The following is a 57,082-nucleotide window of genomic DNA, read 5'->3' as shown; positions in this document are numbered from 1 at the left end:
GGCTGCGCTCCATTTTAAGGAGGATTTCTAAGCATGGAAACAGGAACTTCGCGCGTAAAACGCGGCATGGCAGAAATGCAAAAAGGCGGCGTCATCATGGACGTTATGAACGCCGAGCAAGCGAAAATTGCGGAAGCAGCAGGCGCAACTGCCGTAATGGCACTGGAACGTGTACCTTCTGATATTCGTGCAGCAGGCGGCGTTGCCCGCATGGCTGACCCTACAATTGTAGAAGAAGTTATGAAAGTGGTATCGATTCCGGTTATGGCGAAAGCACGTATCGGTCATATTACTGAAGCACGTGTCCTCGAATCGATGGGTGTAGACTATATCGACGAGAGCGAAGTACTGACTCCTGCGGACGAAGTATTCCATATCAGCAAGAACGAATTCACTGTACCTTTCGTATGTGGTGCTAAGGACCTGGGTGAAGCTCTTCGCCGTATTCAAGAAGGGGCAGCTATGCTTCGTACCAAAGGCGAGCCGGGAACCGGAAACATCGTTGAAGCGGTGCGTCACCTTCGTCTGATCAACGGTCAAATTCGCAAAGTACAAAACTTGTCCAAGGATGAGCTCTACCATGAGGCGAAAGTACTTGGCGTACCTTACGACTTGTTGCTTCAAGTTAGCGAGAGCGGCAAACTGCCGGTTGTTAACTTCGCAGCGGGCGGCGTGGCAACTCCATCTGACGCAGCATTGATGATGGAACTCGGCGCTGACGGCGTATTCGTTGGTTCCGGTATCTTCAAATCGGACAGCCCTGAGAAATTCGCTCGTGCTATCGTTGAAGCTACAACACATTTCAGAGATTACAAGCTGATTGCAGAAGTATCCAAAAACCTGGGTACTCCGATGAAAGGCATTGAAATTTCGAAACTGAATGCAGCTGAGCGTATGCAGGACCGCGGTCTGTAAGAAGCGGCATCTATAGAAAGGCGTGTAAGCGATGAAAATTGGTGTACTTGCGCTTCAAGGCGCAGTAGCAGAGCATATACGCAGTTTGGAGGCGGCGGGCGCGGAAGCGGTCGCCGTTAAACGAATGGAAGAGCTTGCTGAGCTCGACGGTATCGTTATTCCAGGCGGCGAAAGCACAACAATCGGCAAGCTGATCCGCAAATACGGCTTCCTGGAAGCTCTTCAGGATTTCTCGAAACAAGGCAAGCCGTTGTTTGGGACTTGTGCCGGTCTTATTATCCTGGCGGACAAGATTGATGGTCAGGATGACGCACATCTGAAGCTGATGGATATGGTTGTTGCGCGTAATGCGTTTGGCCGCCAGCGTGAAAGCTTCGAGACGGATCTTCCGATCAAAGGGATCAACGAACCGATCCGTGCGGTGTTCATCCGTGCTCCTCTCATAAAAGAAGTTGGCAGCAGCGTTGATGTATTGTCCGTATACAACGATGAGATTGTAGCAGCAAGACAAGGGCATCTGCTCGCTTGCTCCTTCCATCCAGAGCTTACGGACGATTTCCGTCTGCATGCGTATTTTGTCGATATGGTAAAAGAAGCGACTAAAACAACGACGAAGTAAAAGTTACTTCGTGAAGCAATAGAGAGGGGCAACTGTCGTGTTGGACGTGAAATGGCTGCGTAACGAATATGAGCAGGTGGAGAAGGCGCTGAACAACCGTCGCGCTTCGCTCGACCTTATTTCCGGTTTCCCGGAGCTGGACGTAAAGCGTCGTGACCTGCTTGTAGAAACAGATAATTTGAAGAACCGCCGTAATACGGTATCCCAGGAAGTAGCCAAGCTGAAGAAATCCGGCGGCGATGCGGATGCGCTGATCGTAGAGATGCGCGAAGTTGGCGACCGGATTAAAGAGCTGGACGAGGAAATCCGTGTAATCGAAGCACAGGTGGAAGAGCTTATGCTGTCTATTCCAAACCTGCCTCATGAGAGTGTTCCGGTAGGCGCTTCGGAGGAAGACAATGTTGAGATTCGCCGTCATGGTGAGCAAACGACATTCGAATTCGAACCGAAGGCCCATTGGGACCTCGCGCAGGAACTGGGAATTCTCGACTTTGAGCGTGCGGGTAAAGTAACAGGCTCGCGCTTTACGTTCTACCGTGGTCTTGGCGCGCGTCTTGAGCGTGCTTTGATCAGCTTTATGATGGACCTGCACAGCGACCAGCACGGCTATGAAGAAGTGCTGCCGCCATATCTCGTCAACCGCGACAGCTTGATCGGTACAGGCCAGCTTCCGAAGTTTGAAGAGGATTTGTTCAAGATCAGCGATTCCGACTACTTCCTCATTCCAACAGCTGAGGTTCCGGTAACGAATCTGTATCGTGAAGAGATTCTGTCGATTGAAGAGCTGCCCAAGTATTTCGTTGCCTACAGCTCGTGCTTCCGCTCGGAAGCAGGTGCAGCCGGCCGTGATACGCGTGGTCTGATCCGTCAGCATCAGTTCAACAAAGTCGAGCTGATCAAGCTGGCGAAGCCGGAAGAGTCGTATGATGAGCTGGAGAAAATGACGGCTAATGCCGAGAAAGTACTGCAGCTGCTTGGTCTTCCATACCGCGTTCTGGCGCTTTGCACAGGCGATATGGGCTTTACAGCGGCCAAGACGTACGATCTGGAAGTATGGCTGCCTAGCGCTGGCACATACCGTGAGATCTCGTCCTGCTCGAACGTAGAGGACTTCCAGGCTCGCCGTGCAGGCATTCGCTTCCGTCGTGAAGCGAAGAGCAAGCCGGAGTTTGTGCATACGCTGAACGGCTCGGGTCTGGCTGTAGGCCGTACTTTTGCTGCGATTCTGGAGAACTACCAGCAAGCGGATGGAACGATTATTGTTCCGGAAGTGCTCCGTCCATACATGGGCGGCCTTGCGAAAATCAGCCCGCGTGCTTAAATAATTTCCCATGGGCCAAAAATGCAGTTGATTATGGTTTTTGGCCTGTGGTACAATAACCTTTGTCAGTTCTTAATACGGAGAGGTACCGAAGCGGTCATAACGGGGCGGTCTTGAAAACCGTTAGGGTGCAAGCCCACGTGGGTTCGAGTCCCACCCTCTCCGCCAGTTTTATAATCAGCGTACATACGATACGTCCGAGACTTATGTCTCGGGCGTTTTTTGTTGCGTTCTTCATTATGGGATTGGGGATAACGAAATCGGCCGCAGTTGTGTACCTGTGCATAAACCGTTCAAATCCTTTATACACAGCATTGTGAATAAAGTGGAGAATATGTGGATAAGTCTGTGGATAAGGTGAATAGCTGCCAGCCGAATAATTCGAATCGCATTGCCGCATCTTATAGGTTGTGGAGGTGCTTTTATAAATGGCTAATGATAAGCTTCAAATTGATCAGAATCAGCTTGTGGCTGCATGGCAGCGTACCTTGCCGGAGTGGATTAAGGATGCGGACAACTGCGAAGTTTTCGCGGATGAGTCAGATCCGAGGTCGCTGCGTGTCACGATTAATACGGCAGGGCATCAAGCTTATTCCTTTGACTTCAAGGTATGTTATGTGGATAGCCGCGAAGTGAAGGTCGAAGTGATTGATGTGGATAAAAATAAGGTTTCCATTGATGAACGGACAGATCCCATGCAGCAGCTTATCCAGGATTACACTCGTCACCTGCATGAATGCGCACAAGCGCTTCAGCAGCTGACACATGCATAGGAGGAACCAATCATGACGAAGGCAAAAGGCTCGCTCGACAAAAATTTATCCAATGTAATTGATGATTTAGCACAAACGCCCGTCAACAGTCATCAAGCTCAGCAAATCAATCAAGATGTGAATGATAGACGCCATCAAGATGCGTTAAATCATGATCAACCGACGGATTTGACCCATCAACGTGGCAGTTAATCCTTGATTAGGAGGCGTTTAATATGAGTAAACCCGAATCTTATCCAGTACCCGAAGGACAAGAAAACGGAGGCAGACAGCGCCAAAACCGCGGTCATCAGCAAGAGCCTCTGTCCGGCTCTAAAAAAGTGAAGCAAAAAAATCATGTACGGCATAATAACCCTGAGGGCTAATAACTTCATATCATCGATTAGTGGAATCCCGTTTCAGCATATGAAACGGGATTTTGCTGCAATTATCTTCTAAACGGGCAGGTGATGATATAGAATGGAGGTATTGTTTATAAAGGGGGACGAACGGAATTGAAGAGCGTACAACGAATCGCTTATCTCGCACTTATTGTTGTCTTACTGGTTATTGCAGGATGCAGCTCCGAAAGCACGCCGCCCAAGCAGGCGCTTCAGGAAGCTATGAAAAATATGGGAAATATAAACAGCTATTCCGCGCAAATGTCTCTTGGCATTGATAACTTTGAAATACCCTCAGGAGCTTCGGAGAACGGGATCGATATGGCTACGGTCATAACGGGTATGCTCAAAGGCGCCAAGCTGGATATTAAGGCGGTATACGCAAAGGAGCCGCAGCGCACGGATATGGAGCTGAACCTTCAACTATCCGGGACAACGATTACGATACCGATGATTGTTACGGGCGAGAAGCTGTTTATGAAGCTGCCGGCCCTGCCGATGCTTCAGCTTCCGGAATCCGCAGCAGGCAAATTTGTTGAACTGGATATGAAGACGCTGGCCGAAGAGCAGGGAGCCGCAGCAGCAACGCTCGATGCCGCAGCGCAGCAAAAATTAGTCCAAGAGCTTGGTGCGGTAGTACTTAAGCATTTTGACGAGAAAACATATTTCAAAAACGTAAAGGCCAAGGATGCCGGTCTGCCGGACGGTGTGAAGGCTGAGCAGGTTGTCCGCTTCACGGTGGATGAGAGCAATTATAAGCAGTCTGTGGAAACCATTGTTAATGAGATGGTTCCAGACTTGTTGAATGTGATTGCTTCTAATGAGTCGTATCTGGAGCAGATTCAGAAGTCCAAAGAAGATGTAGAGAAGATGAAAGCAGACTGGGATGCCGGCAAAGCGGCCAAGATTGATTATTTGAACCAGAATGTAAAAGTTAATGAGCTGTCGATTACAGGTGCGATCAATAAAGATAAGCTGCTGACTTACCAAGCAGGCAAGGTAGATGTAGAATTAATGGATAAAGCCAGCGGCAACGTGTTTAAAGCAAATGTTCATTTTGACATGACATACAGCGATGTGAACAGTGATCCGAAATTCCTGTATGAGATTCCAACGGATGCAGTGAAATTTGAAGATTTAGCGAAGCAGATGCAGCTTCCAACGGGGTTATAATTAAATAATTAAACAAGGATGGTGTTCTTCAATGAAAGTAGAAGTATGGTCTGATTTTGCGTGTCCGTTCTGTTATATCGGTAAACGCCGCCTGGAGCAGGCTCTTAGTCAATTTGAGCATGGCGATCAAGTGGAAGTGGAGTTCAAGAGCTTTGAGCTGGATCCCAATGCTCCGGTTGAGATCGGGCATGACGTCTATGACTATTTGTCGACTAAATACGGAATGACCCGCGAGCAGGCGATCTCCAACAACGTGCACCTGACCGAGCAGGCGAAGACGCTTGGCCTGGATTATCATTTTGATACGATGATCCTGACCAATACGTTTGATGCCCATCAGCTGACTCATTTCGCAGCCAAATACGGAAAGCGTGAAGAGATGGCGGAGCGTTTGTTCAAAGCGTATTTCACGGATTCGAAGCATCTTGGCCGTAAAGAAACGTTAGCCGACCTGGCTGCCGAAATCGGACTGGACCGCGAGGAAGCGTTGAAGGCTCTCGAAGAAAGCACTTATAAGCAGGAAGTACGTACTAACGAGCAGGAGGCGGGACAGCTTGGCGTACGCGGCGTTCCTTTCTTTGTCATCGACCGTAAATATGCGGTATCCGGTGCACAGCCGAGCGAAGTATTCCTGCAGGCGGTATCGAAGGCCTGGGAGGAAAACAAACCGCTTACCGTCATTGGTGGAGACAAAGAGACGAACGGAACGGACGAAGCATGTGCAGACGGCGTCTGCGCCCCTAACTCCAATAAGTAAAGGAAGCAGGGCTTATTTGCAGGAGGTTACCAAGCTTTGAAGAAACTACTCGCCTTACTATTTGTGGCCATTATGATCTACGTAGTACCCCGAATAGACGACTGGCAGGGGCAGCATTCTGTAGAACCAGCCTCTACAAGCGACTATGCCTTGGAATTTCCTGCTGAGCGGTATCCGGAGACAGCTAAACATATCCAGGAGGCCGTGGCATCAGGTGAATCCAGGATCTGTACGATAGACCGGGAGAATGCCGAGGAGAACCGCAAGGAATCGCTAAAGGATATCCCGACCAAAAAGGGCTATGACCGCGACGAATGGCCAATGGCAATGTGCAAGGAAGGCGGAGAAGGAGCTGATATTGCATATATAGCTCCGTCTGATAACCGCGGAGCGGGTGCATGGGTAAGCAATCAGCTCGATACATTCCCGGATGGAACCCGGGTAGAATTTATTGTGAAGTAATAACAAATAGGCCTTTGCAGACGCGGCTTCCCGCATTTTGCAAAGGCCTATTTTTCATCCGATCGTTGTCCCATCGCCGAAGGTGACAAGCTTGCCTGTTATTGGATGGTCAGCAGGGTTCACCGATAGTGAGTGGCGGGTATCAAAGATAAAGCGGCTATGCTTGATGATCAGATCACCCGGCATTACCTCGTGATTCATGCAGATCAGCACGCAGTCGGCCTGTTTCAGCCGCTCCCCTGTTAATTCGATGCCTTGAAGCTTGGAACCATCTTCCAGCTTGATGTGCGGGATATAGGGATCATGATAATCTACGGCCGCGCCTCGATGCAGCAGGGTATTTATGATCGGAAGGGCGGCAGATTCCCGCACATCGGCGATATCGGGCTTATAGGTAACGCCATAGACGAGGATACGGGCTCCTGCAAGTCTCTTTCTGCCCGGAAGTTCTTGCTCGATCCGATCGGCAAGGTAAGCCGGCAAGCTGTCATTGACTTGTTGAGAGAGTTCAATAAAGCGGCTGGTTATACCGGCCTGTGCGGCTTTCCACTGGAGGTAAAGCGGGTCTACGGGAATACAGTGACCGCCAACTCCCGGACCGGGATAGAAGGCGCTGAAGCCGTAAGGTTTGGTCGCTGCGGCCTTAATAACCTCCCACACATTGACGTTTAACCGGTCGCACAGTTGTGCGAATTCATTGATAAACGAGATATTAATGAACCGATAGCTGTTCTCCAGCAGTTTGGCCGTCTCTGCTGCTTCCGTTGTGGAGACCGTGACCACTTGTTCAAACACCTGGGAGTAAACGGCGTATAGCTTCCGTTCACAGTCGGCTGTTATGCCACTGATGATTTTGGGAATGTCGGAGAAGGAAATGCTTTTGTTCCCGGGATCAATCCGCTCAGGGGAATACCCGAGATAGAGTTGTTGTCCGATCCTTAGACCGCTTTTTTCAAGTAAGGGCAGCACAACCTCACGAGTCGTTCCGGGATAGGTGGAGCTCTCAATCACAACAAGCTGACCGGGGGTCAGCAGCGGGGCAAGTCTGCTGCAAGTGTCGGTCAAGTATGATAAATCAGGGCTGTTGTCCGGCGATAATGGGGTGGGTACGCATATAATAACGGTATCGGCGCCCGATAAGGCTGCATAGTCCGCAGATACCTGCCAGCGCCCCGATTGAACGGCCTCCGCTATATCCGAATCGGATAAGTCCTGGATGTAGCTTTTTCCTTGCTGAATGGCCGAGATTTTCCGGGAATCATAGTCGATACCGATTACGTGGAATCCTTTGCGCACGAACATCATCGAGAGCGGCAGTCCTACAAAACCGAGACCGATAATCGCGACCTTCTTTTGCATGACCTCTACCGTATGGTCTTCCTTCATAGATTTATCTATCTCCTTTCGCAAAACCGCGATCCTATTCTACTAAAATATTAAAAAGCTGCTAGAGATGAGCACGACATAAGCCTGCATGTCATGTCCATTTTCAGAAAGATTATAGGAAGGTGCGAAGCGATGAGCGCAGCAAAAGCAAGAGGCGTTACGATTATCACGGCTACGATGCGTCCCCAACATATCAATCAGCTCTTTCAAAACTACTCCCGTCAGGATTGGGAGAATAAAGAGCTTATTATTATTGTAAATAAAGATAAGGCAGGGCTTGGACAATATCAGAATAAGGCCAAATCCTACCCGAATGTGAGGGTTTTCCGGATGCCGGAGAGCTCGAAGCTTGGTGCGTGTCTTAATTACGCAGCTTCGCGGGCCAAGTATGACTATATCGCCAAGTTTGATGATGATGATTATTACGGCTCCAATTACATTCCTGAGGCGATGGCCATGTTCCAGACCAGTAAGGCGGATATTGTCGGAAAGCAGGAAATTTATTATTTTTTCCCCCATCGTTTGACCTTGCTGCTTCGAAAAAGAGGCACCCCCTGGTATTCACCGGTCAGCAGGGTTGCCGGGGCTACGATTATGTTTCACAAGCGGGTTCTGGAAAAGGTGTCCTTTAATAACAAGGTCCGCCAAGGCTCGGATGTCCGGTTTATTAAGGGGGCGCTGGAGCAGAAGTTTCGGGTCTATACGACAACGCCCTATAACTTCGCAGCCATGCGCAGGGCGGACCGAAGCTCCCATACGTGGAAGATAACGGATAGTCATCTTTTACGGTCGAAAGGCGCGGTCATTAGAAAAACCGCTTATTACCGGAAACACGTGAACCGCAGTATTCAGCAGCTCCGCAGACTGGGGCTTCGGCGTCCGAATTCCAATGCTCGATAAGCACTGGACAGCTAAGCTTCTTGTGCGGGAGCTTAGCTTGCCCACGCTTGTCAATGTTTGCTACCATAAGGACAAGTTCGACGCGGAGATAATAGGAGAAAGATATGATCACATTTAGAGAAGTCAGCAAGCAATTCAAGGCCGGCAGGCAGTGGGTGGAGGCGGTTCGGCCTACCTCATTGCATGTAGAGAAGGGGCAGATTCAAGGGATAATCGGATTCAGCGGAGCGGGCAAATCAACCTTGCTGCGGATGGCTAATCTGCTTGAGCTGCCGACCGCTGGCGAGGTTTACATAGATGGACAAGAGCTTACGGGGCTAAGCGCAGGAGAGCTTCGGGAGGCGAGACGGTCGATCGGAATGGTTTTTCAGCATTATAATCTGCTTAGCAATGAGACTTGTGCAGCCAATGTGGAGTTTGTGCTTAAAGCCGCAAAGCTGCCCGGAAGGGAGCGAAAGAGAAGGGCAGAGGAATGCCTTGAGATTGTCGGACTGGCGGATAAAGCGAAGCAGTATCCTGCTCAGCTAAGCGGCGGTCAGAAGCAGCGGGTGGCGATCGCCAGAGCGCTTGCGAACAATCCGAAGGTGCTTCTATGCGACGAACCGACATCGGCGCTTGATCCGGTCACTACGCTGTCTATTCTGGAATTTCTGGAGAAGATCAACCGCGAATTGCAGGTCACCATTATGCTGGTGACGCATGAGATTCAGGTAGCGAAACGGCTGTGCAGCCGCGTTGCTGTAATGGAGGGCGGCGCGATTACCGAGCAGCTGGATATGACTCTCCCGGAGATCAAGCCGGTAACGCCGCTTGGGCAGTTTTTGTTCGATACGGCTGAAGTATCGTCCTCTTCCGTCTGGCGGAGGGGGGAGGGTTACCGTGGATAGCATTCTGGCCTTACAATCGGAGATTATAAAAGCGATCGAGCAGACATTTACGATGGTCTCGATCTCCGTTGCCGCCGCGATTATCGTTGGCATGCCGGTCGGGATCCTGCTCTTCCTGACGGCACCGGGCAATCTGCGGGCTAACCGTCCGTTATATAGCGTTGTCAGTTATGCGGTGAACCTTGTGCGTTCTTTTCCGTTCCTCATTCTGCTCGTTGCCTTAATTCCGTTCTCCAGAATGATTGTAGGAACCGCGATTGGTCCTCTGGCGGCTTCGGTATCGCTCTCCGTGGCGGCTATTCCGTTCTATGCGAGGCTGGTGGAGCAAAGCCTGCGGGACGTGCCTAAAGGGGTTATCGAGGCAGCAGTAGCCTCTGGAGCGTCGATGAAGCATATAATATGGGGAGTACTGTTGTCCGAAGCCCGTCCGGGACTGGTATCCGGCCTTACGGTGACGATCATCAGCTTTATCTCGTACTCGGCTGCAGCAGGTACTGTCGGGGGCGGGGGCATAGGCGACTTGGCCATTCGTTACGGCTATCAGAGGTTTGAGACCGAGGTTATGGCGGCCTGTATAGTGATTCTTGTCGTAATCGTTCAGCTTGTCCAATGGATAGGCAGCTTCGCTGCCTCCCGATTGGATAAGCGTAAGTAATTAGTTATTTAAATAACGCTCCTGGATAATCGTCAAATGATTCCGTTCGTGACCATACAAAATACATGCTATTGCACGTACACTAAGCGGCGACTGATTCGCAATGCCGGTCCGGGTGTATGCTTCGGCAGGCAGCTGCTTAAGCAGCAGGATGGTCGCCTGGCGGACGGCATTATAATTGTCCAGCAGATCGGAGATCGTGAGGTCGCGGAAAGGCTCGCCTTCCATATAAGCATCCTGATCAAAGCCCGGAAGCGGGGTTGAGTCTCCTCTGGCGATCCGGAGCAGACGGTAACTAATAATACGCTCCGTATCCGTTACGTGACCAAGAACTTCTTTCAGAGACCACTTGCCTACGGCATAGCGGAACTCGGCTTGGTCAGCGGATACTGCGGGGAAGATCCGGTTCGCCTCCGCTTGCTGTTCCTCTAACAGAGTAATCAGGTTCCCTTCTGGGACAAGGCTGATATAACGGGAGAAAAACTCGTTATATTCGCCTGCTTGTGGACGTTCGAACATTGAATGGCACCTCCTTGGAATTAATAGGAGTATACCGCCCGCCAAGGTTCTTTTCAACAGAAAAGAGGAGCCCTGTTACAGGCCCCTCTTCCGACGGTGTGTTGATTGAATGAGACTTTACATATCACACTTCACGTATTGAAATCACTCGGGCACGGCTTTACACGAACCGTTAGGGCGGAGCGTGTTAGGCACGCGTTTGGAAGTACTCTGCGGCACAACCCCTCGCTTCCATCGCATTAAGTGGCTAGTTCAGATCCCTCAGCAGTTCTTGCACCAAATTGGACAATGGAACCACACCTCACTTCACACCGTCAAAAGTATTATGGTCGGGATAGACGATTGCTATGCATGTATGCCGCGAAAAAATCATCACTTAGTCAATCCCAATCCCTTAAGGCTAATCCGCAATTGCCGCATACCTTTTCCGTCTTGCGGACCAGATGATTGCAGCCCGGGCAGTTCTCGTGGTCTTCATCGCTGGCGGCCTGCTCTGCGGCTTTGTTGCCAACCAGATGATCCCGGATCTCCTGAATATTTCTTGCCATCGTTGAATTGTCGACAGCGCTTTGAATGACTTCGTGTAAAATCCAGTAAGTAATAAAGCCTGCAATAAACACGCCGATAATAACGAGTACAATCATGGATTCACCTCGGGTAGGTTCTTAAAATGGGACATGCGGCACCAAAGTTAATCGGGTACCTCTATGTAATCCGATACACTGCTTTTTAACAGCTCGATTAAGTCATCATCCATATAACTGTATTCATCGGGAATACCAAGGCAAATCGTCTGCTTGCCGATAAATTCAGCTGCGAATTTGGCCTACAGTCTTCTCAGGTGCTTTTTCTCCATCACAAAGATAACATCTGCCCAGCCAACATGTCCGGCAGTTACCTTTATTCGGGCATTCTCTTCGGTTCCGGCCGATCTTACCTCGTACATGCTGTATGCTTCAAACACTTTCTCCGCGGTAAGACTGCGCCACTTATTCCTGCTGCATACAAAAAGCAGCTTAATAAGATCACTTCCCTTTATATATTTTCGTCAACGTTCCGATTTGACGTGCATGCAAGAAGAGCTCTATACTCTACTCGAATGTTTATGGCTCATTTGAAGAGGAGGCAGGAATAATGCGTATTGCTCAAGGTATTGAAATGCTGGAACTAAATTTAGGACCGATGACGGTATGTCCGACAGTGCTTTTCGATCAGGACGAGTGGGTGCTCGTGGATACGGGCATGCCCGGTTCTGCCTCGGTTATTATAGAGCTTGCCAAGCAGGCAGGTATCGGGGAACAACGGTTGAGTGCAATTCTTCTCACCCATCAGGATATTGATCATATCGGGGGTCTTCCGGCCTTTAAGGCGGACAACCCGGAGCTTGTTGTCTACGCTCATGAAGATGACAGAGCGGTGATCGACGGGAAGCAGCCGATGCTCAAGGTTTCCCCAGAGAGACTGGCCGGTCTGCTGGGTGCGCTCCCGGAGCTGGCGCGAAGCCAGTTTGAAGCAGCTTTCCTCAAACCAGGCTCCAACGTTGATCGTACAATGGCAGACGGCGAGGTTCTGCCGTTTGCGGGCGGTATAACGGTTATCCATACACCGGGCCATACCCCAGGTCATGTCAGTCTCTATCATCAGCTAAGCAAAACCTTAATTGCAGGTGATGCCATGGTTGTCGATAACGGAGAGCTGAAGGGCCCTAGAGAGGCGGTAACCCCGGACATGGCAACCGCTCTTCAGTCGCTGAAGAAATTCAAGAAGTACGATGTTGAGACCGTTATCTGCTATCATGGCGGCATGCTTCAAGGCGATGTGAACACGCGTATTGCTGCTTTGACCCAAGGGATATAAATTCTTAACCAAAAGCACGCAAATCCATGATTTGTGTGCTTTTTTTTATATTTTTGTTATCCGGCTTCCGTTGATTCCACTCAGGAAAGGAGAGCCTCCTTTTCTGGTTAAAATAAAAAAGAACCACATTTTATCATGCGGTTCTGGAAGTTCGAGGTATGGCGCGCCACGGCGGGATTCGAACCCGCGACGCACAGTTTAGGAAACTGTCGCTCTATCCTGCTGAGCTACGGGCGCGCAGTATGGTTTATTTTAGCATGGGAGGCTTGTAACTTGCAACGACGTGATTTCGTCTGTGTTTATGTCAGATATCTTATCAACAAATATATGAACGAGCATGAAACATCTAGACGACTCCCACAAAAGATGGTAATTTAGTACTGTTGGTCCAAATCGTGTCGAATCATGCCTGAAAATTGTGTTTCCTTGTCGACAGGTTTTTACAAACAGTCATATAAAGAAAGCGTATAATTATCATATACCTACATCAATGAAATTAAGGAGCGTGCCCCAAAGCGATTATGGACAAAACTGATCTGCTTATACAATTGCAATCGCTGCGGCTGAAGCTTCATGAAGTAGCGGAGGCACGCGGTAGCCTGACTGACCCCGATGTCCTTGCGATAAGCGAAGAAGCTGATCAATTGATTGTTGCTTTGCAATATATTCAACGTAACGAAGTTGCTTGTTCTTCCGCTCGCAGAAGCGAGTAGTTATAATTTCCGCTTGTTACGCAAGTTTCTGAAGAAATTAGTTAACAGTTCAGCGCATTCAGTCTGTAGAATGCCGCTAGTCAATTCTGTTTCGTGATTGAAGCGGGGCTCCTGAAGCAAGTTCATTAATGTGCCTGCACAGCCTGCTTTAGGATCTCCCGTTCCGTATACAACCCGTTTCACCCTGGACTGGACAATGGCGCCTGCGCACATCGGACAAGGCTCAAGTGTGACGTACAGCGTACAGTCCAAGAGCCGCCAAGCACCAAGCCGCTCACAAGCTTCACGAATAGCGACCATTTCGGCATGCGCAGTCGGATCATGGTTAATCTCCCGCAAATTATACCCCCTTCCGACAATTTCCCCGTCTTTCACTAGGATTGCGCCGATCGGTACTTCGCCTATTTGCTCGGCTTTTTTGGCTTCTTCTATGGCGAGCCGCATCCAGGCTTGATCTTCTTGTTCTCGAATCATTTTACCCTCCAAATTAACGATAAAATTCGACATTTTCGTATTTATTCATCGAACAGATATTCTGTTGTTAACATGTAGTGGATAAAATTGTGGATAACTTATGTAATGTCCACAAAACTACACACAAACTATTCTAGGGGCATGTGGATTACTTGTTGATATTGTTAATAACTTGTGGGTAACTACTGCCCGATTTAAAGGATGTGCGAAGCCAGTGTCTTTTAAAGCCAAGTTCTCCATCTACATATTTATGATTGTTCTGGCGATGTTTATCCTTATCGTTATTTTGGACCAATATGCCGCACTTCGCAATATGAATGCGGATATGGAGCGGGTGATGAAGCAGGCTTCGAGCAAGCTCTCCGAATCCTTCGAACAGCACCCGGGCTGGTCTTCAACTTCTGTGTCCTTACGGGAGGACCCGGATTTCGAACCGAATGAAATGCAGCAGCTATTAAAAAAGCTTTACCCGGATTTGGAGGAAGTAACCGTGTTTCGTCCGGATTCCGCCGCGGCGATGTCAGATGATAAAGTGCTGTTTGGCACCTATACCATCCGCGATGAAGCCCAGGATATGCACTATGCCTGGCAGGCTGCAGAGAAGGGCTTCCAGGTGCGCGAGGTGGAGCTAGGCGGCAAGGTGTATATTAAGAGCTATTACAGCGACCCCAGCCTCGCTCCGTATGTGATTGGCATGGTGTACAACAGTGAGGAATATAACCAGATTATGAGCGTAAAGCGGATGGATGCGATTACGTATGCCGGCATTATTTTGTTGTTCGTCCTCGTCAGCAGTTATTTGCTGGCCGGATTTATGTTAAGGCCGCTTAATGCTATTTTGTGGAAGGTCAATGAAGTATCGCTTGGCCGCTTTCAGACGGCGATTAAAGTCAGAGGCAAGGATGAATTCGGGCTTCTGGCACTCAAGATTAATGCCATGTCACAAAATCTAAGCATCTATATGGAAAAGCTGCGGCAGGCCTTTGAGGACAACCGGCAGATGAAAGAATATTTGCAGTCTTTTATTGATCATACAAGCGATGCCATTCATGTGGTGGATCTGCAGGGCAAGACGATTCAAGTCAACACAGCCTTCGAGCAGCTGTTTGGCTATACAGCAGAAGAAGTGTTTGGCGCGGAAATCGAGCTGGTTCCAGATACACACAGAGGGGAAATGCGCCTGATCATCCAATCCCTGCAGGAAGGCAAGGTGCTCCCGGCGCAAGAGACGATTCGGATGACCAAGAGCGGTGAAATTATTCCGGTCAGCGTCACGATATCCCCTATACGGGACACGGAAGGCGTCATTCAGGCTTACGCAAGCATAACCCGAGATATGAGAAGCCGGAACCGGATGGAAGAGCTTCTGCGCCGTTCTGAGAAGCTCACAACGGTTGGTCAATTGGCGGCAGGTGTCGCGCACGAGATCCGGAATCCGCTTACAACGCTGCGAGGTTTCCTTCAGCTTCAGCAGCATACCGGCAAGATGAATCCGGAGCATACGGAACTTATGCTGTCGGAGCTTGACCGGATTAATTTAATTGTCGGGGAATTTCTCATTTTGGCGAAGCCGCAGGCGACAAGATTCGCGACCAAGGACGTCAGGGATGTATTCCGCAGTGTCTTATCGCTGATCGATAGTGAGGGTCATCTGCATAATGTGACGTTTAAGACCTCTTTTACCGAAGCGGCGTGTCTGGTCTCTTGTGAAGAGAATCAGCTGAAGCAGGTATTTATCAATCTTCTCAAGAACGGGATCGAAGCCATGCCGTCCGGGGGAAGAATACATACCCATATCGCCTCAAAGAATGATCAGATTACGATCTCGATAACGGATGAAGGAATCGGGATTCCGGAAGATATGATACCGAAGATCGGCAACCCGTTCTTCACCGGCAAAGAAAGCGGCACCGGTCTAGGCATGATGATCAGCCAACGGATTATTCATAGTCATCATGGACTGATGGAGATCAAGAGCCAGGTGAACGTAGGAACGACCATTACAATAACACTTCCTTCTTTGAAAGAAGGGAATACGAACGGTATACTAGATGGAGGATTAGGGGAAAAGAACGCAAATGCCGGCTAAGGGGGAATATTCTGTTAATGGACCATATTGCAGGCACGGACACATACAGCTGCTTGATTGCTGGAGCTACGGGACTTGTCGGATCAGCGCTGCTGGCGCAGCTGCTGAATGATCCGTATTGCCATTCCATTACGATATTAGCCAGACGACCGCTAGGACAGGTTGAGATAGATCAGGAAGTGAGATCGAAGCTGCGCGTCATTGTCGCGGATTTCGACCGAATGTGGGAAGCGCTGGATGATGTGTCGGTGGATGTTGTGTTTTGTACCCTTGGGACAACAATCAAGACGGCAGGATCGCAGGAAGCTTTCCGCAAGGTGGACTATGATTATCCGCTTGGCCTCGCCGAGTGGGCGGGGCATACCGGGGTACGCCATTATCTGGTCATTACTGCAATGGGAGCTTCGTCATCGTCTGCGCTCTTCTATAATCGGGTAAAAGGCGAGCTTGAGGAGCAATTGGCCTTTATTCCTCTTGAATCGGTCCGGATCTTCCGGCCGTCATTGCTGCTCGGCTCACGCCAGACTTTCCGTCTTGGAGAAACGATTGGCGCAGCCGTATCGAAGGCAGTACAATGGGGGATGGTAGGCTCGCTTCGGCCATACCGTCCAATCGCAGGCGAAGCAGTCGCCAAAGCGATGCGGACAGCAGCGAGGCAAGCCATGATGGAGCAAGCAGCGGAGAGGAGCGCGGGAGGACAGCCAGCTGTCTATACGTACTCCTCCGATCGCATAGCGGAAATGGCAGCACAGACTACGGGGTGAACTTTTGTGCGTATTAATAAGTTTATAAGCGAGACGGGATATTGCTCGCGGCGTGAAGCGGATAAGCTGGTCGACAGCGGCCGCGTCACGATTAACGGGGTGAAGGCGGAGCTGGGCAGCCAAGCTGAGCTTGGCGATGATGTTCGGATCGATGGCAAACGGATCGGCGAGCAGAAGCATCATGTCTATATTGCGCTTAATAAGCCGGTTGGCATTACAAGTACAACCGAGCTTCATATCCGCGGCAACATTGTTGATTATGTTGGACATAAGGAGCGGATATTCCCGATCGGCCGGTTGGACAAGGATTCGGAAGGACTCATCCTGCTGACGAATGACGGGGATGTGGTTAATCCGATTCTCCGTTCAGAAGGCAAGCACGAGAAGGAATATATTGTAACCGTCGACCGTCCGATTACAGCTGAGTTTGTGAAGGGCATGTCGAGCGGGGTCCGTATACTTGGCAGCATGACACTGCCTTGCCAGGTAACCAGGGTAACGGAGCGTGTCTTCCGGATTATTCTGACGGAGGGCAAGAACCGGCAGATTCGCCGGATGTGTGAAGCATTTGGTTATCATGTGAGGAAGCTGCAGCGTGTCCGCATCATGAATATTCATCTCGGGCAATTGCCGACGGGCAAATGGCGGGATTTGACGGAAACGGAGAAAGCAGATCTGTTTGATACTCTGGGTTACCAGCCGTCGTAGCATAAGATCGGAACAACGTTCGAATGCGCCGGCAGCTAATTAACCCAAACCAAAAAGGGGCTGTCCCATTGTCATATAATGACAAATGGGACAGCCCCTTTTTTAGCATCACTGCTTTGGTGTAGCAGGAATTTGCTGAACATTGCTCGAATCGACATATTTACGAATAATTGATACTTCAACGCGGCGGTTTTTGCCGCGCCCTGCGGTTGTATCGTTGGATGCCACAGGCCGGTACTCGCCGTATCCGATGGCGCTGAACCGCTCAGGCTTCAGCTTGTTATTCTCGAGAAGCACATCCATGAACCGGATCGCTCTTGAAGAGCTGAGATCCCAGTTGGATTTGAACGACTGTGTCCGAATCGGCTGATTATCGGTATGGCCCGATACAACAATCTCATATCCGGTATAAGGCTCGAGCATCTTGGAGATGGCCGCCGCGAGCTCAATCGAATCCGATTTGAGGGCATCGCTGCCGGATGCAAACAACGCATTGTCGCTGATGGTAATCATCAGCTGTGATTGATTCAGCTTTGTTTCCAGATCGGAGGAAAGTCCGTTTTTCTTAATATACTGATCCAGCTGCTGCTTCAGCTTCTCCAAATCTTCCTGTTCTTTCTTTATCAGCTCTTGAAGATTGGATTCCGTATCCTCGTGCTGGTCGGTATTGGTCTTCTTCTCATCATCGATTTTTTGCTGGGACTGCTCGCCCGACTTAATAATCGCCGGATTGTCCAAAATGCCGGCTCCCGAATTAAATGCTGCGCTGAAGGCCTCGCTCATTCTCTCGAATTTTCTGGCGTCCGTGGAGCTTGCCGCATACAATACGATAAACAGGGCGAGAAGCAGCGTCAGCAGATCGGCATAGGGGATAAGCCAGGATTCGTCAATATGTTCATCGTGGTCGTCGTGCTTACGCTTTTTCACCGGCGCCAGCCTCCTTCTCCCTCATAGCCGCCCGTTCCGTTGGGGTGAGGAATACAGACAGCTTCTGGTTAATCGCAATAGTGGACACACCGGATTGGATGGATAGCAGGCCTTCAACCATCATTAAGCGAAGCTGTACTTCTTTTTTGGACAGACGTTTTAATTTGTTTGCAAGGGGATGCCACAGCACATAACCGGTAAAGATACCGAGCAGTGTCGCAATGAAGGCGCCGGCAATGGAGTGGGCAAGTGTCTCCATATCATCCATATGGCCAAGGGCGCCAATCAGGCCAACAACGGCGCCAAGTACACCCAGGGTTGGAGCGTAGGTGCCGGCTTGCGTAAAGATCAAGGCACCGGCTTTATGGCGGTCTTCTGTTGCAGAAATATCTTCAAGCAGAACATCGCGGACAAAATCCTGGTCATTGCCGTCAATTATCATGCGCATGCCGTTGCGGAGGAAGGTATCTTCAATATCTTCAACTTTGGCCTCAAGCGCGAGCAGTCCTTCACGGCGAGTAATCGAAGCCCATTCCATAAAGCTCTCGATCAGCTCTTCTCGGGGCATCAGCGGTTGTTCCTTGAATGCGATTTTGAACAGTTTACCGACCTTGGACAACTCCGACATCGGGAAGGCGATCATAACCGAAGCAATGGTCCCGAGGACGATAATCATATAAGCGGCGGGATTTAACAGATTGCTAAGCGCAGCACCCTTCAGCGTCATGCCGACCAGTACCGCTACAAGTCCTAATATAATACCGATAATAGTAGAGTTTTTCATCATGCACCCCGTCCAGTACGTTTTCGACAAGTCTTTAGTTCTTATATCGACAGGTTATCGTACGGAAATTAGACTTTCAGAAATGATTTAGGAGAGAAGGCGTTAATTTTCGTGAAAATGCGGTAAAATGAAAGTATAGAAGATAAATATGGAAAAGGTGGTTAAGGCAATGGGAGTCAGACACGCGAGAGAGTACGCAGATATATTGAAGGAACTGACCGAAGCTGTTGGCGAGGTAGAAGGCAGCTATACGTTTTTTGAAATGGAAGAGGAAGAGTGGGCGGCGCTTGGGGATGACGACCGGCATGAAGTGATGGAGGCGCTTGCTGATGATGTATTCTTCGGACTTGGCGAGCAGCCTGTAATCGAGGTTGGCAAAGGATCGATTACGTATCATCCGAAGCATCATGTCATTGAAGTGTCGCACGGGGATAACGTGACGCGTATGATTCGTTTGACATAAAGGTAACAAAGGGAGAGCGTGAGCGTGACGAACGACTGCTTATCAAATACGACGATACCGCAGACACTGCAGCTGGATGGCGAGCAGATGTCTGCCTTCTATCAGCCGATCATCGCGCTTGATACGAGAAAAGTGGTTGGCTATGAGGTGCTGGGGCGAGCCTGCAAGGGGGATGCTGTCCGCAGTCTGGGACCGTTCTTTTGCGATCCGGAGGTGCCGGTCGAGGATCATATCGCGGTCGACCGGATCTTGCGGGAGCAGGCTTTTCAGAAAATCGCGGCAACCAGGCAGCCTCCAATGCTGTTTATCAATTTGAAGCCGAACTGGATGCATCGGGGCATGCAGTCCGGGGAGCTCTATACGTTATCCCTGCTGGACAAGTATCAGATTGATCCGGGCAGAGTTGTCATAGAGATTACCGAGGAGAGCTTTAACGGCGAGATGGAGGAGCTTCGCGAGGTTATTGATCTGTACCGCTCCAAAGGCTGTCTGATTGCAATCGACGATGTAGGCAGCGGCTTTAGCGGAATGGACCGAATCGCTCTCATTCAACCTAACATTCTGAAAATCGACATTCATATGCTGAAGCGCAGCGCAAATCATGACGGATATCTCGGTACGCTTCGTTCCTTCTCTGCGCTGGCCGACCAGCTCGGGGCTTCCCTGCTTGCTGAAGGGGTGGAGACCAAGCAGGACTTGGCGAGAGCAATTCAGGCCGGGGTCCGTTATGTGCAGGGCTTTCTGTTTGCGAAGGCGGAGCGGGATTTTGATCAGCCGTACCGTTTCTCTTCTTTATTGGAAGAGGAACTGGAGACGCACCGGCAGCTGCAGCTGTATTCCGAGAATTATTGGCGGTATTTGTCGGACAGGCTGGCGGGCAAGATTGACCGGATCGGTCATCTAGAGGAGCTGGATGAAGAGGATAATGAGTGGATCGTCAGGCTTCTGCAGGAGCTGGAGAATAACTGTATCCGTGTCTATCTCTGCCGCGATAACGGAATCCAGATCTCATCGAACTACTCGAGGAGAGAGGATGGAAGCTGGCGGCGGGAGGATGAGTACTGCGGAGCGAACTGGAGCTGGCGCCCGTATTTTGTCCCCAATGTCGTTCAGCTTAATGAGACTCGCCGTTCCATAGTCTCCCGCGCCTACACCGATCTAGATTCCCGGGCGTGGATTCGAACCGTATCGGTGCTCGTGAAACCAGGTATTATTTTATTCGTTGATATGAAAGATCCCGAGCCTGATTATTATCGTATCTAGGGCAGGGATATTACGGATTGGACTGGTACACCATACAATGGAACTCTGCGGGTCCATCCGGCGTCTGTCTTACATAAGTATCGTCTATGATAAAGCCTGCCCGTTCATAAGCACGGATTGCGCGGTTATTCCAGGTCAGCACCTCCAGATCGATGCTGTTCTGCGGTGCTCTTCTGACCGCTTCACGGACTAACAGACGGGTAAAGTCTGTACCTATGCCTTTGCTGCATAATGCGGGATGAAGGCCAAGTCCAAGGCGGGTGACGCCAACAAGGGGAAAGAACTGGGCGAAGCCAATCAGCTCTTGAACGCGATTCACCACAGCCGCATATTGCGTGCACCGCAGGACGGGATCGCCAAATTCGATCTCGTCCTTTTGCATCGTATCCCAGGACGGCCAGCGGTACAGATCATAAGGCGGATCATATTGCCATTCGCAGATTTGCCGGGCTTGTTCAATTTCCAAAGGCTGGATAGTCATGTCCGCCAAGGATGGTTTATAATGAAGCTCATCGGTAAAATTAGTCATGGATATACCCTCATTTAAGAATCTATGCGTTTCTTTCCATTATAACATTTCAGTGACCGACTTCATGAGGATTTGGCGAAGGACAACGAAGGAGAACTATTTACGATGCGGAAATTAATAGCGCTTGGCTGTTTGTCTTATCTCGTAATTGGATTGGCTCATGTTGTGGGCGGATCAGTAATGGAGCAGATGCTCGATAAGTACGACTTGTCGTATGATGACGGCGGGCAATGGATGATGAATCAGTTCCTCGGTTTTTTGGTTGGTGTCCTCCTATCCCCGTATATTACGTCGAAGATAGGCAAAAGAGGGGGAGTGCTCCTCTCGCTGGGGCTTCTGACACTTGGTGAAGCAGCCTATAGCCTGACTCCCGATTCCTGGGGGCTGATGCTGTTTATTGCTTTGTTCGCCGGCTTTGGCTTTGGGATGACGGAATCGGTCATCGGGGCCATGGTCATCGAATTGGCAGAGAACAACGGGAAAGCTAATGCGATGACTCAGCTCGAGACGTTCTTTGGCATCGGAGCCTTCTTGATGCCGACGATGGCAAGTATACTGATCAAATATGATATTTGGCAGCTATCCTTCCCTATACTGTCCGCGCTTGCCGGCATAACCTTTATCTTATGGATGACATTATCGTTTGGACCGATAGATGACAAGATTGGTTATCATGCCAGAGGGAGGAAGGAACTTGTGGAGCGGGAAGCTGGCGGCACGCATGCCAAAGGCTGGTTCGGCTATCAGCGAGCGGCCATTCCGTTCCTGCTGCTCTCCGCTTTATTCTTTGTCATTTATGTTGGGGTAGAGATGAGCTTCTCCAACTATCTGCCGTCTATTATGATTGAACGTTCTGGCATGACAGAGGCGAGTGCGCCTTCTACGCTAAGTCTGTTCTGGGGCACGATGATCCTTGGAAGACTATTCGCCGGGCGTCTGGCAGATCGTGTCGGCTACTTCCGATACCTGTTTGTCGCCATTGCCGGAGCATGTATCATCATTCTTGCGATGGGAGCGATTGGCCAGTTAAGCGGAATGTTAGTCCTAGTCGGATTAAGCGGCCTGTTCTTCTCCGGCGTATTTGGTATCGCGCTCGTATTTGCGAATGGCCTTATTCCGGGCATGACGGAGCGGACGACCAGTCTGCTTGTCGCATGCGGCGGTATAGGCGGAGCGATCTTCCCCAAATTAACGGGATGGATGATGGACAGCTATGGTGCAGACCGTACGGTCTGGATTCTCGGAGCGTTTATTGTCGCGATGTTTGTCGTCTTGCTTGCCATGTTGGCCTTGGGCCGGCGCCGGGAGGCCGCTGCTTCCTAAATAAGATAAGAAATGCAACAAACAATAAAGCCGCATGCGGTTTGTCCGTTTGGACAAGCAGCGTGCGGCTTTATTGCAGGAATCTTGCCAGCCGCCTCAGGGGAAGCGACTGCTTGATTCTATTGTTCGTCGGCATATTTTTCAAAAGTACTAGGGTCCATGACACGTCGAGCAGTCACATACCGATTTACATAATAAGAGTCGCTAAGATTGCTGATTGTTACGCCTTTGGAAGACGATGCATGAGCAAACTTGCCATCTCCTACATAAATGCCGACATGAGATACACCACGACCATTCGTGTTAAAGAACACGAGATCTCCGGCGATCAGATCGCTTTTTGCGATCTTCTTACCTGTTTGCGATTGCGAAGCGGATGTACGAGGAAGATCGATGCCCATTTTGTCGAATACATAAGACGTAAATCCGGAGCAGTCGAATCCTTTCGATGATGTTCCACCTGCAACGTACGGCGTGCCAACTAAGTCGCTGACAATACCGTCCATTTTGGAGTCTGCGAAAACGCTTCCAGCCTGAAAAGCCAGCATTAACGCAAGCCCAAGAATAAGTGCGGTAACCTTTTTCAAAGCGGTAAAGCTCCTTCCAATGCCGACGAGGTTAGCTGTGGGGTTCGGTTGAAGGATCCCTATGACTTCTCGGGCGCCGATAGAATCATTCGGACGTCGAAGTCAATTCACCCAGAGGTGGTTCCCCCGTTTCCAGTACACGGAATTTGGCAGTGTTATTTATGTACTTTGGTAACTATTCGGTAATTTTCGCTTATCTCCTCCCCAAAGTGGCAAATTCTAATAATTCTCATGCAACCTTTTGACTAATCAAAGCGGAAAAGCTTGTATCCTGCGGTTCATAGTCTTGGAGTAGGGCACGCAGACTAGCAGATAAGCACTATTTCGATTTACTAACTCTTTACTATGTGATTTTTCTAGCTAATATGTTGATTTATTTGAAGAATGGCAGACAGGCTTCCCCGAAAAAACACGAAAAACCCGCGCTGCGACTAGGTCGCAAGGCGGGCTGCCTCTATAATTATGAGAAAATTTTAAACTTCCTTCGATCTCAATATGTCGTATTGGGAGGCTAGAGTCCACACCTTCAACAGGGTGCGGACAAGATGATAGCCTTGGTGGACAATGAGGGCAATGAAGCCGGCCCATACTAGGGATAAACTGCTTACAAACAATCCGATTCCCGATCCGATGGCCCACATGAGAAGGGATAATCCGGCGAAAGGGAGCAGATTCTTCACGGCAGTACCAAGCGATTGGAAGATACCGCCGCTCTTTCCGCTGGTTGCTCCAAGCTGCATGGCCAGAAACAGCAGATGGAGCAGGATGCCCCACAGGAGCCAGCCACCAGCAGCGGGCAGTGTCTGCTGCAGCAGCGCGCTGATTGAACGGCTGTGCATGAGAGCATCCAATCCACGCGGAGCGAGCCACCATGCCGGTGCGAGAGTTAGAATCGTCTCAATCCAGTAGAGTAGAGTAACCGGCTTCCATGCTTTGCGGATACCTTGCAGGAACTGGGTTCCTCCCGCGTCGGACGCATGCTGCAGGGAGTACAGCAGTCCTGCGTTAAACAATGGAGAGAGAAGCATTCTTGCGGCGAATAATCCGCCAAGCAGCCATAAGTATGGGGTCAGCAGATCGGTCTTCATGATCTGGAACTGCGCTTCACTCATAAATAATTGGACGGCCGCCTTGGAAGGGGATTGATCCGGGAAGCGCCGCAGAATCGGCGCTACGACCGAATCGATAAACCGATAAAGGAAGAACCCCCACAGCAGCTGGTACAGGAAGAGCAGGATAACGATATAAAAGTGCTTGATCGCGAGCCGCCAGCCTTGCATCATATGATTTTTCATTGCAAACCCCCTTAAAAGAATTGCGAAGCAATTCTTAGCTACCACATAAGAATTTATAAGTTTCGAGCAAGCCGGAAGAACAAATTCTTATTGGCGATAAAACCTACCTCTAAACGCGGTCGCTCTTCTTCGATTGGCTTCGATAGAGGTTTTCTCACCAGCCCAATAATCCGAGCAGACCTTGAATGACGTTAGATGTACCAAGACTCCAACGTGTGCGCGTGACTTCCGACAAGTCCGCCTTCATATAGTCGTTAATATGTTTATTGTCGAGCACGTTCGTATGCTGCGGATCGATAACTGCCCATTCGAGCGGAGAGCTATGGACAACTTTATATTGAATATGCGCTTCTGTCGGATCCCATGTTTTTGGAACAACCGTGCCATCCTTGAACTTCAACACAACCGGAATTGGCCCGTTATAGCCGCCTTTGCGCTGAATGAGGACAACTGACTCATACATCTGCGTCCCGTCCTGCTCGACCGGACGAACATTGATGGACTCCACGGACACGTCGGCCATCTGATTGTCATAAACATACTGGTCGAAGTAATTGGTCCACTTCTGCTTGGTGACTTGCTCTACAACCCGCTGGAAGTCGGAGCTTGTCGGATGCTTAAACTTGTATTTCTGGAAATAGGTGCGCATAATCCTCTGCATCATTTTCTCGCCGACCTGCCTCTCAATGCCGATCAATACGAGCTTCGCCCGCATGTATACGTTCTCGGCATAGACGTTGTTGCTCGGGTAAGCCCAGGAAGGCTGCTTCAGCGGGGCGGGGGCGGTCATGTAGCTGGCTTCCAGCGGAAGATTCGCCTCTATGCCATATTCGCTCGCCATTACTTTATCCTCTGCATAAGAAGTGAAGCCTTCATCAAGCCAGGCTTCCTCGAATTCATTCGAGGCGACCATGCCATACCAGTATTGATGTCCGACTTCATGAATGACGGTCCGCTCGAGGCTGTAGCCAGGACTGCTCGTCTCTGCGGCGAAGGCGGTGACGAGTGTCGGATATTCCATCCCCCCGGAGCCGTTAGCTCCCTTAGGAGGAACAACAACCGATAAGGTGGAGTACGGATATTCGCCATACCATTGCCCGTACTTGGACAACGCGGATTTGGCCGCGTGCATGTAACGGTCCTTCAGCTCCTCATGAGCAGGATCGAGATAAAGCTTGATACGCACGCCCGGAATGCCCGGTCCCGATAACGTATCCTCATAGTAGATAAAATCCGGCGAAGCCGCCCAGGCGAAGTCGTGCACATCATCCGCGTAGAACTGATAGATCGCCCGGTTATCCTTTTTCTCCGCTGTCTTGGTCTGGAAGCCGGTTGCTGCCACGATGTAGGATTCCGGCACCTGGATACGGACGGAATAGATGCCGAAGTCGCTGTAAAACTCGGAGTTGCCATGATACTGATGCGTGTTCCAGCCCTCAGTCGTGCGGCCTCTTGTTCCTGCTGTCTCATAGACGGCCAGTTTAGGGAACCATTGACCCGCCATGACGTAATTGCCGGAGTAGCCCATGCGGGCGAATACTTCCGGAAGCTTCACTTCAAAGCCCATCTGGAGCGTAACCGTCTTGCCAGGCGCTACCGGTGCGGGAAGCTTAAGCTTGGCTAGTGTAAAATCATTCGGGTTGTTGTCATCGGGTTGTACATAATGCAGCCGCGGAAGCAGGCTTTCGCCTTCCGTTGTTTCCAGCGTCAGCAGCTTCATGTAGCCCTGGCTTGCCTCAGTTGCCTTATCCGAGCGCAGCTTGCCCCCAGACTCTTGCATAAACGTGGTTTTGTCCGACATGAAGGCATTCGGGTAGAGATGGAAGTACAGCTCGGACACCGTCTTCTTGCCCGGATTGGTCCAGGTGATGGTCTGCTGGCCGTCGAGATACCGGATATCATCGCGCAAGGAGACGTTAATGTGGTACTCAGCAATTCGTTTGCTAAGTGCCTGCGGCTTAGGCGCTACCTGGTCAGGCTGGGACGAGGCAGGCGGCTTGGCCGATTTTGGGGCAGAATCGGTCGCTGCTTTGGCGGCGGGGGCGAATGCATAGGTATATTGAGATTGCCAAGCGCGGCCGAAGCCCTGCTGGATGGAGATGCCGAGCAGGACGGCGGTAAGCGTAAACAGCAAGAAACGTTTGACGTAGCGTGGAGACATGATACAATTCCCTCCCGTTGACAAGCATCTAAAGCATGTATATGTTTGCTTTTCGCGGATTATTAGCTAAAATGGAATTATTGTACGGGGAAGGTGGAAGAGCTATGACGGATCAGCAAGGACAGCCGGCAGAGCCGGAAAAAAAGGAAAAAAAATCGCTCGCGCTTAACGTAGTGAGCAACAAACAACATAAAGGCTTTGGAGCCGGAACGATAGATTTAAGCGCCGTATCTTGCGTTATTATTGATGGAGGCGTAGCCTATATCGATGACGGTGCCATGCACGCGAAGAGTAAGGTGGAGCGGGGCATCAAGTTCACTCCGAACAAAGAAGACTGCCCGAACGGCCGGAAGTGCTGGATCGTATGGACAGCTGTTGAGCGTAATGAAGCAGGCGCTACCTATTATGCAGGGGCAACGGCTTGCGAGATGTGGGTCGATACGGAAGCACGCCGCGGCTGGAAGATCCTCGCTGATCACGTGAACAAGCTGGATGCGGCGATTAAACGCAAGTATAAGCTGGAGGAGCTGGATGCCGGCGAGAAGGCCGCTTACCGCAAGCTTCTGATCGAGCATAATGAAGAGTGGTGGAACAACTCGCCGGAAGCTCTCAAGGAAGCATTGGTATAGAGTTGCGTCATTTATGTAGACAAATGAACCGGGGATCGTAAGGCAGGATGCCATACGATCCCCGGTTTTTTATTGATATTCGAAAAAATTTTAGAAGAGTGCAGGGTATGACAGCGGGGCTGTCGTCTATTATAGCGGGAAGGGAGGAGAGCGAGATACAAGACGAACAATGGATCACGGCCATCAAAAACGGCGGTCCTGCGGCGTTTCAGACTTTTGTAGACGAATACGGGCCCTATATCTATCGAACAGTGTATGCTGTCATCCGTTCGCCGCATGATGCGGAAGACGTGACGCAGGAAGCACTGCTGCAAATCTATCGCTCCCTCCCGGAGTTCCGAATGGACGGCTTCAAGACGTGGATTACCCGCATTGCCGTCAATAAGGCGATTGATTGGAAGAGAAGCCGGATGCGTAAGCCTGAAGAGCTGATTGACAGTCTGGCTCAGCTTGAGGCAGAAGGAATAATGAAAGGAAACGGCATGCCCGTTGAGGCAGCCGTTATGCATCGTGAAGAGCAGCGCCGCGTGCGGAAGCAAGTGGAGCAGCTGCCGGACAATTACCGTGAAGTCGTAACGGCTTATTATATGGATAACAAATCGTACGAGGAGATCGCTGAACAGACCGGCCTCGAGAAGAAAAGCGTAGAGTCAAGGCTTTACCGGGCGCGTAACTGGATCAAGCGGCACTGGCGGAAGGAGGACTTCGATTGAACAAGGATCTGATAGGTGGACATATCATAGCGTCGGACCTGACAGCTTATGTCCGCGATGAGCTGGCCGAGCGGAAGCGGGATAGGATTGAGTTGCATTTGGCGGATTGTGAACCGTGCATGATGCTGTTTATGTCAGTGATGGAAGCATCTGAAGCCGGGGAATTGACCTCTTCAGCGGATACAGGGGCAGAGGTGGTTATCCCGGATATGAAAAAGCTGGGGGGGCGGGTCATCGATGTCCTGCTTGCCGAATCGGCAAGGAGCAAGCCGATTATGCGCGCGGAGCCTGCACGCCGCCAGTCGTTCCTGCAGCGCCCTGCCGTTCACTTTACTGCCGCTGCGGCTATTACGCTGCTCCTCCTTGGAACAGGAACGTTCAGCGGCATCTCAGCCAAGCTGGGAGAGCTGGACTCCCATTCTGTACCCGCGGAACAAACGATTGAGAAGGGGACAGAGCAGACCCAAGGGCCGACCTGGTCGGATCGGATGGTCACCCGAACTTCTTCCTGGTTCGATAAGCTGGAGAAGGATCGTTTCAAATAAGTAAGCTAGGAACTATTTATGAAGGAGAGGAAAGACGAAATGTCAAAAAATCCGGTAGTCGCTTTATTGCTGTCGTTTATTCCGGGCGTCGGGCATGCTTACATGGGACGGCCATTCCGCAGCTTGTTGTACGGAGGAGCGTTCTTTGGCTCATTGTTGCTTTTGTTCTTGTCCATACAAGCAGGAGGGGGAGGAGAAGAAATGGCTTTCTTCTTCTTCTTCACAGCGGCTCTCAGCTGGCTCATTAATATGATTGATATGGTTGTCACTTTGCTGTCGCCAAAGCCTCAAGTCGGGCCCTATTCCGAGCGGGGAGATATCCCGTTTGATCCCGGTTATATTGCCATCGAGCAGCAGCGGGAGAAAACAAGCACCGTGATGCTGTCCCTTATTCCGGGGCTTGGCCATATGTCGCTTGGACTTATGCAGCGCGGCATTACATTCCTGGTCGCTTTCCTTGGACTGTTCGCGATTGTGGTCTTTATCAGCGTGGTAACGAATACGGCTGCTTTCCTGATCTTCTTGCTCGGCTTGCCGGTAATCTGGATCTACAGCATCTTTGATGCGATCCAGCAGCTTCACCGGAAGCAGCGCGGGGAAGAGCTGAACGACCGGCCGCTGTTCGAGGAGATTGAGAACCAAATGGGCACCGGCCGGAAAAATAAAGTGCTCGCCGCGATCCTTTCATTGTTCCCTGGAGCGGGGCATCTGTATCTCGGCCTGCAGAAGCGGGGGCTTCAACTGATGGGCGGTTTCTTAATCGCCATCTACTTGATGGATTCGCTGCGGCTCTCGATCTTCCTGTTCCTGATGCCGCTGCTGTGGTTCTACGCTTTCTTTGACTCGATGCAGCAAATGTCGCGTTATGAACGCGGCGAGCTGAATGATCAAGCGGTTGTTGCCCAGCTTGCCCCTTATCAGAAGTGGATCGGTATCGGCCTCTTGCTGCTAGGCATTTACTATTTGGGCGACCGGGTTATGGGCGGGTATATTTCGCAGACCTGGCCGGGCATCTATTCGGAATATGTGAAGCTGAAATATAATCTGCCAACGGCGGTAGTTGCTTTTCTGTTGATTGCTCTAGGCTTCAGGCTGGTGTTCGGCAACGGCAAGAAACCGTATCCTTCTCCAGAGCCGCTTCCGCCGCATCCGGCAGACAGGTTGAGAGAGAGCGAGGGCGAGCAATGAGAGAATGGCGGGTAGGTTCGTTATCGATGGGAATAACGCTGCTCCTGATCGGTATCTCTATTGCGGTATCGATCTGGATCGGTACCGATGCGCTTAACATGCTGCTGTGGGTGGCTCCTATCGTCTTCATCCTGCTGGGTGCGGAGCTGCTGATCCACTTGAAGCTGTCCGGGAAAGAAAAGCCGGTTATGCGCTATGATTGGATGAGTATGTTCTACGTGGCGGTTATTGGCGCAGGCAGCCTGCTCATGGCGTCGTTTGCTTCGACGGGACTGCTCGGGGAGATTCGGGATCAGCTGCAAATGACGGAACGGACGGCAATCGTACAATCCGAGCCCGTTGCGGTGCCGGATGGCATCAAGAAGATTGTTGTGCAGTCGCTTCGCCCTGTCCAGCTGGATCAAGGGGAGAACCGCGCGGTTCAGCTGCTCGGGCAGGTGCAATACTGGTCACCAAAGCCGCTCAAGCAGCCGGAGCAAATGGTGGCGACAAGTACGGTGGGCAGTACGATGTATGTACTCATCAATGGCTTCGAGCATAAGGATGGAGTTATCGGGTCGGAGAGCATCAATCAGGAGCTGACGCTAGTCCTGCCGCAGAAGATTGAGATCGAGAAGCGGGGCTTTTAATCCGTGAGTAATGACGATCGGAATCATTTATCATTTTCATGATGACTCATATGAAAAAAGGGCTGTCCCATTGTCATCAGACATTCGGGGACAGCCCTTATTTTATTATTATTTTACTTTCTCAGGCTCGGCAAAGGTCATGCCTTTGGTATCTACCGTTGCTTTCTTGATGGCCATCGGTTTCACAGGAGTGGAGCCTTCTCCCGTTTGCTCGGTCTCCTGATTGACGATCTCATCCACCGTATCCATGCCTTCAATCACTTTGCCAAATGCTGCGTAATCGCCATCAAGCGATGGGGCATCAGCAACCATTACGAAGAATTGGGAGCCGGCAGAATCCGGATCGCCGGAGCGCGCCATCGAGATAACGCCGCGTGTGTGCAGCAGATCGTTCTGGAAGCCGTTACTCATGAACTCGCCCTTGATGCCGTAACCAGGGCCGCCCATGCCTGAACCTTCGGGGTCACCGCCTTGAATCATAAAGCCGGGAATGACGCGGTGGAAGATCGTGCCGTCATAGAAGCCCTTCTGAACAAGCGACACAAAGTTGTTGACGGTATTTGGAGCAATCTCCGGGTACAGCTCAACCTTGAACGACTTGCCCGTATCCATTTCGATCGTAACGACCGGATGCTTCTCCGGGCCAAGCAGCTTGTCCGGCTGAGGCGCATCGGTCGCTTCCGGAGTTGCTGTTGCATTAGCGCTTCCGGAGCCGCTGGTGCCGTTATTATTTGTGCTGTTTTTGCTGCCGCCGCCGCAGCCGGCGATAACTAGAAGTACCGCTGCTGTAAGCAGGATAAGAAGCGGCAGGCGTGTATTGCGTTTGAACATCGTAAGAATGCCTCCTCATGAGGGTAGTTGTCTTACAGGTAATCATAACATAGCACTCTGAATGAAAAAAAGCCCGGGTCTCTCTCATCAGGAGAACCCGGGCTTTTTGTTATTAGCCTACTTGGTTATAAGCCATAATCCAGATCGAACCTGCTACGACCGTGATTAGAATGACGATGCCAAAGATAAGCGCCATAACGTTGTAGCGGGGCTTCTTCTCTTCGCGAAGATGCATGAAGAAGAAGAGCTGAACAACGAACTGCAGTATTGCCATGATCAGAATGAAGATCAACGTTGGCGTTCTGTCCATCATGTCGTTCAAGACAACAACAAGCGGCAGAATCGTAAGCACAATCGAAAGGACAAAACCGATGACATAGGATTTCAGCGAGCCATGAGACTCATGCTCGTCGTGTCCATGTCCATGCGTGTTAGGATTGGCCATCCTACATCACCCCCATCAAGTAAACGACCGTGAGGACGAAGATCCACACAACGTCAAGAAAGTGCCAGTACAAGCTGATAATCGAAACTTTACGCTTCGTAACTGGCGTGATACCGCGTTTGCCGATTTGAATCATCAGCGCGACCATCCAGATCAAGCCGACCGATACGTGCAAACCGTGCGTTCCGACAAGAGTGAAGAAAGCGGACCAGTACGCGCTTGTACCGATTGTGACGCCTTCGTGCACCATTGCGATGAACTCGGACACTTCAAGGTAAATAAACGATGCGCCAAGCAAAGCAGTGATAATGAGCCAGCCGATCAGACCCTTTTTGTTGCCTTTGTGCATCTGAAGCACGGCGACACCGCTCGTAAAGCTGGAGGTAAGCAAGATAAATGTCTCGGCGATGACGCCGGGCATTTCGAATATCTCATGAGGCGTAGGGCCTCCGTTCGTGCTGTTGTGCAGCACGGAGAACGTTGCGAACAAAGTACCGAACAAAATAACGTCGGTTATAAGAAACATCCAGAAGCCAAGAATCTTGATGGATTCATGATCATGATGATCGTCATGGTGGCCGTGGTCGTTATGACCATGACCGCCATGAGGCGCTGCTGTGTGTGCCATTTAGCGACCCCCCTTTAACGCTGCTTCAGTACGTTCGATCTCATCAACCGGAATGTAGAAGTCCGTGTCGTAATCGAAGGAACGGGCAAGCAAGCAGCATCCAACACCGATCAGGCCCGGAATGATCATCCAGTTCCAGTGCCATACGAAGCCGAAGCCGGCAACGAAGAAGCACACAGACATGATGAACGGAATACCCGAGTTTTTCGGCATATGAATTGGTTCCAGCGGCGCGAGCGGTTTTGGCTCAATGCCTTGCGCACGGCGCTGTTTCTCTTCCCACCATTCATCCGAGCTTGTTACCTCTGGAAGACGTGCGAAGTTGTACATTGGAGCCGGCGATGGAATCGACCATTCGAGCGTACGGCCGTCGCCCCATGCGTCTCCGGATTTTTCTTTCTTCAAGAACTTGATGCTGTGGGCAATTTGCCACACTTGGAAAATAAAGGCCAGACCCATGATGAAGGCACCAACCGTCGATACGACGTTAAGCGGCTGCCAGCCCATGTCAAAGTTGTACTCGTTGAAACGGCGAGTCATACCCATCAGGCCAAGCGCATATTGCGGCATGAAGCAGACATAGAAGCCGATATTCCAAAGCCAGAAGGCCCATTTGCCAAGACCGTCATGCAGCTTGAAGCCGAACATTTTCGGCCACCAGTAGTACAGACCTGCGAAGTAACCGAATACGACGCCGCCGATCAATACTTGGTGGAAGTGGGCAATCAGGAAGTAACTGTTGTGGAACTGGAAGTCAGCAGGCGCTACCGAGAGCATAACCCCCGTCATACCGCCGACGATAAAACATGGAATAAAAGCAATTGTCCATAACATCGGCTGGCTGAAGGTGATCCTTCCTCGGAACATCGTAAACAGCCAGTTGAATACTTTTACACCGGTTGGTATAGCTATAAGCATCGTCGTGATCGCGAAGAACGCGTTGACGTTGGCACCGGAACCCATGGTGAAGAAGTGATGGGCCCAAGTAAAGAACGAGAAGAAGCTGATCGACATTAGTGCGAATACCATTGACTTGTAGCCGAACAATTTTTTCTTCGAGAAGGTCGATACGACATCCGAGAATACCCCGAAGGCCGGCAATATGACGATATATACTTCCGGGTGACCCCACATCCAGATGAGGTTGATATACATCATCGGGTTGCCTCCTCCGTCAAGCGTGAAGAAGTGGGCACCGAGATAACGGTCGATGAACAGAAGGAACAACGTAACCGTCAGAATCGGGAATGCGAACATGATTGTAATGGAAGACGACAGGACGGACCAGGTGAACATCGGCATTTGCATCAGCTTCATGCCTGGCGCGCGCATCTTCAGAATCGTAACTACAAAGTTGATACCGGACGCGAGGGAACCTATACCGGAGATCTGAATACCCCAAATATAGAAGTCTTGACCGAGACCAGGACTGCCGGACAGCTCGGATAGCGGCGGATAAGCCAGCCAGCCTGCGTCGGGCGAACCCCCGATAACGAACGATACGTTGAACAGCATGGCACCAAAGAAGAAGAGCCAGAAGCTGAGAGAGTTCAAATACGGATAAGCAACGTCGCGTGCACCAATCTGCAGCGGTACGACGATATTGAACAAACCGAACATAAGTGGCATCGCCATGAACAAGATCATGATAACGCCGTGCGTCGTGAAGATTGCATTATAGTGTCCTGCGTGCAGGAACTCGAGATTCGGCACAGCAAGCTGTGTCCGGATCAGCAGGGCATCGACGCCCCCGCGGAACAGCATGAGAAGCGCTGCGATAACGTACATGATGCCGATTTTTTTATGATCGACGGTTGTCAGCCATTCGGTCCACAACCAGCGCCATTTCTTAAAGTAGGTAAGTGCGATAACAATCGCTACCATGGAAAGCCCAATAGAAACCTGGGCACCCAAGATGAGCGGATCGCCGGTGATGAAGAAGTCATTCATCATGAAGTCCATAAAATCCTTAAACATAGTGCATCTCCTTTCCTTACATTATTATTCTTGGTTCGTGTGAGACGAGTGGTTCATGCCTTTCATCTCCATACCGGTCATCTCCATGCCGTCCATATCATGCTCTAAGTTGGAAGTATCATGGCCGCCGCCTTCCTCATCTTTTACAGGGCCCGATTTCTGGCCATGATTATGGGCAGGAACGCCGTTTTCGCCAACATATTGCATAACGACTTTATCGAACAAGCCTTCAGGGAAGGCAGAGAAGAACTGTTCATCCGAAGAACCCGGCTGCTTCAGCTGCTCGAAGCCTTCGTCAGTCAGTGCGGGAGCGGAAGATTTTACGCTCGCAACCCAGGATGTATAGTCAGCTTCGGAAGTCGATTTCACATCAAAGGTCATTTTCGCAAATTGCTCGCCAGTGAAGTTCGCGCCCGTACCGAAGAACGTACCGACTTCATCAGCCTGAAGGTACAGGGTCATGGCCATGCCGCTCATCGCGTAAATCTGGCCGCCAAGCTGCGGAATCCAGAAGGAGTTCATCGCTTGATCTGCTGTTACCCGGAAACGGATCGGAGTATCCTCCGGAATTTGTACGTAGTTGACTGTCGAGATGCCTTCTTCCGGATAAGTGAAGAGCCATTTCCAGTCAAGCGATGTTGCTTCGATCGTAATCGGCTGCTTAGCCGATTCAAGCGGCTTGCTTGGTTCAAGTTCGTACGTGTATTTAATAGTAACACCGGCCAGGATGGCGATGATGATGATTGGAATCGCCCACCAGATTGTCTCCAGCTTTGTGCTGTGCTCCCAATTTGGCTGGTAAGCAGATTTATTGTCTTTCTTGTCGCGATAACGCCATACGATAACCGCAGTCAGGATCAGGACCGGAACGAGAATGATCGCACACAGCCAAACCGTGATCCAGATGAGATCTTTTTGTGATTCGCCGATCGGTCCTTTAGGATCGAGGACGACGTATTGGTCGCCGCAGCCGGAGAGCATAACGGCCATCAGCATAATCATCAACGGAACCAGAAAGCGAAAATACTTTCTCATGATTTGTTTCAACTCCTCAATAATGCTTCTTGACATTAAGATTAGCAGAAGTCACTCAAAATAACTGCTGGCTTAACAATTACGACAATAATTCGTCTTTTTTCTGTAATAGAATCTTCACCATATTGACAACTGTTTGAATCTTCCTTGGAAACATCACACAAAAAAGCCGCCCTTCGTCAATATTGACGAAAAAGCGGCCTCTTAAAAGCGAACTTCGGTTACAAAATATGGTTGGATTGATCATCGTTATGCTGATCTTCCATCGCCTGATGGAGTCTAGCGTGAACGAGGCCAATCGCTGTTCCGATAACATAAATGAACACACTGCCTACAAGGCAGCCGATACCAACCATTAAAGTGGTGTTCTTATCACTAAAGTGGCTGATATTGATCAGGCATAACAACACACCCACTGTCAAAGCCGTCCAGGCAAATACCGTCATTAAAGTAACGAGTCGTTTCACGCTTGCAGCTGTCGCTTCAGAATCCGACTTCACATTGCTTACCGTTGCAGTTTTCGTAGCCATCTGAAACACTCCCATAAAGTTTGTAAGTGCTTACTTCTTGATCCTACTATACCACAGTATACGGCGTTTGTTCAAAGAAATTTCACTTTTTGATCAAATTTCGGACAAATTTAACGTCCATACGCACTAGTTTTTCCACCAGCGCTTCAGATCATTCCACCATGAACGGCTGTTGTCCTTCATGCTGTTGTCCGCAGGAGAATCTTTGGCAGCCGGTCCACCGCATACTTCGGTTGGCTCCGTGCCTGCAACAAACGATTCCAGCCGCTTGTTCGCACAGGTGGCTGCTGCTAGCTTGCCGCTCGTTGGATCGACATATACATTTACAACACCATCCGGAATCGGAAAGATCTTGGGCGGAATGGCGGACAAGGCTTGCTCTGTAAACTTGGCGAAAATAGGTGCCGCGCGGTGGGCTTCCGTTACGGTAAGCTTGCGGTTCTTGTCATAGCCAACCCATACGGCTGTTGCAAGCTCCGGCGTATAGCCAACCAGCCAGGCATCCGTTGACGTTGTTCCCGTCTTGCCGGCTACAGGCCGCTTGATGAAGGAAGAGACGCGGTTTGCTGTGCCGCCTCCTTCGAATACACTTTCCATGAGACTGGTCATGACATAAGCCTCTGCCGGATTAATCACCTGTTCTTCATGCCGTTCTGCTTCATATATAATATGTCCGTTCCGGTCCGTGATGCGTAAGATGGCAACGGGCTCCACTTTGACGCCGCCGTTCGCGATAACCGAGAAGGCAGAAGCCATCTGGAGCGGACTAACCGGGAAAGTACCTAGAGCAAGAGACGGAACCGGGTTCATCGGACTCGTTATGCCAAGCTTGCGGGCTGTCTCGATGACGCGGTCGGCGCCCACCGTCATAATCGTGTTCACGGCGTAGATATTGTCCGAGCTTGCAATGGCCGTGCGCATATCAATGAAGTCATTGAAATATTTGTCATTGTAGTTGCGCGGCTCGTAGGATTTGCGCCCTTCATCATAAGTGAAGGCCGTCGGCTCACTCTTGAACCGGGTGACCGGCGTCATAAAGCCGCTGTGCAGCGCCGTCAGATAAAGGACCGGCTTGAAGGAAGATCCCGGCTGCCGTGTTTCGGCGAGCGCTCGGTTAAACTGATTCGTCTTGTAATCGCGTCCGCCTACCATCGCTTTAATGTAGCCGTTACGCGGATCGATGGCGACGAGTGCCGCCTGCTGCTCCTCGCTGCCGGAAAGACCGTTTTTGACGGCATCTTCTGCAGCGCGCTGCGCGGCAGGATCAAGAGTGGTATAGATCGTAACGCCGCCTTCATTAAATAGTTGCTCATTAATGCCCAGCTTATCAACGGCTATGTAGCGGATATAATCCCGGAAGTAAGGGGCAAAGCCTGCCTGCTGGCCGGAGCCCAGCGGCTTAAACGTCAATACTTCCTTATAAGCGGCATCCGCTTGCTCCTGGGTAATATCGCCGGACTCCGTCATCGCGTGAAGGATGGTCAGCTGCCGGTCCTTCGCATTTTTCATATCCATAAACGGAGAATAGTATTTCGGCCCCTTCGGAATGCCTGCCAGCATAGCGCTCTCGGCAAGCGTTAATTGGGAGGCGTGCTTTTGAAAATAAAGCTGAGATGCCGCTTCAATTCCGTATGCGCCATGCCCGTAATAAATCTGGTTCAGGTAGAGGCCAAGAATCTCATCCTTGGAGTAGTTCATCTCCAGCTGGATCGTGTATATCGCTTCCTTCATTTTGCGCTGCCATGTTTTCTCATGGGTGAGATACAAGTTGCGTGCGAGCTGCTGCGTCAAGGTGCTGGCACCCTGCTTGGCAGACATCGTCTCCACGTTGACCAATACGGCGCGTGCCATGCCTTTCATATCAAAGCCTTTATGCTCGTAGAAACGGTGGTCTTCAATCGCCAGCGTTGCTTCCACCAGATAGGGGGAAATTTGATTGAGCGGAACTGAGCTGCGGTTCTCCCCCGTATGGAACGTATCGATGATCTGCCCCTGCAGATCAAGCATGCGGGAGGATTGACTGATCGATGTCACCGGAAGAGACTGAAAACGTAAATAAAGCAGCATGGACACAATCCCGAGCACGAGTACGGCAGAGATTGCTGCGGTCCAGCGTAAGCTTTTTTTGAACCTCATAACATGAGGAAGAAAACGTTCGGTTATAATAGGAAATGCATATTTGCGGCGCGGCTTGCCCGGCCTGATCTGCTGCTTCTTCATGGTGGTGCTCCCTTCGCAAGAACGACCTTTTCCTTAGTATGGAAAAACGAAGGTGGTGATATTCATAGGAGGAAGCTAGAAAAGGTTGATTTTTCGTCCCGAACTACTATAATACATGGAGAACCATTGACGGAAAGAAGGGATTTATCGAAATGGAATTGTGGTATACAGAAAAACAAACCGAGAACTTCGGCATTACTGCGAAGATTACGAAGACGTATGTAGATGAACAAACAGATTTTCAAAAGCTCGATATGATCGAAACGGAAGAGTTCGGCACCATGCTCGTCCTTGACGGCATGGTCATGACTACGGTTAAAGATGAGTTCGTGTATCACGAAATGGTTGCCCATCCGGTACTCTTCACGCATCCGAATCCGGAGCACGTGCTTGTAGTAGGCGGCGGTGACGGCGGCGTTATCCGTGAAATTATGAAGCATCCTAAAGTGAAAAAAGCCGTGCTCGTTGATATCGACGGCAAGGTTATTGAATATTCGAAGAAATACCTGCCGACAATTGCGGGCGAACTGGACAACCCGCGTGTTGAAGTTCTCGTGAACGACGGCTTCATGCATATTCATGATCACAAAAATACTTATGATGTTATTATGGTTGACTCGACTGAGCCGGTTGGTCCTGCTGCTAATCTGTTCACACGAGGCTTCTACCAAGGCATCTACGAAGCATTGAAGGAAGACGGCATCTTTGTGGCTCAAACCGACAATCCTTGGTTCAAAGCGGACCTGATCCAAAGCGTAAACAAAGACGTGAAGGAAGTATTCCCGATCGTTCGCGTATACGGCGCTAACATCCCGACATACCCAAGCGGTCTGTGGACGTTCACAATGGGAAGCAAGAAGTACGATCCGCTTCAAGTGGATGAGGCTTCGATTCCTGAGATCTCTACGAAATATTACACTCCGCGTCTTCACAAAGCGGCATTCGTACTGCCTAAATTTGTAGAAGATCTCGTGAAGTAATTAGATAATTGGCATACTCGCGGGACAGCGAGATGCCTGAATGGAAGAGGCGGCTTGTGCTCCCGGCTTTCTGAAAAGCTGAGGGGATGCGGGGCGTCTCTTTTGCTTTTTTATTTTTAGGGGCGGCTGGTGTAGAATACGTAGATACGTGAGTGTGACTTTGTGGCCGAGGAGACGATTCGAGTGGAAGAAGCGGAGCGCATTTATTCTTTTCCCCCTGTGATTGACGGGCGTGCCCGTGTGCTGGTGCTGGGTACGGCGCCAAGCGTAAAGTCGCTGGAGCATCGGCAGTTTTACGGCCATCCCCGCAATTATTTCTGGGGTATGGTCTACGGTATTTTTGGAGCCGGGGCTCCGGATGAGGATTACGGGAAGCGGTTGGCTTTTCTGCAGGAGCATCATATGGCTGTGTTTGATGTCATTGAATCCTGCGAGCGGCCAGGAAGCCTGGATGTGAACATTAAGAATGAGCGGCCGAACGATCTGCCTGCTTTGCTGGCGCAGTATCCGGGTCTGAAGTGTTTTGCCTTTAATGGAAGCAAGGCCTATGATACATTCCGCAAATATTTCCGCGATCATCCGGCGTTTCGGGATATTACTCTTCTGAAAATGCCTTCCACCAGTCCAATTCCCACTCAAAAGATGCGAAATTTAGAGGATCGGATCGAGGCGTGGAGCGCGATCTTGCCGTACCTGGAGATATAATGGAATATAAGCTACGTACACTATGCTTACATTTCATCCGCGGAACGTATGCTGCCCGTCTTAAGGACGGCAGCCGTTTACGCTGCCAAAGGAAAGCGATTTTCGTTTCGCCTTGTTTGCCGGAATAGCGTACAATCGTTGAAATTACGGGGCTTCCTGTATATAGTAGTAACATACGAGAAGACTGGAGATATAGGAGCTTTGCTATGCAAGATAGAATGGCGGTTAAGATCACGCTGACAAGCACCCAGGACGGGGAGTCTGTTATACATACGTATACGGGAGAATGGTTCCGGAAGGAACGGTCGGTTTATATCCGGTATGAAGAACCGGTCGAGGGAGATGCTGCACCCATACGGACGCTGGTGCGCTTCCGGAAGGACGAGCTGTCGATTACGCGCCGCGGCGCTCTCGAGTCGGAGCAGCTGTTTGTGCCGGGGGAACTGCGACGAAGCGGCTATTACCGTTCGCCGTATACTTCGTTCCAGATGGAGACGGGTACGGCTTTTGTTGTCGTAAAGGGTGACGATGGCGCAGAGCTGCCTTCAGCAGAGCCCCCTTGTACGATTGAATGGCAATATGAACTATGGATGAATGAACATTTGTCGGGCCGGTTCCATAACCGGCTCCATATACAGGAGGAGTAGAATCAATGAGTACGAACGTATTGGAACAAATGTATGAGAAGGTGAAGGAAGCGATTGCCGATGCGGCAGTGACGGGAGGCCTTGCTGCACGTGAGGAGCTGCCTGCCTTTGTGCTGGAGGTGCCGAAGGACAAGGCGCATGGAGACCTGGCGACGAATGCTGCAATGCAGCTGACAAAGCTGGCGAAGAAGAATCCCCGTCAAATCGCAGAGACCATTATTGCAAACCTGAACGGTGAGAAATTCGGCATTCAGTCGGCTGAGATTGCAGGGCCGGGCTTTATTAACTTCCGCATGGACAAAAGCTATTTATATTCCGTTATCGGCGAAATTAAAGCTGCGGGAGATAACTACGGCCGTACAAACGAAGGATCGGGCCAGCGTGTAGAGGTTGAGTTCGTCAGTGCGAATCCGACCGGCAGCCTTCACCTTGGCCATGCGCGCGGCGCTGCTGTTGGCGATGCGCTTTGTAACGTGCTGGACTTCGCAGGCTATGAAGTAACCCGCGAATACTATATTAATGATGCAGGCAATCAGGTGAACAACCTGGCTCGCTCCATCGAAGCGCGCTACCGTCAGGCGCTGGGTCAATCTGCCGAAATGCCGGAAGACGGCTACCACGGCGAAGACATCATTGGTTTCGGCAAGCTGCTTGCAGGGGAGGAGGGCGACAGCCTTCTTTCGCTGTCTGATGAAGAGCGCTTCAACTTCTTCCGCCAATTCGGACTCGAGAAAGAATTAGATAAAATCAAACGCGATCTCGGCCGCTTCCGCGTCGGCTTCGACATTTGGTACAGCGAGACATCTCTCTACGAGAGCGGTCAAGTTGAACAGGCGCTAGATGCACTGAAGGCAAAAGGCCAAGTGTACGAAGAGGAAGGCGCTACCTGGCTTGCGACGATGCCTTATGGCGACGACAAGAACCGCGTTCTTGTGAAGAATGACGGCTCGTACACCTATTTGACGCCGGACATCGCCTACCATCGCGACAAATTCAGCCGCGGCTACGACCGGATGATCAACATCTGGGGTGCTGACCACCATGGCTATATCCCTCGCGTGAAGGCGGCAATGGCTGCCCTCGGCAATGATCCGGACAAGCTGGTGGTGCTGATCGCGCAAATGGTAAGCCTTTTCCAGGACGGCGAAAAAGTGAAAATGTCCAAACGTACCGGCAAAGCCGTGACGATGCAGGATTTGATGGACGAAGTTGGCGTTGACGCGATTCGTTACTTCTTCACGATGCGCAGCATGGATTCGCATCTGGATTTCGATATGGACCTTGCGATCTCGACCTCGAACGAGAATCCGGTCTTCTATGTGCAATATGCGCATGCGCGTATTTGCAGTATCTTCCGTCAGGCCGAGGAGCAAAGCATCGCTCTCCTGCCTCTTAGCGAAATCGACTTCGGCAAGCTCTCATCCGAAGCCGAATTCGACCTGCTTCGCAAGCTCGGCGAGCTGCCGCAGGAAATCTCCGAAGCTGCGGCTCAATACGCGCCGCACCGCCTGGTCCGCTATGTGTATGAACTGGCTTCGCAGTTCCACAGCTATTACAAAGCCGAGCGCGTCATTACCGAAGACGCCGCTCAAACCCAGGCGCGCATCGCCTTGCTCGGCGCCGTGCGCACGGTCATCGCCAACACGCTCCGCCTTGTTGGCGTATCGGCTCCGGAGCGGATGTAATACGCTTGTCTGGCAATAAATCCGTACAACGCAAAGCCGCCAGTTATCGCTGGCGGCTTTGCTGCATTTGACTGCTCTTCGTTCCTGCTGACTGCTGCAATATGGAGCTAATCAGCTAATCTTCACTTATACATGGACTGATCTGAAGGTAACTAGCAATCTTGCTCTACTCGCCGCATCTTATAAGTGTGGTGGGTCGGAAATCCAGTATCTTTCTTCCCCCAACTTCTGCTTCACCAGCTGGTAACATTTGCATACGTTGTACGGAATACAGTAAAATCGCTTCTCGGGTGTTCCGGCACATATACGTTGTATTAAATGCAGTATATTCGCTTATTAGGGGCAATTATCGGCAGGTTTGGCCCGATTATACTGTAATATGTACAGCGTAGTTCCAATATTGGCCGAATCAAGGCCAATAGCCTGCAATAAATACAGCGTAGCAATCGCTATCGCTTCAAAACCAAAGAAACCGTTCTGGGAAGAACGGTTTCTTTTCTGCCAAACTGGACCGATAAGGTGCGGGTCAAGGGCAATGTATCTCCTGGAGGAGCTGTAGCGAAAGGAAATACATAGTTCGCAGCAACCCCTATCATCGCTCTCCAGCGAACTTGCCCTTCAGCCACCGTCACCTTATCGTTCCGCCGCCCCCAGCATTTTCATCACGTCAAGCTCCCCGGTATATCGAGGAGCTTTCGTGCTTCGCAGCGGCAGGTACGATTTTTTTAAAATCGCTTTAATCTCCGCGGGAGATAATCCGGGCTTATGGGCCAGCAGCAAAGCGATGGCTCCGCTGACATGGGAGGTAGCCATCGACGTTCCGCTCATCTCGTGATACTTGCCGCGGAGCCAAGCGGAGAAGATTTTATCACCGGGCGCATAAATATCAATAAACGTACCCCGGTTGCTGAACGGGGCAATGCGCCGCAGTTTGTTTGTTGCGCCGACGGATATCGTCTGCGGATATCTGGCCGGGTAATCGACCGACCGGCGCTTACCGTCGTTGCCTGATGACGCTACAACGATAACGCCGGCATTATAAGCGTTGGTTATCGCATTGAGGAGAGCTTTGCTGCGCGTTTTCATGCCAAAGCTCATGTTAATAATATGGACCCGGTTGCGGACGCACCAATCAATGCCGAGAATAATGTCGGATACAAAGGCGCTTCCGTTATGATCGAATGCTTTTACCGGGAGAATTTGTGCCCGCGGCGCAATGCCGATCATGCCGTGCACTTGGTTGGCCGCTGCAATCGTTCCTGCGATATGAGTGCCGTGGCCATTATCGTCATGAGGCAGCATACTGCGGTTGAGCAGATTAATGCCTCGCGACAGCGACTGGCGGAGATCAGGATGACTAAAGTCTACGCCGGTATCGATGACTCCGATTTTGATGCGGTGTCCGGTTGTGATGCTCCAGGCAAGCGGAGCTTTAATTTGCTGCACGCCCCAAGGGATGCCTTTTTCCAGTGGCATGGTTTTAACTGCCGTGTGGTGAACGGTAATACGGCGGTCGTTCTCAATCCATACGCCGCCGGAAAATCCTGATAAAGTTGCTTCGACAGGGAGCTGACAAGAGATTGCACGAATAATGCGCATTTGCTTAACCGGCTTCAGCGCGGGGAAATTTGTCGCAGCTTCTGACCATTCTTGCAGAAACCGTCGATAATCCCCTTGCTTCTGAAATCGGATAATCCGATTTTTTGTCGTTTGGCCCGTGCAAGCCATCGTGTCCTTCAACCAATGGAGAAAAGCGGTGATGTCCAATTACGCGTCCCCTCCCGACGGACGATGCTGAACTATTGTATGAAGCAGGAGGTTCGGCCGCATGAGCAACTTGCCTTTTTTCAGATAATTAGGCGTGGAGCCGTGTCAAAATCGCGCGCGGGACATAGGATGATGTAAGAGTTCTCAGGGACTCTTACCGCTCCGGTCCGCATCATTCATGCGTTGTCCGGATGGATACAGTCAAAGCGAAGGGACAGCCCTTCGCTTTTTTCTGTTTCAAGGGAAGATAAGGGGATAACAGGCGGCCGGGGGCGGCTTGCTTTTTTGAATAAAATAGGTTTTACTATACTTTGATAATGGTTATGATTACGAAAGTATGAAGATAGCAAGAAGGGATGTGTCCATATGAGCAGCGGCAATATTACATTGAAGCTCGATCCTGAGCGGATAAAAGAAATGCCTATGGTCGACTTGGCGTTTGAATTGTTGAAATCGGCCAATACGCCTTATTACTACCGTGACCTGATGATGGAAATTGCGAAGGTTCGCGGACTGTCTGCGGACGGAGTTAACCAAGTAATCGCTCAAGTATATACGGAGATTAATATCGACGGCAGGTTCGCTTGCGTTGGAAGCAATATGTGGGGATTGAAACGCTGGTACCCAGTTGAGAAAAACGAGGATCCGATCACGAACGCGAAGCGTCCTCGTATCATTAATGACGAAGACGACGATGATGATCTGTTTGCGGACGAAGAAGAAGAAACGTACGCAGGTGACGAAGAAGATTACGATGTATTTGATGAAGATAGTGAATTCTCCGAAGCAGAAGCAGAAGAGGAAGTTGATGAAGAGGTTGGCATCGAGGACGAAGAGATCGAAGAAGAGGTTGACGAAGAGCTTGACGCTGATGCTGAACTGGACGATGAAGAGTCGGACGAAGAAGATTTTGATGAAGATGAGGACGAAGAAACCGACAAATAATCGTCCTCGTCTTGACCGTGTTTACCCTTGACAGTCCGCATACGGGCGGAGTAAACTATTGCATGGGCTTTAAGATTCGGTTAACGTACCGCATAAGCAGCAATGGCTTACCTTTCCTTTTTTTGAAGGATACAGGTCTAACGCGGATATAGATTTGCCGCGCTCTTGCCGGCAAGCTAAAACGTTTAATAATATGCCAAATGAAAAGTGCCCCGTGAAGACGGGTGTCACTTTTTTTGTTTGTAGAAGTAAGTTCAGGACCCTGATTTGTTCATCCATAAACTGGATAGAGGGATACGGCACCTGCTAAACCATGTTTATTGCACAAATGGGAAAACCTAAACATAACCAGAGGAGTATGGAGGGTATTAACACAGTGACGAAATATATTTTTGTAACCGGGGGCGTCGTTTCATCGCTCGGCAAAGGGATTACGGCTGCTTCACTTGGTCGCCTGCTTAAGAACAGAGGCCTGAAAGTAACGATCCAGAAATTCGATCCATATATCAACGTTGACCCGGGGACGATGAGCCCGTACCAGCACGGTGAGGTATTCGTAACGGACGACGGCGCGGAAACAGACCTTGACCTTGGGCATTATGAACGGTTTATTGATATTAACTTGACCAAATACAGCAGCGTAACAACGGGTAAAATTTACTCTAACGTTATTTCCAAAGAGCGTCGCGGTGAATATCTGGGCGGAACGGTTCAGGTTATCCCGCATATTACAAACGAGATCAAAGAGCGTGTATACCGCGCAGGCAAAGAAGCGGGATCTGATGTTGTTATTACGGAAATTGGCGGAACAGTAGGCGATATTGAAAGCTTGCCTTTCCTTGAAGCAATCCGTCAAATTAAGAGTGACATCGGCCGTGATAATGTAATGTATATTCACGTAACGCTGATTCCTTATATTAAAGCAGCGGGCGAAGTGAAAACCAAGCCAACGCAGCACAGTGTAAAAGAACTCCGCAGCATCGGTATTCAGCCGAACGTAATTGTATGCCGTACCGAGCATGCGCTGTCGGAAGATTTGAAACGTAAAATCGGCTTGTTCTGCGACATCGATGCCAATGCCGTTGTTGAATGTATCGATGCTTCTACTTTGTATGAAGTCCCGCTTATGCTTCGCGAACAAGGCCTTGACGATATTGTCGTTAACCATTTGAAGCTGACGACGAACCAACCGGATATGACGCAATGGGAAGAAATGGTCGAGCGTGTGAAATCGCTGCACAAAACGACTGAAATCGCCATTGTCGGCAAATATGTTGCATTGCATGATGCTTACCTTTCCATCGTAGAAGCACTTGGTCATGCCGGAATCGACGCCGATTCCGAAGTGAAGCTTCGTTGGGTGAATGCGGAAGAGATTGATGATGAGAACGTTTCAGAAGCGCTGAAAGGCGTACATGGCATTCTCGTGCCGGGCGGCTTTGGCGATCGTGGTATTGAAGGTAAAGTATCCGCGATTCGTTATGCCCGCGAGCAGCAAATCCCGTTCTTCGGGATCTGCCTTGGCATGCAGGTTGCGGTTATCGAATACGCGCGCAGCGTAGCTGGTCTGTTCAACGCGAACAGCGCAGAGATCAATCCATCAACGCCATATGCGGTTATCGACCTTCTGCCTGACCAGAAAGACATTGAAGATATGGGCGGCACGATGCGCCTTGGTCTTTACCCTTGCAAATTGAAGCCGGGTTCGCTTGCGGCTACAGAATATAACGACGAGCTTGTTTATGAACGCCATCGTCACCGGTATGAATTCAATAATGAATATCGTGAGCGTATCGAATCGGCAGGTCTTCGTATCTCCGGTACATCGCCGGATGGCCGTCTGGTTGAAATGGTCGAGCTTCCTGAGCATCCGTGGTTCCTCGCGGTTCAGTTCCATCCGGAATTCACTTCCCGTCCGAATCGTCCGCAACCGCTCTTCCGCGGTTTTGTGCGTGCGGCGTTGAAATACTCTGGGCAGTAAGAACAGCTGTTCTATCATGGAATTGTTTCAATTTTTTTAGTGGAAAAGCAGGATAATGTACCTCTCCGCGCGAATATATTAACGATTATGGAAGAGTTGACCAGTTGTCGGTCGAGTCGCGGGAGGTAAATATCTTGGAGAAGAAGAAGCTATTGATCGTTGATGATCAGAATGGCATCCGTGTGCTTCTAATGGAAGTGTTCAGCAGTGAAGGCTACAATACTTTCCAAGCTTCAAATGGTAGGCTGGCACTGGAAATTGTGAAAGCCGAGAATCCTGATCTCGTTCTGCTTGATATGAAGATTCCAGGGATGGACGGTCTTGAGATTTTGAAGCATGTGAAGGCCATTAACCGAGATATCAAAGTCATCATGATGACCGCTTATGGTGAACTCGATATGATCAAGGAAGCTACTGATCTTGGTGCAGTTATGCACTTCACGAAGCCGTTTGATATTGATGAGATGCGGATTGCGGTTAACATGCAGCTTCACGGAGGCAATTCCAATAACCGCTTTGCGGTAGGGTCCTGAGGGGGCCCTTTTTTTTATACTAAAATTAAAGGTTTCTCAGTCTTTGCCTACTTCAGTAAGGGAAATACCATTCCCTGTGCCGATATGGTATAATGGCTCAGAATATAAAGTCTAATAGACATGATAATAGGGTTTTGATGATTATTATTCGCTTCCACACGGAGGCATTGACGAAGCAAACGCACAAAATAGGAGTAGGGGATAATGAGCCGCCCATTACGGCGAGTGTGTCAATATAAGCTCGCGCCATTTGGCGGTTTTCCTTTGTTCTTTCTTAAATCTTGGGAGGACTATATTTGATGGAGAAATTGATGATACGCGGTGGACGTCCGCTGCGGGGCACCGTCCAAATAAGCGGAGCAAAGAACAGTGCCGTCGCTCTGGTTCCGGCTGCTATATTGGCAGAATCAGAAGTGGTATTGGACAATTTGCCCCATTTAAGCGATGTTGTCGTATATAGTGAGATCCTGCAAGACCTTGGTGCTGTCGTAAGCTGGCAGGGCGATGTCATGAAAATTGATCCTTCACGGCTTGAATCAAAGCCTATGCCTAACGGAAAAGTGAAGCTGCTGCGCGCCTCGTATTACTTGATGGGTGCCATGCTTGGACGTTTTGGGGAAGCGATAATAGGTTTGCCGGGCGGCTGTAATTTTGAACCTAGACCAATTGATCAGCATATTAAAGGCTTTGAGGCTTTAGGAGCTACTGTTACGAATGAACAAGGCTCGATGCGAATTCACGCGAAAGAGCTGCGCGGAGCAAAAATTTATCTCGATGTTGTAAGTGTAGGGGCTACGATTAATATTATGCTTGCGGCCTCGCGGGCCAAAGGTTCTACCATTATCGAAAATGCGGCAAAAGAGCCTGAGATTATAGATGTAGCAACACTTCTTAATGCCATGGGCGCGCGAATCAAAGGTGCAGGAACGGAGACGATTCGGATTGAAGGGGTAGACAGCATGCATGGCTGCCGTCATTCCATCATTCCGGATCGGATTCAGGCAGGTACTTATATGATTGCGGCTGCTGCAACACGCGGTGATGTAACGATCGACAACGTTATTCCGAAACATATGGAAGCGATGACGGCCAAGCTGGAAGAAATGGGCGTAACGGTTCATGAGATGGATGAATCCATTCGGATTATTGGCGCGCCGGAATATGCGGCCGTAGATGTAAAGGCCCTTGTTTATCCGGGCTTTGCGACCGACCTTCAGTCGCCGATGACAACCCTGCTGGCTCAGGCCAAGGGCGTAAGTATCTTAAGTGATTATGTCTACAGCAACCGGTTCAAGCATGTACCGGAGTTAAACCGGATGGGCGCGAATATCCGCGTAGAGGGCCGTTCGGCTATTATTGAAGGCGGAGAGCTCTTTGCGGCAAAGGTCAAGGCTGCCGATTTGCGTGCAGGAGCTGCGCTTGTCATTGCCGCTCTTACGGTGAAGGAAGGCATTACGGAAATTACCGGGGTTGAGTATATCGACCGCGGTTATGACAACCTTGTTGATAATCTGCGCAGTCTTGGTGCGGATGTTTGGCGAGAGGCGGAGTAATCCGAAGAAAAGAAAACTATCGATTTGGCGTCTTTCTAGGTGTTAAGACGAATAGAAGGCGCCAAATCGGGTATATAATGATAGCTAAAACTGAATACAAAGTGGTGAGAATATGACAGATCTTCAGATCGGTGATCTCGAAGAAATGAAGCTGACCGAATTGTACAAATTGGCGAAACAGTATCAAATTCCGTACTACGGCCAGCTGAAGAAGAAGGAATTAATTTTTGCAATATTACGGGCACAAGCAGAAAAAAGCGGCCTCATGTTTATGCAGGGTGTACTTGAAACATTGCCGGAAGGTTTTGGCTTCTTACGGCCAATCAATTATTTGCCGAGCAAAGAGGATATTTATATCTCCGCTTCCCAGATTCGAAAGTTTGACTTGCGTACCGGCGATCTCGTATCCGGCAAATGCCGGCTGCCGAAAGACTCGGAAAAATATTTTGGCCTCCTCCAGGTAAATGCCGTAAACGGCACAGATCCTGTACAAGCGGCTGAAAGGCTTCATTTTCCCGCTCTGACCCCTCTTTATCCACAGAAGAAACTCGTGCTGGAGACGGCATCTTCCAAACTTTCTACACGGATTATGGATTTGCTTGCACCTGTTGGCCTTGGCCAACGCGGACTGATTGTGGCGCCGCCAAAAGCGGGCAAAACTTTGCTGCTCAAAGAAATTGCGAACAGTATTTCGACAAATCATCCGGATATCGAGTTGTTTGTACTTCTTATTGATGAACGTCCCGAAGAAGTAACGGATATGCAGCGTTCCGTGAAAGGTGAAGTTATTGCCTCCACGTTTGATGAAGTGCCTGAAAATCATATTAAAGTAGCAGAGCTAGTGCTTGAGAGAGCATTGCGTCTGGTGGAACATAAAAAAGACGTTGTTATCTTGCTCGACAGCATTACCCGTCTTGCCCGGGCGTATAACCTTGTTGTGCCGCCATCCGGCCGTACGCTTAGCGGCGGTATTGATCCGGCAGCCTTCCATCGTCCGAAACGCTTCTTTGGCGCAGCCCGGAATGTGGAAGAGGGCGGCAGCTTGACGATTCTCGCGACGGCGCTTATTGAGACCGGATCGCGTATGGATGATATCATTTATGAAGAGTTTAAAGGTACAGGCAATATGGAGCTGCATCTTGACCGTAAGCTTGCAGAACGCCGTATCTTCCCGGCGCTTGATATCCGCAGATCGGGTACGCGCCGCGAAGAAATGCTTTTATCGAAAGAAGAATTGGATAAATTATGGGTTGTGCGCCGCAATATGACCGATACGCCTGACTTTGTTGACGGCTTCCTGAAGAAGCTTAACGATTCGAAGACAAATGCAGAATTCCTGATGTCGCTTGATACAGCGGAGGAAAAACCTGCTCCGCAGCAGCGGACAAGTGCCGGAACAGGTACAGGTACGGGACTTAAAAGCAGCGCAGCAACCGGAAGGCGACCAGCACCGCGCACGACGCACGGCTCCTAGTGTCGCCGGAAGGAGGACATCAAGATGAATCTCGTATACGCGGATGAGCAAGGTAATGTATTTGATCATCCTGACTATATTGCGCTTGGGCGCAGCGGCGATATGATCGTCGAACTAATGGAAGAAGAGCTGATCCCTCTGCCAAGAGGGGCTACGCTTGTAGGTTTGCCGCATACCCGGCCGGTCTTTATGGATCCGGATACAGGCGATATGAAAATGCTCTCCGGCAACTATCAGGCCGTAGGCGCTTTGCTGCCTCAGGGCTTCACCCGTCTGGCACTTCCAAGTTATGTAAAGACCGATAAGAACGAGAAGTTCCCGCTCTTTGGCTATACTTCCGTCGTATGGAAAGACGGCGGATTTTATGTAGCCGCAGAGCAGTCAGATGATCCGTACAAGTGGGATCCGCTCAACTGTGACCGCGGAGAAGTACGCAGACAGGTCGAGCTTCTGACATCGAGATACCCGGAGAACCGCTTATACAAGCATTTGTCTCATTGTGCGCTTGGCTATGAGTGTCTGACTTCCTCCAATACGTTCTTGCAGCGTTGGGAAGGCGGCGTGCCTGTTTCTTATTCTTGTAACGCGGGATGCTTCGGTTGTATTTCCGAGCAGCCGGATGACAGCGGCTTTGTGGCGCCGCAGACCCGTATGAACTTCAAGCCGACGGTGGATGAGATCGTGGAAGTCATGCTTGAGCATTTGAAGACACCGGAGTCCATCATCAGCTTTGGACAAGGCTGCGAAGGCGAGCCTTCCACGCAAGCCAAGATTATTGTGGAAGCGATGAAGATCGTCAGAAGCCAGACCAAACAGGGTTACATCAATATTAATACGAATGCGGGCCTGACCGATTTCATGCGTGCGATCGTAGACGCAGGTCTTGATCTGATGCGTGTCAGCACCATCAGTGCCATCGACGAGCATTATAATGCGTATTACAAACCGCGGGCCTATACGCTTGCCAATGTAGAGAAGTCCTTGAAATATGCAACGGATAAAGGCGTATATACATCCATTAATTACCTCATTTTCCCTGGTGTTACGGATCGTGAGGAAGAGATTGAAGCGATGATCGGGTTCGCGAAGCGGACAGGGCTGAAGCTGATCCAGATGCGCAACCTGAACATTGATCCGGAGAGTTACCTGCAGCTTATCCCGCCTGCCAAAGGCGAGATTTACGGGATGAAGCAAATGCTCGAAATCTTCCGTGAAGAGCTGCCGGATGTGGTCATTGGTTCGTATACGCATCTCCCGCCGGCTGCCGCTCGTAAGTAGCTGGCAAAAACATCGGCATTGCATGCGGGTTATGGTCGTGCTATAATCCGGGTGTGTGATTTTAACTCTGGACCCGCATGTGGTTCAGGGCAGAAAGAGGTGAACGAGATGAAACAAGGTATTCATCCGACATACCACGTATCCAACATCACTTGCGCTTGCGGTAACACGTTCGAGACAGGTTCGATCAAATCGAACCTTCGTGTAGAGGTTTGTTCCGTATGCCACCCGTTCTTCACGGGTAAGCAAAAGTTCTTGGATGCAGGCGGTCGCGTCGATCGTTTCAAAAAGAAATACGGCATTTAATATCATCTGCCCGGGATTTATTTGGCAGAATAAGAAAACCTCCCTTAGCCATCCTATGGTTAAAGGGAGGTTTTTTGATTGCTTACTAAGAAAATGCTGCGCCGCAAGCTGCGCTTAATATTTATGGGATTTGCCATACCTGCTTTAATAATCGGCAGTCTTACAGGCTGTGCTGCTGATGGCGTAAACAACGGACATCGTACGAACGACCAGAAATCAGAGACCTACGGTCATGATGGATATATGGGCTATTCCAACAGCAATCCCAACATGCCTAATAAGCTAACTTTCCTTAATTATGACTCGGACAGAAAGCTGATTAACCAAGTTCTGCAGCCAATTGAGGGAATTAAAAATAGCCGTGTCTCCTTTAATGGAGAGGATTTGAATGTACGTATAAAAGCAAATCCGAGTCTGACGGATGCCGAGGTCGAAGCGTTGCAAGCAAAAGCGCAGCAGGTTGTGCAGCTCAATATGCCCCGTTATCATGTTAAAGTGAAGGCGTCTCGTTAATCTCCTTCTGCCATTATCCTACGGTTGCGCTTTGCGTTGGGATGGGCTATACTTAGTTTTGCCGTGCTAGATGGGGAGTTAGCGGTGCCCTGTAACTCGCAATCCGCTTTAGCGAGGTTGAATTCCTGCTTGAGGTTATGTGATGCAGGGTTTGGCGCTTGCAATCAGTGTTGACAGTTGGGTCCTCCGCAATGGACGCTTGTGAACCCGGTCAGGTCCGGAAGGAAGCAGCCGTAAGCAAGTTAGTTCATGTGCCGGGGGAGTGCCTGACTCGAGCTGGGACGCAAGAATGCCGCCTGGATCGCATGTTATCGAGGGCAGGTGCACGGTTCATCTTTATTTTCATAGTTATAAATGAGGAACACCAGCAATGGAATCTGTTTTTTTTGAAGCAGATGCCGGGAATGCAGGTGTTTTTGTTTTGCTTATAGACATCATGATGTATAATAGAAGAACTAAGAATGAAGCAAGCTGAAAGGAACGTAAACGCGTGAGTCATATTGCATTATATCGTGCCTGGCGTCCGCAGACGTTCCAGGATATGGTTGGACAACGGCATATTATACAGACGCTGCAAAATGCGATTCGAGAGAATCGTGTCTCGCATGCCTATTTATTTAATGGACCTAGAGGAACGGGTAAAACAACGGCTGCCAAGGTGCTTGCGAAAGCGGTTAACTGCGAACGCGGCCCTGCTGAAGAGCCTTGTAACGAATGTGATGCATGCCGCGGGATTACAGCCGGTCACATTATGGACGTTGTGGAGATTGATGCAGCGTCTAACCGGGGTATTGATGAAATCCGCGACATTCGGGATAAAGTCCGGTATGCCCCGTCTGAAGTTCGATATAAAGTGTATATTATTGATGAAGTTCATATGCTCACCTCCGAAGCGTTTAATGCTCTTCTTAAGACATTAGAGGAACCGCCTGGCCATGTTATCTTTATTTTGGCTACGACAGAACCTCATAAGCTACCTGCTACGATTATCTCTCGCTGTCAAAGATTCGACTTTCGGCAAGTGTCGCTGGAGGAGCAATCGGAGAGGTTGTTTGAGATTTGCAGAGAAGAAGGCATTGAGGCTGAAGAGGATGCGATTGCCTATATTGCCCGATTATCCGAAGGCGGTATGCGGGATGCGATAAGCCTGCTTGAGCAAGTAGCTGCCTTTGGGGGCTCAAGAATTACTCTTGATGGAGCTGTTGATGTCACCGGCGGCATGGCTGCCGACCAGTTTTATGCGCTGGCAGAGGCAATCAGAGACCGGAATGTCGCTGCGATCATGCCGCTTGTGGAAGGATTGACGCAGGCCGGCAAGAGTGCGGACAAATGTATGGAGAACCTTATCTTCTACTTCCGGGACCTCCTTGTATTGAAGCTGGCTCCTCAAGGTGCAGTGACGGAACGGGTAGTTGACGCGGGACGTTTTCGGGAGATGGCTGCCGCGTTTAGCTCTGAGCGGTTATTCCGGATGATTGATACGCTTAACGGCTATCAATCAGACATGAAGCATGCCTCTCAGCCGCAGACCTTGTTTGAAGTCGCACTCATGAAGATTTGCACGATTGGCAATGAGGGCGGCACAGCATCAACAGGTGGCGGAGCGGCAACGGCTTCTCCGCCGGCCGCCTCCGCTGAAGTTCAGCGGCTTCGCCAACAGGTGGAGGTGCTCGAGCGTAAGCTGGAGCAGCTTATTCAAAGCGGTACTGCGGTTGGTGCCGGTGCTGGAGCAGCTGCTGACAGCGGAGCGGTTCGCCAGGCTGCTAATCAGTCCCGCCGCGGGGGATTTGGCGGAAGCGGGGGGGCAGTCAGCCGATCTACCGTAAAGCTTGATCCTTTTGTTGCAGTAGCCGGCAGCCCGGGTACAGGGCAGGCTAGGTTGAAGTGGAGCGAGGTGCTCCAACGTGTGAAGGAGGCCAAGATTACCGTACACGCGTGGCTGGTTGACGGTGAGCCGGTAGCCGCAACGGATGGTACGATACTGATTGCCTTCAAGAATACGATGCACCGGGAGACTACGGAGCGTCCTGCACACCGGGAGATTATCGAACGGGTCATGCAGGATGTATTCGGTAATCCGGTTAAGCTTGCGACCTGCATGCTGAAGGAATGGCAGAACGCAGCCAGTCGATCAGGTGAACAGCAGGGTGAAACGCTCGAATTACAACCGGATGCAATTGACACCGGAGAGGAACAACGTCCACAATGGGTAGAGGAAGCTGTTAAGCTTTTTGGTGAAGACTTAGTTGTAATTAAAGAAGATAATTAACTATTACGATGAGGTGACAAGTCATGAATAACATGAACCAAATGATGAAGCAAGTGAAGAAGATGCAAGAGCAAATGATGAAAGCACAAGAAGACCTTGTTAACAAAACCGTTGAAGGTACAGCTGGCGGCGGCGTAGTAACCGTAGTAGCAAACGGCCATAAGAAAATTTTGAGCATCGCGATTAAACCTGAAGCGGTAGATCCGGAAGATGTAGAAATGCTGCAAGATCTTGTCTTGACGGCTGTTAATGACGCTTTGACTAAAGTAGATGAAATTGCAAACCAAGACATGGGCAAATTTACAGGCGGCATGAAAATCCCTGGATTGTTCTAGGCCTGATCGATAGTCCACACCATATATATAAGCTAGACGTATGCTGACGCCGCCGTAAGGGCGGCGTCAGCCGTTTACGCCCAAGGCTTGAAAGGAGCTGCGCGTTTTGTTTTACCCTGAACCGATAGCGAAGCTGATTGATGCCTTTACGCGGCTTCCGGGCATTGGACCGAAGACAGCCGCAAGGCTGGCTTTCCATGTGCTTCGTATGAAAGAAGATGATGTCATTGATTTCGCCAAAGCGCTTGTCAGCGTAAAGCGGAATTTAACCTACTGCTCCGTCTGCTGCAATATTACCGATACGGATCCATGCCGGATATGCCAGGATAAGACACGCGACAATTCTGTTATCTGTGTCGTACAGGAATCGAGGGACCTTGTAGCTATGGAACGGACAAAAGAGTTCCAGGGATATTATCATGTGCTCCAAGGTGCCATTTCGCCGATTGAAGGTATCGGACCTGATCAGATTAAGATTGCGGAGCTGCTTCGCCGTTTGAGTGATGAGCGTGTACAAGAACTGATTTTGGCCACGAATCCGAATATAGAAGGCGAAGCGACGGCTATGTATATCTCAAGGCTGGTCAAGCCGTTTGGTATTCGGGTAACCCGTATTGCCCATGGCCTCCCGGTTGGCGGCGATCTCGAATATGCTGATGAAGTTACCTTGTCCAAAGCACTTGAAGGACGCAGAGAGTTAAGTTAGATTTATATGCCTGACAAGAGCCGCTTCCCGCTAGGGGAGGCGGCTCTTATTTTGTTTATATATAAGAAAGTATATATTTCTCAACTGAACTTGCATTCACCGCGATGCATTATGCTGCTCCGTCATGGGCGGCTCAGCCCATAAAACTCCTCTGTCACTAAGTGTGGTGATAACTGTTTCACCTTTGCCCGAACACAATCCGTTCTAAATCGGAACAAGCCTTTATACATATATAGAAATGTCTTGTCCGATGGGACGAGCAAGGAGGCGAATGTAATGGCGAACCTATGGTGGAAACCGAAGCAGCCTAATGAAGGCGGCCATTCGGGCGGATTAGAGATGATGAGAACGCAAATGCAGCCTGTACCCCAGGCAGATACGGCAGAGTGGCGAGAGCACTTGCGTGCGGAAATTGCTGAAGCTCATAACGAATGGGTGAATGCAACCCGATTTTTTAACGTAGCTGTAGGGGATGATCAAATTGATTACGCGATTTATGCGCTAATTACAGCGGAAAAACGATATGAAATGCTAATCCGAATTGCCAAGCGTACATGCAGCGTTTGGCCGGAGTGGAGGGGGGCGTTACAATGAAAACAGTATGGCTGGCTATGCTTATTTTGTCCTCGCTTGCCTTAGTTGGTGTACTGGTCAGACAGCGGATGTCATGGACCTGGCTTCGTAACTTTACTATTCATTTTGTACTGGCAGCGGTTGTGCTTTACGTTCTCAATTTCTCCGGTCTAATCCCCCATATATATATTCCTCTAAATCCGGTTACAATAGGTACTGTTGTTGTGCTTGGTGTGCCGGGCATCGCCCTTATTGCTGGTGTACAGTACTTCATTGTATAAGCCGATAAAGTTTTTTGTGCGAAGGGTTGACCTTATTGTTTAATTCATGGTATATTACTTCTCGCGCCAAGTGCAAGGAAATAAAAGCTTCAAAAAAGTTTTTAAAAAAGTACTTGCAATCATCTAGGCGGATATGATATATTATAAAAGTCGCCGATGAGAGAAACGGGCGATGAACAAAAAAAATAATTGTTCTTTGAAAACTGAACAACGAGCAAAACTGCCCCGTTAGAAATAACGGAAAAAGCGATAAAAACAAAGTTTGAGCAAGTCAAACAGAACCATTTCATGGAGAGTTTGATCCTGGCTCAGGACGAACGCTGGCGGCGTGCCTAATACATGCAAGTCGAGCGGATCTTGTTCTTCGGGACAAGGTTAGCGGCGGACGGGTGAGTAACACGTGGGTAACCTGCCCATAAGACTGGGATAACATTCGGAAACGAATGCTAATACCGGATACGCGAATCGGTCGCATGGCCGAATCGGGAAAGGCGGAG

60 protein-coding genes, 2 tRNA genes, 1 rRNA gene, 1 other RNA gene, 1 pseudogene and 1 riboswitch are annotated in these 57,082 nt (G+C 50.1%); of the genes and pseudogenes, 45 read left to right on the top strand and 20 right to left on the bottom strand.

Annotated features, from left to right (window positions below; all coding sequences use genetic code 11):
• Window positions 1-33: 33 nt before the first annotated feature.
• The 10 genes from pdxS (at window position 34) to BM200_RS29145 (ending at window position 6,400) form a co-directional block, all read left to right on the top strand.
• A complete protein-coding gene (gene pdxS / locus BM200_RS29190; RefSeq protein WP_091190896.1) occupies window positions 34-915 on the top strand; it encodes a pyridoxal 5'-phosphate synthase lyase subunit PdxS in 882 nt (293 codons plus the stop codon).
• A gap of 31 nt (window positions 916-946) precedes the next feature.
• The gene (gene pdxT, locus BM200_RS29185; RefSeq protein ID WP_091190894.1) at window positions 947-1,534 is read left to right on the top strand and encodes a pyridoxal 5'-phosphate synthase glutaminase subunit PdxT; all 588 of its coding nucleotides are present in this window, start codon (window positions 947-949) and stop codon (window positions 1,532-1,534) included.
• A gap of 37 nt (window positions 1,535-1,571) precedes the next feature.
• Entirely contained in the window at window positions 1,572-2,855 is a 1,284-nt protein-coding gene (serS, locus tag BM200_RS29180; protein WP_091190891.1) for a serine--tRNA ligase, read from the top strand.
• Window positions 2,856-2,934: 79 nt separating this feature from the next.
• A tRNA-Ser gene (locus BM200_RS29175) sits at window positions 2,935-3,023 on the top strand.
• Between the two features lie 260 nt (window positions 3,024-3,283).
• Window positions 3,284-3,628 (top strand): hypothetical protein, encoded by a 345-nt coding sequence (locus BM200_RS29170; RefSeq protein WP_091190889.1) that lies wholly within the window; start codon window positions 3,284-3,286, stop codon window positions 3,626-3,628.
• 12 nt (window positions 3,629-3,640) lie between these two features.
• Complete coding sequence (locus tag BM200_RS29165) at window positions 3,641-3,820, top strand: hypothetical protein (protein ID WP_091190886.1); 180 nt, start codon at window positions 3,641-3,643, stop codon at window positions 3,818-3,820.
• Window positions 3,821-3,843: 23 nt separating this feature from the next.
• Window positions 3,844-3,993 (top strand): small acid-soluble spore protein P, encoded by a 150-nt coding sequence (locus BM200_RS29160; RefSeq protein WP_091190884.1) that lies wholly within the window; start codon window positions 3,844-3,846, stop codon window positions 3,991-3,993.
• Between the two features lie 129 nt (window positions 3,994-4,122).
• Entirely contained in the window at window positions 4,123-5,181 is a 1,059-nt protein-coding gene (locus BM200_RS29155; protein ID WP_091190882.1) for a hypothetical protein, read from the top strand.
• Between the two features lie 31 nt (window positions 5,182-5,212).
• Entirely contained in the window at window positions 5,213-5,938 is a 726-nt protein-coding gene (locus BM200_RS29150; protein ID WP_091190879.1) for a DsbA family oxidoreductase, read from the top strand.
• A gap of 36 nt (window positions 5,939-5,974) precedes the next feature.
• The gene (locus BM200_RS29145; protein ID WP_091190877.1) at window positions 5,975-6,400 is read left to right on the top strand and encodes a NucA/NucB deoxyribonuclease domain-containing protein; all 426 of its coding nucleotides are present in this window, start codon (window positions 5,975-5,977) and stop codon (window positions 6,398-6,400) included.
• 54 nt (window positions 6,401-6,454) lie between these two features.
• Here BM200_RS29145 and BM200_RS29140 read toward each other — a convergent pair whose 3' ends face one another.
• Window positions 6,455-7,786 carry a nucleotide sugar dehydrogenase gene (locus BM200_RS29140; RefSeq protein ID WP_245773195.1) on the bottom strand — a complete coding sequence of 444 codons (1,332 nt, stop codon included), beginning with the start codon at window positions 7,784-7,786 and terminating at the stop codon, window positions 6,455-6,457.
• A gap of 132 nt (window positions 7,787-7,918) precedes the next feature.
• Between BM200_RS29140 and BM200_RS29135 the strand changes: the two genes are divergently transcribed.
• The 3 genes from BM200_RS29135 to BM200_RS29125 all read left to right on the top strand — a co-directional run bounded on the left by BM200_RS29135 (window position 7,919) and on the right by BM200_RS29125 (window position 10,228).
• Window positions 7,919-8,686 carry a glycosyltransferase family 2 protein gene (locus BM200_RS29135; RefSeq protein ID WP_091190875.1) on the top strand — a complete coding sequence of 256 codons (768 nt, stop codon included), beginning with the start codon at window positions 7,919-7,921 and terminating at the stop codon, window positions 8,684-8,686.
• A gap of 104 nt (window positions 8,687-8,790) precedes the next feature.
• Window positions 8,791-9,573 carry a methionine ABC transporter ATP-binding protein gene (locus tag BM200_RS29130; protein ID WP_091190873.1) on the top strand — a complete coding sequence of 261 codons (783 nt, stop codon included), beginning with the start codon at window positions 8,791-8,793 and terminating at the stop codon, window positions 9,571-9,573.
• 52 nt (window positions 9,574-9,625) lie between these two features.
• Complete coding sequence (locus BM200_RS29125; RefSeq protein ID WP_245773196.1) at window positions 9,626-10,228, top strand: methionine ABC transporter permease; 603 nt, start codon at window positions 9,626-9,628, stop codon at window positions 10,226-10,228.
• On the opposite strand, the gene BM200_RS29120 is transcribed toward BM200_RS29125, so the two are convergent.
• From BM200_RS29120 to BM200_RS30555, 3 genes and pseudogenes are all read right to left on the bottom strand, one after another.
• A complete protein-coding gene (locus BM200_RS29120; protein ID WP_091190869.1) occupies window positions 10,229-10,747 on the bottom strand; it encodes a DinB family protein in 519 nt (172 codons plus the stop codon).
• Between the two features lie 380 nt (window positions 10,748-11,127).
• The gene (locus tag BM200_RS29115) at window positions 11,128-11,391 is read right to left on the bottom strand and encodes a hypothetical protein (RefSeq protein WP_091190866.1); all 264 of its coding nucleotides are present in this window, start codon (window positions 11,389-11,391) and stop codon (window positions 11,128-11,130) included.
• Window positions 11,392-11,438: 47 nt separating this feature from the next.
• Window positions 11,439-11,768: pseudogene (locus BM200_RS30555) on the bottom strand (low molecular weight protein tyrosine phosphatase family protein).
• A 113-nt stretch (window positions 11,769-11,881) separates the two neighbouring features.
• Between BM200_RS30555 and BM200_RS29105 the strand changes: the two are divergent.
• Complete coding sequence (locus BM200_RS29105; protein ID WP_091190865.1) at window positions 11,882-12,604, top strand: MBL fold metallo-hydrolase; 723 nt, start codon at window positions 11,882-11,884, stop codon at window positions 12,602-12,604.
• Between the two features lie 159 nt (window positions 12,605-12,763).
• On the opposite strand, the gene BM200_RS29100 is transcribed toward BM200_RS29105, so the two are convergent.
• Window positions 12,764-12,841 (bottom strand) — tRNA-Arg (locus BM200_RS29100).
• A gap of 284 nt (window positions 12,842-13,125) precedes the next feature.
• On the opposite strand from BM200_RS29100, the gene BM200_RS29095 reads away from it, so the two are divergent.
• Window positions 13,126-13,317, top strand: coding sequence for an aspartyl-phosphate phosphatase Spo0E family protein (locus BM200_RS29095; RefSeq protein WP_091190862.1), 192 nt, complete (start codon window positions 13,126-13,128; stop codon window positions 13,315-13,317).
• On the opposite strand, the gene tadA is transcribed toward BM200_RS29095, so the two are convergent.
• Window positions 13,318-13,791: a tRNA adenosine(34) deaminase TadA gene (tadA, locus tag BM200_RS29090; RefSeq protein ID WP_217649593.1), complete on the bottom strand. Its 474-nt coding sequence runs from the start codon at window positions 13,789-13,791 to the stop codon at window positions 13,318-13,320.
• Between the two features lie 214 nt (window positions 13,792-14,005).
• Between tadA and BM200_RS29085 the strand changes: the two genes are divergently transcribed.
• Genes BM200_RS29085 through rluF form a run of 3 tightly spaced genes read left to right on the top strand, consistent with a single transcriptional unit; the run spans window position 14,006 to window position 17,352 of the window.
• Window positions 14,006-15,880, top strand: a complete 1,875-nt coding sequence (locus tag BM200_RS29085) for an ATP-binding protein (RefSeq protein ID WP_091190858.1) — start codon at window positions 14,006-14,008, stop codon at window positions 15,878-15,880.
• Between the two features lie 17 nt (window positions 15,881-15,897).
• A complete protein-coding gene (locus BM200_RS29080; protein ID WP_091190857.1) occupies window positions 15,898-16,644 on the top strand; it encodes an NAD(P)H-binding protein in 747 nt (248 codons plus the stop codon).
• A 6-nt stretch (window positions 16,645-16,650) separates the two neighbouring features.
• Window positions 16,651-17,352: a 23S rRNA pseudouridine(2604) synthase RluF gene (gene rluF, locus BM200_RS29075; RefSeq protein WP_091190854.1), complete on the top strand. Its 702-nt coding sequence runs from the start codon at window positions 16,651-16,653 to the stop codon at window positions 17,350-17,352.
• Window positions 17,353-17,460: 108 nt separating this feature from the next.
• On the opposite strand, the gene motB is transcribed toward rluF, so the two are convergent.
• Window positions 17,461-18,279, bottom strand: a complete 819-nt coding sequence (gene motB / locus BM200_RS29070) for a flagellar motor protein MotB (protein WP_091190853.1) — start codon at window positions 18,277-18,279, stop codon at window positions 17,461-17,463.
• Window positions 18,266-19,063, bottom strand: a complete 798-nt coding sequence (motA, locus tag BM200_RS29065; RefSeq protein ID WP_091190851.1) for a flagellar motor stator protein MotA — start codon at window positions 19,061-19,063, stop codon at window positions 18,266-18,268. Before motA ends, motB begins: the two co-directional genes overlap by 14 nt.
• A 169-nt stretch (window positions 19,064-19,232) precedes the next feature.
• On the opposite strand from motA, the gene BM200_RS29060 reads away from it, so the two are divergent.
• Window positions 19,233-19,526 carry a hypothetical protein gene (locus tag BM200_RS29060; protein WP_091190849.1) on the top strand — a complete coding sequence of 98 codons (294 nt, stop codon included), beginning with the start codon at window positions 19,233-19,235 and terminating at the stop codon, window positions 19,524-19,526.
• Between the two features lie 24 nt (window positions 19,527-19,550).
• On the top strand, window positions 19,551-20,789 hold the full coding sequence (locus tag BM200_RS29055) for an EAL domain-containing protein (RefSeq protein WP_091190847.1): 1,239 nt from the start codon (window positions 19,551-19,553) through the stop codon (window positions 20,787-20,789).
• A 10-nt stretch (window positions 20,790-20,799) separates the two neighbouring features.
• Here the strand turns inward: BM200_RS29055 and BM200_RS29050 are convergent, their stop codons facing one another.
• Complete coding sequence (locus tag BM200_RS29050; RefSeq protein WP_091190845.1) at window positions 20,800-21,318, bottom strand: GNAT family N-acetyltransferase; 519 nt, start codon at window positions 21,316-21,318, stop codon at window positions 20,800-20,802.
• Window positions 21,319-21,423: 105 nt separating this feature from the next.
• Between BM200_RS29050 and BM200_RS29045 the strand changes: the two genes are divergently transcribed.
• Window positions 21,424-22,641 (top strand): MFS transporter, encoded by a 1,218-nt coding sequence (locus tag BM200_RS29045; RefSeq protein ID WP_091190842.1) that lies wholly within the window; start codon window positions 21,424-21,426, stop codon window positions 22,639-22,641.
• A gap of 119 nt (window positions 22,642-22,760) precedes the next feature.
• On the opposite strand, the gene BM200_RS29040 is transcribed toward BM200_RS29045, so the two are convergent.
• From BM200_RS29040 to BM200_RS29030, 3 genes are all read right to left on the bottom strand, one after another.
• Entirely contained in the window at window positions 22,761-23,228 is a 468-nt protein-coding gene (locus BM200_RS29040) for a C40 family peptidase (protein ID WP_245773194.1), read from the bottom strand.
• 5 nt (window positions 23,229-23,233) lie between these two features.
• Window positions 23,234-23,390: riboswitch (cyclic di-AMP (ydaO/yuaA leader) on the bottom strand.
• 311 nt (window positions 23,391-23,701) lie between these two features.
• Window positions 23,702-24,523, bottom strand: a complete 822-nt coding sequence (locus BM200_RS29035; RefSeq protein WP_091190840.1) for a hypothetical protein — start codon at window positions 24,521-24,523, stop codon at window positions 23,702-23,704.
• Window positions 24,524-24,677: 154 nt separating this feature from the next.
• Window positions 24,678-26,684, bottom strand: coding sequence for a M1 family metallopeptidase (locus BM200_RS29030; protein WP_091190838.1), 2,007 nt, complete (start codon window positions 26,682-26,684; stop codon window positions 24,678-24,680).
• Window positions 26,685-26,788: 104 nt separating this feature from the next.
• Between BM200_RS29030 and BM200_RS29025 the strand changes: the two genes are divergently transcribed.
• From BM200_RS29025 to BM200_RS29005, 5 genes are all read left to right on the top strand, one after another.
• On the top strand, window positions 26,789-27,313 hold the full coding sequence (locus BM200_RS29025; RefSeq protein WP_091190836.1) for a YwhD family protein: 525 nt from the start codon (window positions 26,789-26,791) through the stop codon (window positions 27,311-27,313).
• Between the two features lie 107 nt (window positions 27,314-27,420).
• Complete coding sequence (locus BM200_RS29020; protein ID WP_245773193.1) at window positions 27,421-28,026, top strand: RNA polymerase sigma factor; 606 nt, start codon at window positions 27,421-27,423, stop codon at window positions 28,024-28,026.
• The gene (locus BM200_RS29015) at window positions 28,023-28,571 is read left to right on the top strand and encodes a zf-HC2 domain-containing protein (protein WP_175533074.1); all 549 of its coding nucleotides are present in this window, start codon (window positions 28,023-28,025) and stop codon (window positions 28,569-28,571) included. The genes BM200_RS29020 and BM200_RS29015 overlap by 4 nt, the downstream gene beginning before the upstream one ends.
• A gap of 39 nt (window positions 28,572-28,610) precedes the next feature.
• Window positions 28,611-29,759, top strand: coding sequence for a hypothetical protein (locus tag BM200_RS29010; protein ID WP_091190831.1), 1,149 nt, complete (start codon window positions 28,611-28,613; stop codon window positions 29,757-29,759).
• Complete coding sequence (locus tag BM200_RS29005) at window positions 29,756-30,388, top strand: hypothetical protein (protein ID WP_091190829.1); 633 nt, start codon at window positions 29,756-29,758, stop codon at window positions 30,386-30,388. Before BM200_RS29010 ends, BM200_RS29005 begins: the two co-directional genes overlap by 4 nt.
• A 108-nt stretch (window positions 30,389-30,496) precedes the next feature.
• Here the strand turns inward: BM200_RS29005 and BM200_RS29000 are convergent, their stop codons facing one another.
• From BM200_RS29000 to BM200_RS28970, 7 genes are all read right to left on the bottom strand, one after another.
• Window positions 30,497-31,219 carry a peptidylprolyl isomerase gene (locus BM200_RS29000; protein ID WP_091190827.1) on the bottom strand — a complete coding sequence of 241 codons (723 nt, stop codon included), beginning with the start codon at window positions 31,217-31,219 and terminating at the stop codon, window positions 30,497-30,499.
• Window positions 31,220-31,331: 112 nt separating this feature from the next.
• Window positions 31,332-31,664, bottom strand: a complete 333-nt coding sequence (gene cyoD, locus BM200_RS28995) for a cytochrome o ubiquinol oxidase subunit IV (protein WP_091190824.1) — start codon at window positions 31,662-31,664, stop codon at window positions 31,332-31,334.
• Between the two features lies 1 nt (window position 31,665).
• Complete coding sequence (cyoC, locus tag BM200_RS28990) at window positions 31,666-32,292, bottom strand: cytochrome o ubiquinol oxidase subunit III (RefSeq protein ID WP_091190822.1); 627 nt, start codon at window positions 32,290-32,292, stop codon at window positions 31,666-31,668.
• Window positions 32,293-34,269: a cbb3-type cytochrome c oxidase subunit I gene (locus BM200_RS28985; RefSeq protein WP_091190820.1), complete on the bottom strand. Its 1,977-nt coding sequence runs from the start codon at window positions 34,267-34,269 to the stop codon at window positions 32,293-32,295.
• Between the two features lie 24 nt (window positions 34,270-34,293).
• Window positions 34,294-35,304, bottom strand: coding sequence for a ubiquinol oxidase subunit II (gene cyoA, locus BM200_RS28980; RefSeq protein WP_091190817.1), 1,011 nt, complete (start codon window positions 35,302-35,304; stop codon window positions 34,294-34,296).
• Between the two features lie 221 nt (window positions 35,305-35,525).
• Window positions 35,526-35,834, bottom strand: a complete 309-nt coding sequence (locus BM200_RS28975; RefSeq protein ID WP_245773192.1) for a hypothetical protein — start codon at window positions 35,832-35,834, stop codon at window positions 35,526-35,528.
• Window positions 35,835-35,960: 126 nt separating this feature from the next.
• Window positions 35,961-38,054, bottom strand: coding sequence for a transglycosylase domain-containing protein (locus BM200_RS28970; RefSeq protein ID WP_091190813.1), 2,094 nt, complete (start codon window positions 38,052-38,054; stop codon window positions 35,961-35,963).
• Window positions 38,055-38,206: 152 nt separating this feature from the next.
• Between BM200_RS28970 and speE the strand changes: the two genes are divergently transcribed.
• The 4 genes from speE (at window position 38,207) to argS (ending at window position 42,071) form a co-directional block, all read left to right on the top strand.
• Window positions 38,207-39,034 carry a polyamine aminopropyltransferase gene (gene speE, locus BM200_RS28965; RefSeq protein ID WP_091190810.1) on the top strand — a complete coding sequence of 276 codons (828 nt, stop codon included), beginning with the start codon at window positions 38,207-38,209 and terminating at the stop codon, window positions 39,032-39,034.
• Window positions 39,035-39,217: 183 nt separating this feature from the next.
• The gene (locus BM200_RS28960) at window positions 39,218-39,739 is read left to right on the top strand and encodes a DNA-deoxyinosine glycosylase (RefSeq protein WP_245773191.1); all 522 of its coding nucleotides are present in this window, start codon (window positions 39,218-39,220) and stop codon (window positions 39,737-39,739) included.
• 206 nt (window positions 39,740-39,945) lie between these two features.
• Window positions 39,946-40,386 carry a YwiB family protein gene (locus BM200_RS28955; RefSeq protein WP_091190808.1) on the top strand — a complete coding sequence of 147 codons (441 nt, stop codon included), beginning with the start codon at window positions 39,946-39,948 and terminating at the stop codon, window positions 40,384-40,386.
• 5 nt (window positions 40,387-40,391) lie between these two features.
• Complete coding sequence (argS, locus tag BM200_RS28950) at window positions 40,392-42,071, top strand: arginine--tRNA ligase (RefSeq protein WP_091190806.1); 1,680 nt, start codon at window positions 40,392-40,394, stop codon at window positions 42,069-42,071.
• Between the two features lie 633 nt (window positions 42,072-42,704).
• On the opposite strand, the gene BM200_RS28945 is transcribed toward argS, so the two are convergent.
• On the bottom strand, window positions 42,705-43,838 hold the full coding sequence (locus BM200_RS28945) for a S8 family peptidase (protein ID WP_091190804.1): 1,134 nt from the start codon (window positions 43,836-43,838) through the stop codon (window positions 42,705-42,707).
• Window positions 43,839-44,204: 366 nt separating this feature from the next.
• Between BM200_RS28945 and rpoE the strand changes: the two genes are divergently transcribed.
• The 15 genes from rpoE to BM200_RS28870 form a co-directional block, all read left to right on the top strand.
• Window positions 44,205-44,783: a DNA-directed RNA polymerase subunit delta gene (rpoE, locus tag BM200_RS28940; RefSeq protein ID WP_091190801.1), complete on the top strand. Its 579-nt coding sequence runs from the start codon at window positions 44,205-44,207 to the stop codon at window positions 44,781-44,783.
• 376 nt (window positions 44,784-45,159) lie between these two features.
• A complete protein-coding gene (locus tag BM200_RS28935; RefSeq protein ID WP_091190798.1) occupies window positions 45,160-46,764 on the top strand; it encodes a CTP synthase in 1,605 nt (534 codons plus the stop codon).
• A gap of 134 nt (window positions 46,765-46,898) precedes the next feature.
• Window positions 46,899-47,297: a response regulator gene (locus tag BM200_RS28930; protein WP_012772140.1), complete on the top strand. Its 399-nt coding sequence runs from the start codon at window positions 46,899-46,901 to the stop codon at window positions 47,295-47,297.
• Window positions 47,298-47,596: 299 nt separating this feature from the next.
• Window positions 47,597-48,850 carry a UDP-N-acetylglucosamine 1-carboxyvinyltransferase gene (locus BM200_RS28925; RefSeq protein WP_091190795.1) on the top strand — a complete coding sequence of 418 codons (1,254 nt, stop codon included), beginning with the start codon at window positions 47,597-47,599 and terminating at the stop codon, window positions 48,848-48,850.
• Between the two features lie 112 nt (window positions 48,851-48,962).
• Entirely contained in the window at window positions 48,963-50,324 is a 1,362-nt protein-coding gene (gene rho / locus BM200_RS28920; RefSeq protein WP_091190793.1) for a transcription termination factor Rho, read from the top strand.
• A gap of 24 nt (window positions 50,325-50,348) precedes the next feature.
• The gene (locus BM200_RS28915) at window positions 50,349-51,602 is read left to right on the top strand and encodes a radical SAM family protein (RefSeq protein ID WP_091190791.1); all 1,254 of its coding nucleotides are present in this window, start codon (window positions 50,349-50,351) and stop codon (window positions 51,600-51,602) included.
• Between the two features lie 108 nt (window positions 51,603-51,710).
• A complete protein-coding gene (gene rpmE, locus BM200_RS28910) occupies window positions 51,711-51,908 on the top strand; it encodes a 50S ribosomal protein L31 (protein ID WP_091190789.1) in 198 nt (65 codons plus the stop codon).
• Window positions 51,909-51,986: 78 nt separating this feature from the next.
• Window positions 51,987-52,421 (top strand): hypothetical protein, encoded by a 435-nt coding sequence (locus BM200_RS28905; RefSeq protein ID WP_091190788.1) that lies wholly within the window; start codon window positions 51,987-51,989, stop codon window positions 52,419-52,421.
• A gap of 61 nt (window positions 52,422-52,482) precedes the next feature.
• Window positions 52,483-52,750, top strand: an RNA gene (gene ffs, locus BM200_RS28900) — signal recognition particle sRNA large type.
• A gap of 161 nt (window positions 52,751-52,911) precedes the next feature.
• Entirely contained in the window at window positions 52,912-54,690 is a 1,779-nt protein-coding gene (dnaX, locus tag BM200_RS28895; protein ID WP_091190785.1) for a DNA polymerase III subunit gamma/tau, read from the top strand.
• 23 nt (window positions 54,691-54,713) lie between these two features.
• Complete coding sequence (locus BM200_RS28890; RefSeq protein ID WP_091190784.1) at window positions 54,714-55,025, top strand: YbaB/EbfC family nucleoid-associated protein; 312 nt, start codon at window positions 54,714-54,716, stop codon at window positions 55,023-55,025.
• Window positions 55,026-55,131: 106 nt separating this feature from the next.
• A complete protein-coding gene (gene recR, locus BM200_RS28885) occupies window positions 55,132-55,731 on the top strand; it encodes a recombination mediator RecR (protein ID WP_091190781.1) in 600 nt (199 codons plus the stop codon).
• A 276-nt stretch (window positions 55,732-56,007) separates the two neighbouring features.
• A complete protein-coding gene (locus tag BM200_RS28880; RefSeq protein ID WP_245773190.1) occupies window positions 56,008-56,325 on the top strand; it encodes a DUF2508 family protein in 318 nt (105 codons plus the stop codon).
• Window positions 56,322-56,585, top strand: coding sequence for a pro-sigmaK processing inhibitor BofA family protein (locus BM200_RS28875; protein WP_091190779.1), 264 nt, complete (start codon window positions 56,322-56,324; stop codon window positions 56,583-56,585). The genes BM200_RS28880 and BM200_RS28875 overlap by 4 nt, the downstream gene beginning before the upstream one ends.
• Before the next feature lie 285 nt (window positions 56,586-56,870).
• Window positions 56,871-57,082: ribosomal RNA gene (locus BM200_RS28870) — 16S ribosomal RNA — on the top strand; the annotation flags it as partial.

Source organism: Paenibacillus catalpae, from assembly GCF_900112695.1.
Classification (GTDB): Bacteria; Bacillota; Bacilli; order Paenibacillales; family Paenibacillaceae; genus Pristimantibacillus; species Pristimantibacillus catalpae.
The sequence above is the reverse complement of the archived record's forward strand: the minus strand, read 5'-3'. Positions and strand labels throughout refer to the sequence as shown.

Coding starts and splice junctions, on each gene's coding strand:
- BM200_RS28925 (WP_091190795.1), top strand. CDS start 47,597: ATGGAGAAATTGATGATACGCGGTGGACGTCCGCTGCGGGGCACCGTC.
- BM200_RS29035 (WP_091190840.1), bottom strand. CDS start 24,523: ATGAAAAATCATATGATGCAAGGCTGGCGGCTCGCGATCAAGCACTTT.
- BM200_RS29005 (WP_091190829.1), top strand. CDS start 29,756: ATGAGAGAATGGCGGGTAGGTTCGTTATCGATGGGAATAACGCTGCTC.
- argS (WP_091190806.1), top strand. CDS start 40,392: ATGAGTACGAACGTATTGGAACAAATGTATGAGAAGGTGAAGGAAGCG.
- BM200_RS29165 (WP_091190886.1), top strand. CDS start 3,641: ATGACGAAGGCAAAAGGCTCGCTCGACAAAAATTTATCCAATGTAATT.
- pdxS (WP_091190896.1), top strand. CDS start 34: ATGGAAACAGGAACTTCGCGCGTAAAACGCGGCATGGCAGAAATGCAA.
- cyoA (WP_091190817.1), bottom strand. CDS start 35,304: ATGAGAAAGTATTTTCGCTTTCTGGTTCCGTTGATGATTATGCTGATG.
- BM200_RS29170 (WP_091190889.1), top strand. CDS start 3,284: ATGGCTAATGATAAGCTTCAAATTGATCAGAATCAGCTTGTGGCTGCA.
- tadA (WP_217649593.1), bottom strand. CDS start 13,791: ATGATTCGAGAACAAGAAGATCAAGCCTGGATGCGGCTCGCCATAGAA.
- BM200_RS29105 (WP_091190865.1), top strand. CDS start 11,882: ATGCGTATTGCTCAAGGTATTGAAATGCTGGAACTAAATTTAGGACCG.
- BM200_RS29135 (WP_091190875.1), top strand. CDS start 7,919: ATGAGCGCAGCAAAAGCAAGAGGCGTTACGATTATCACGGCTACGATG.
- BM200_RS29125 (WP_245773196.1), top strand. CDS start 9,626: ATGGTCTCGATCTCCGTTGCCGCCGCGATTATCGTTGGCATGCCGGTC.
- BM200_RS29160 (WP_091190884.1), top strand. CDS start 3,844: ATGAGTAAACCCGAATCTTATCCAGTACCCGAAGGACAAGAAAACGGA.
- motA (WP_091190851.1), bottom strand. CDS start 19,063: ATGAAAAACTCTACTATTATCGGTATTATATTAGGACTTGTAGCGGTA.
- BM200_RS28875 (WP_091190779.1), top strand. CDS start 56,322: ATGAAAACAGTATGGCTGGCTATGCTTATTTTGTCCTCGCTTGCCTTA.
- BM200_RS29025 (WP_091190836.1), top strand. CDS start 26,789: ATGACGGATCAGCAAGGACAGCCGGCAGAGCCGGAAAAAAAGGAAAAA.
- cyoC (WP_091190822.1), bottom strand. CDS start 32,292: ATGGCACACACAGCAGCGCCTCATGGCGGTCATGGTCATAACGACCAC.
- BM200_RS29010 (WP_091190831.1), top strand. CDS start 28,611: ATGTCAAAAAATCCGGTAGTCGCTTTATTGCTGTCGTTTATTCCGGGC.
- cyoD (WP_091190824.1), bottom strand. CDS start 31,664: ATGGCCAATCCTAACACGCATGGACATGGACACGACGAGCATGAGTCT.
- BM200_RS29140 (WP_245773195.1), bottom strand. CDS start 7,786: ATGAAGGAAGACCATACGGTAGAGGTCATGCAAAAGAAGGTCGCGATT.
- BM200_RS29150 (WP_091190879.1), top strand. CDS start 5,213: ATGAAAGTAGAAGTATGGTCTGATTTTGCGTGTCCGTTCTGTTATATC.
- BM200_RS28985 (WP_091190820.1), bottom strand. CDS start 34,269: ATGTTTAAGGATTTTATGGACTTCATGATGAATGACTTCTTCATCACC.
- BM200_RS29080 (WP_091190857.1), top strand. CDS start 15,898: ATGGACCATATTGCAGGCACGGACACATACAGCTGCTTGATTGCTGGA.
- BM200_RS28970 (WP_091190813.1), bottom strand. CDS start 38,054: ATGAAGAAGCAGCAGATCAGGCCGGGCAAGCCGCGCCGCAAATATGCA.
- speE (WP_091190810.1), top strand. CDS start 38,207: ATGGAATTGTGGTATACAGAAAAACAAACCGAGAACTTCGGCATTACT.
- BM200_RS29130 (WP_091190873.1), top strand. CDS start 8,791: ATGATCACATTTAGAGAAGTCAGCAAGCAATTCAAGGCCGGCAGGCAG.
- rpmE (WP_091190789.1), top strand. CDS start 51,711: ATGAAACAAGGTATTCATCCGACATACCACGTATCCAACATCACTTGC.
- BM200_RS28975 (WP_245773192.1), bottom strand. CDS start 35,834: ATGGCTACGAAAACTGCAACGGTAAGCAATGTGAAGTCGGATTCTGAA.
- BM200_RS28955 (WP_091190808.1), top strand. CDS start 39,946: ATGCAAGATAGAATGGCGGTTAAGATCACGCTGACAAGCACCCAGGAC.
- BM200_RS29000 (WP_091190827.1), bottom strand. CDS start 31,219: ATGTTCAAACGCAATACACGCCTGCCGCTTCTTATCCTGCTTACAGCA.
- BM200_RS29095 (WP_091190862.1), top strand. CDS start 13,126: ATGGACAAAACTGATCTGCTTATACAATTGCAATCGCTGCGGCTGAAG.
- BM200_RS29020 (WP_245773193.1), top strand. CDS start 27,421: ATGACAGCGGGGCTGTCGTCTATTATAGCGGGAAGGGAGGAGAGCGAG.
- rho (WP_091190793.1), top strand. CDS start 48,963: ATGACAGATCTTCAGATCGGTGATCTCGAAGAAATGAAGCTGACCGAA.
- BM200_RS29060 (WP_091190849.1), top strand. CDS start 19,233: ATGGGAGTCAGACACGCGAGAGAGTACGCAGATATATTGAAGGAACTG.
- BM200_RS28890 (WP_091190784.1), top strand. CDS start 54,714: ATGAATAACATGAACCAAATGATGAAGCAAGTGAAGAAGATGCAAGAG.
- BM200_RS29120 (WP_091190869.1), bottom strand. CDS start 10,747: ATGTTCGAACGTCCACAAGCAGGCGAATATAACGAGTTTTTCTCCCGT.
- rpoE (WP_091190801.1), top strand. CDS start 44,205: ATGAGCAGCGGCAATATTACATTGAAGCTCGATCCTGAGCGGATAAAA.
- BM200_RS29115 (WP_091190866.1), bottom strand. CDS start 11,391: ATGATTGTACTCGTTATTATCGGCGTGTTTATTGCAGGCTTTATTACT.
- BM200_RS29050 (WP_091190845.1), bottom strand. CDS start 21,318: ATGACTAATTTTACCGATGAGCTTCATTATAAACCATCCTTGGCGGAC.
- BM200_RS28915 (WP_091190791.1), top strand. CDS start 50,349: ATGAATCTCGTATACGCGGATGAGCAAGGTAATGTATTTGATCATCCT.
- BM200_RS29045 (WP_091190842.1), top strand. CDS start 21,424: ATGCGGAAATTAATAGCGCTTGGCTGTTTGTCTTATCTCGTAATTGGA.
- BM200_RS29030 (WP_091190838.1), bottom strand. CDS start 26,684: ATGTCTCCACGCTACGTCAAACGTTTCTTGCTGTTTACGCTTACCGCC.
- pdxT (WP_091190894.1), top strand. CDS start 947: ATGAAAATTGGTGTACTTGCGCTTCAAGGCGCAGTAGCAGAGCATATA.
- BM200_RS28880 (WP_245773190.1), top strand. CDS start 56,008: ATGGCGAACCTATGGTGGAAACCGAAGCAGCCTAATGAAGGCGGCCAT.